This window comes from Bradyrhizobium sp. UFLA03-84 (assembly GCF_002289535.1).
Classification (GTDB): Bacteria; Pseudomonadota; Alphaproteobacteria; order Rhizobiales; family Xanthobacteraceae; genus Bradyrhizobium; species Bradyrhizobium viridifuturi.
The window spans coordinates 1-56,839 of sequence record NZ_NSJY01000015.1; the positions used below are offsets into that span (position 1 = coordinate 1).

Annotated in this window: 54 protein-coding genes and 1 pseudogene; 19 read left to right on the forward strand and 36 right to left on the reverse strand. The window is 62.3% G+C overall.

Features of this window, described 5'->3' with window-relative positions; genetic code table 11:
* Positions 1–718: hypothetical protein (locus CK489_RS28610; protein ID WP_095734698.1), on the reverse strand; the 718-nt coding region annotated here is incomplete at its 3' end.
* Positions 719–1,427: 709 nt separating this feature from the next.
* On the opposite strand from CK489_RS28610, the gene CK489_RS28615 reads away from it, so the two are divergent.
* A complete protein-coding gene (locus CK489_RS28615; protein WP_095734699.1) occupies positions 1,428–2,675 on the forward strand; it encodes a DUF763 domain-containing protein in 1,248 nt (415 codons plus the stop codon).
* 6 nt (positions 2,676–2,681) lie between these two features.
* On the opposite strand, the gene CK489_RS28620 is transcribed toward CK489_RS28615, so the two are convergent.
* On the reverse strand, positions 2,682–3,488 hold the full coding sequence (locus tag CK489_RS28620; RefSeq protein ID WP_095734865.1) for an enoyl-CoA hydratase/isomerase family protein: 807 nt from the start codon (positions 3,486–3,488) through the stop codon (positions 2,682–2,684).
* Between the two features lie 74 nt (positions 3,489–3,562).
* Between CK489_RS28620 and nthA the strand changes: the two genes are divergently transcribed.
* The 3 genes from nthA to CK489_RS28635 are packed head-to-tail and all read left to right on the forward strand — an operon-like array spanning position 3,563 to position 5,225.
* Positions 3,563–4,192 (forward strand): nitrile hydratase subunit alpha, encoded by a 630-nt coding sequence (gene nthA, locus CK489_RS28625; protein WP_050626492.1) that lies wholly within the window; start codon positions 3,563–3,565, stop codon positions 4,190–4,192.
* Entirely contained in the window at positions 4,189–4,848 is a 660-nt protein-coding gene (gene nthB / locus CK489_RS28630; RefSeq protein ID WP_050626491.1) for a nitrile hydratase subunit beta, read from the forward strand. Before nthA ends, nthB begins: the two co-directional genes overlap by 4 nt.
* Positions 4,848–5,225 carry a nitrile hydratase accessory protein gene (locus tag CK489_RS28635; protein WP_050626490.1) on the forward strand — a complete coding sequence of 126 codons (378 nt, stop codon included), beginning with the start codon at positions 4,848–4,850 and terminating at the stop codon, positions 5,223–5,225. Before nthB ends, CK489_RS28635 begins: the two co-directional genes overlap by 1 nt.
* Positions 5,226–5,504: 279 nt before the next feature.
* On the opposite strand, the gene queC is transcribed toward CK489_RS28635, so the two are convergent.
* Complete coding sequence (gene queC / locus CK489_RS28640; protein ID WP_095734700.1) at positions 5,505–6,233, reverse strand: 7-cyano-7-deazaguanine synthase QueC; 729 nt, start codon at positions 6,231–6,233, stop codon at positions 5,505–5,507.
* 128 nt (positions 6,234–6,361) lie between these two features.
* Between queC and mazG the strand changes: the two genes are divergently transcribed.
* Positions 6,362–7,207 (forward strand): nucleoside triphosphate pyrophosphohydrolase, encoded by an 846-nt coding sequence (gene mazG, locus CK489_RS28645; RefSeq protein WP_095734701.1) that lies wholly within the window; start codon positions 6,362–6,364, stop codon positions 7,205–7,207.
* Positions 7,208–7,358: 151 nt separating this feature from the next.
* On the opposite strand, the gene mgtE is transcribed toward mazG, so the two are convergent.
* From mgtE to CK489_RS28680, 7 genes and pseudogenes are all read right to left on the reverse strand, one after another.
* A complete protein-coding gene (gene mgtE, locus CK489_RS28650) occupies positions 7,359–8,729 on the reverse strand; it encodes a magnesium transporter (protein ID WP_095734702.1) in 1,371 nt (456 codons plus the stop codon).
* A gap of 158 nt (positions 8,730–8,887) precedes the next feature.
* Positions 8,888–10,063 (reverse strand): FAD-dependent oxidoreductase, encoded by a 1,176-nt coding sequence (locus CK489_RS28655; RefSeq protein WP_095734703.1) that lies wholly within the window; start codon positions 10,061–10,063, stop codon positions 8,888–8,890.
* A 33-nt stretch (positions 10,064–10,096) separates the two neighbouring features.
* Positions 10,097–11,491 (reverse strand): GTPase HflX, encoded by a 1,395-nt coding sequence (gene hflX, locus CK489_RS28660; RefSeq protein WP_095734704.1) that lies wholly within the window; start codon positions 11,489–11,491, stop codon positions 10,097–10,099.
* A gap of 11 nt (positions 11,492–11,502) precedes the next feature.
* Entirely contained in the window at positions 11,503–11,751 is a 249-nt protein-coding gene (hfq, locus tag CK489_RS28665; protein WP_006020546.1) for an RNA chaperone Hfq, read from the reverse strand.
* A 370-nt stretch (positions 11,752–12,121) separates the two neighbouring features.
* On the reverse strand, positions 12,122–13,492 hold the full coding sequence (gene ntrX / locus CK489_RS28670) for a nitrogen assimilation response regulator NtrX (protein ID WP_095734705.1): 1,371 nt from the start codon (positions 13,490–13,492) through the stop codon (positions 12,122–12,124).
* A gap of 17 nt (positions 13,493–13,509) precedes the next feature.
* Complete coding sequence (locus CK489_RS28675; protein ID WP_095734706.1) at positions 13,510–15,957, reverse strand: sensor histidine kinase NtrY-like; 2,448 nt, start codon at positions 15,955–15,957, stop codon at positions 13,510–13,512.
* 186 nt (positions 15,958–16,143) lie between these two features.
* Positions 16,144–16,383: pseudogene (locus CK489_RS28680) on the reverse strand (helix-turn-helix domain-containing protein); the annotation flags it as partial.
* A gap of 83 nt (positions 16,384–16,466) precedes the next feature.
* Here CK489_RS28680 and CK489_RS28685 point away from each other — a divergent pair.
* From CK489_RS28685 to CK489_RS28695, 3 genes are all read left to right on the forward strand, one after another.
* Positions 16,467–16,778: a PadR family transcriptional regulator gene (locus tag CK489_RS28685; protein WP_143278254.1), complete on the forward strand. Its 312-nt coding sequence runs from the start codon at positions 16,467–16,469 to the stop codon at positions 16,776–16,778.
* Positions 16,769–17,455 (forward strand): hypothetical protein, encoded by a 687-nt coding sequence (locus tag CK489_RS28690; RefSeq protein WP_095734709.1) that lies wholly within the window; start codon positions 16,769–16,771, stop codon positions 17,453–17,455. Before CK489_RS28685 ends, CK489_RS28690 begins: the two co-directional genes overlap by 10 nt.
* A 346-nt stretch (positions 17,456–17,801) precedes the next feature.
* A complete protein-coding gene (locus CK489_RS28695; protein WP_143278255.1) occupies positions 17,802–18,287 on the forward strand; it encodes a hypothetical protein in 486 nt (161 codons plus the stop codon).
* A gap of 122 nt (positions 18,288–18,409) precedes the next feature.
* On the opposite strand, the gene ntrC is transcribed toward CK489_RS28695, so the two are convergent.
* From ntrC to dusB, 3 genes are read right to left on the reverse strand one after another with little or no spacing between them, the layout of a single operon-like run.
* Positions 18,410–19,852, reverse strand: a complete 1,443-nt coding sequence (gene ntrC, locus CK489_RS28700) for a nitrogen regulation protein NR(I) (RefSeq protein WP_021079341.1) — start codon at positions 19,850–19,852, stop codon at positions 18,410–18,412.
* A 9-nt stretch (positions 19,853–19,861) separates the two neighbouring features.
* A complete protein-coding gene (locus tag CK489_RS28705) occupies positions 19,862–21,037 on the reverse strand; it encodes a two-component system sensor histidine kinase NtrB (protein WP_095734711.1) in 1,176 nt (391 codons plus the stop codon).
* A complete protein-coding gene (dusB, locus tag CK489_RS28710) occupies positions 21,034–22,035 on the reverse strand; it encodes a tRNA dihydrouridine synthase DusB (protein ID WP_198961066.1) in 1,002 nt (333 codons plus the stop codon). The genes CK489_RS28705 and dusB overlap by 4 nt, the downstream gene beginning before the upstream one ends.
* 288 nt (positions 22,036–22,323) lie before the next feature.
* Between dusB and CK489_RS28715 the strand changes: the two genes are divergently transcribed.
* The 3 genes from CK489_RS28715 to CK489_RS28725 all read left to right on the forward strand — a co-directional run bounded on the left by CK489_RS28715 (position 22,324) and on the right by CK489_RS28725 (position 24,695).
* Entirely contained in the window at positions 22,324–23,520 is a 1,197-nt protein-coding gene (locus CK489_RS28715) for a bifunctional 2-C-methyl-D-erythritol 4-phosphate cytidylyltransferase/2-C-methyl-D-erythritol 2,4-cyclodiphosphate synthase (protein WP_095734713.1), read from the forward strand.
* Position 23,521: 1 nt separating this feature from the next.
* Positions 23,522–24,121, forward strand: a complete 600-nt coding sequence (locus CK489_RS28720; protein WP_095734714.1) for a CinA family protein — start codon at positions 23,522–23,524, stop codon at positions 24,119–24,121.
* Positions 24,122–24,293: 172 nt separating this feature from the next.
* Complete coding sequence (locus CK489_RS28725; RefSeq protein WP_050626483.1) at positions 24,294–24,695, forward strand: BA14K family protein; 402 nt, start codon at positions 24,294–24,296, stop codon at positions 24,693–24,695.
* Between the two features lie 146 nt (positions 24,696–24,841).
* Here CK489_RS28725 and CK489_RS28730 read toward each other — a convergent pair whose 3' ends face one another.
* The 3 genes from CK489_RS28730 to lipA all read right to left on the reverse strand — a co-directional run bounded on the left by CK489_RS28730 (position 24,842) and on the right by lipA (position 26,884).
* Positions 24,842–25,306: a type II toxin-antitoxin system RatA family toxin gene (locus CK489_RS28730; RefSeq protein WP_050626482.1), complete on the reverse strand. Its 465-nt coding sequence runs from the start codon at positions 25,304–25,306 to the stop codon at positions 24,842–24,844.
* Positions 25,306–25,845 carry a P-loop NTPase family protein gene (locus tag CK489_RS28735; RefSeq protein ID WP_095734715.1) on the reverse strand — a complete coding sequence of 180 codons (540 nt, stop codon included), beginning with the start codon at positions 25,843–25,845 and terminating at the stop codon, positions 25,306–25,308. The genes CK489_RS28730 and CK489_RS28735 overlap by 1 nt, the downstream gene beginning before the upstream one ends.
* Positions 25,846–25,924: 79 nt before the next feature.
* Entirely contained in the window at positions 25,925–26,884 is a 960-nt protein-coding gene (lipA, locus tag CK489_RS28740; protein ID WP_095734716.1) for a lipoyl synthase, read from the reverse strand.
* 132 nt (positions 26,885–27,016) lie between these two features.
* On the opposite strand from lipA, the gene CK489_RS28745 reads away from it, so the two are divergent.
* Entirely contained in the window at positions 27,017–27,622 is a 606-nt protein-coding gene (locus CK489_RS28745; protein WP_095734717.1) for a DNA-3-methyladenine glycosylase, read from the forward strand.
* Positions 27,623–27,639: 17 nt separating this feature from the next.
* Here CK489_RS28745 and CK489_RS28750 read toward each other — a convergent pair whose 3' ends face one another.
* The 7 genes from CK489_RS28750 to CK489_RS28785 all read right to left on the reverse strand — a co-directional run bounded on the left by CK489_RS28750 (position 27,640) and on the right by CK489_RS28785 (position 36,269).
* Positions 27,640–30,507 carry a valine--tRNA ligase gene (locus CK489_RS28750; protein ID WP_095734718.1) on the reverse strand — a complete coding sequence of 956 codons (2,868 nt, stop codon included), beginning with the start codon at positions 30,505–30,507 and terminating at the stop codon, positions 27,640–27,642.
* A gap of 135 nt (positions 30,508–30,642) precedes the next feature.
* On the reverse strand, positions 30,643–31,383 hold the full coding sequence (locus CK489_RS28755; RefSeq protein ID WP_095734866.1) for a PopZ family protein: 741 nt from the start codon (positions 31,381–31,383) through the stop codon (positions 30,643–30,645).
* A 336-nt stretch (positions 31,384–31,719) separates the two neighbouring features.
* Positions 31,720–33,102: a TolC family outer membrane protein gene (locus CK489_RS28760; RefSeq protein ID WP_095734719.1), complete on the reverse strand. Its 1,383-nt coding sequence runs from the start codon at positions 33,100–33,102 to the stop codon at positions 31,720–31,722.
* Between the two features lie 214 nt (positions 33,103–33,316).
* Positions 33,317–33,982 carry a protein-L-isoaspartate O-methyltransferase family protein gene (locus CK489_RS28765; protein ID WP_095734720.1) on the reverse strand — a complete coding sequence of 222 codons (666 nt, stop codon included), beginning with the start codon at positions 33,980–33,982 and terminating at the stop codon, positions 33,317–33,319.
* 121 nt (positions 33,983–34,103) lie between these two features.
* Positions 34,104–34,283: a hypothetical protein gene (locus tag CK489_RS28770; protein ID WP_050404540.1), complete on the reverse strand. Its 180-nt coding sequence runs from the start codon at positions 34,281–34,283 to the stop codon at positions 34,104–34,106.
* A 1,126-nt stretch (positions 34,284–35,409) separates the two neighbouring features.
* On the reverse strand, positions 35,410–35,679 hold the full coding sequence (locus tag CK489_RS28780) for a hypothetical protein (protein ID WP_095734722.1): 270 nt from the start codon (positions 35,677–35,679) through the stop codon (positions 35,410–35,412).
* Positions 35,676–36,269, reverse strand: coding sequence for a hypothetical protein (locus CK489_RS28785; RefSeq protein WP_095734723.1), 594 nt, complete (start codon positions 36,267–36,269; stop codon positions 35,676–35,678). The genes CK489_RS28780 and CK489_RS28785 overlap by 4 nt, the downstream gene beginning before the upstream one ends.
* A 100-nt stretch (positions 36,270–36,369) precedes the next feature.
* On the opposite strand from CK489_RS28785, the gene CK489_RS28790 reads away from it, so the two are divergent.
* The 5 genes from CK489_RS28790 (at position 36,370) to CK489_RS28810 (ending at position 41,373) form a co-directional block, all read left to right on the forward strand.
* Complete coding sequence (locus tag CK489_RS28790) at positions 36,370–36,774, forward strand: hypothetical protein (protein ID WP_245350535.1); 405 nt, start codon at positions 36,370–36,372, stop codon at positions 36,772–36,774.
* Positions 36,775–36,937: 163 nt separating this feature from the next.
* Entirely contained in the window at positions 36,938–38,479 is a 1,542-nt protein-coding gene (locus tag CK489_RS28795) for a hypothetical protein (protein ID WP_095734725.1), read from the forward strand.
* 117 nt (positions 38,480–38,596) lie between these two features.
* Complete coding sequence (locus CK489_RS28800; protein WP_095734726.1) at positions 38,597–39,544, forward strand: phosphatase PAP2 family protein; 948 nt, start codon at positions 38,597–38,599, stop codon at positions 39,542–39,544.
* Positions 39,541–40,665, forward strand: a complete 1,125-nt coding sequence (locus CK489_RS28805; RefSeq protein WP_095734727.1) for an acyltransferase family protein — start codon at positions 39,541–39,543, stop codon at positions 40,663–40,665. Before CK489_RS28800 ends, CK489_RS28805 begins: the two co-directional genes overlap by 4 nt.
* Before the next feature lie 474 nt (positions 40,666–41,139).
* Positions 41,140–41,373, forward strand: coding sequence for a hypothetical protein (locus CK489_RS28810; RefSeq protein WP_095734728.1), 234 nt, complete (start codon positions 41,140–41,142; stop codon positions 41,371–41,373).
* Between the two features lie 827 nt (positions 41,374–42,200).
* Here CK489_RS28810 and CK489_RS28820 read toward each other — a convergent pair.
* Entirely contained in the window at positions 42,201–43,049 is an 849-nt protein-coding gene (locus tag CK489_RS28820; protein WP_095734730.1) for a hypothetical protein, read from the reverse strand.
* A 314-nt stretch (positions 43,050–43,363) separates the two neighbouring features.
* Here CK489_RS28820 and CK489_RS28825 point away from each other — a divergent pair, with 314 nt between their 5' ends.
* Together CK489_RS28825 and CK489_RS28830 are read left to right on the forward strand one after the other, a co-directional pair.
* Positions 43,364–43,744 carry a DUF2513 domain-containing protein gene (locus CK489_RS28825; protein WP_095734731.1) on the forward strand — a complete coding sequence of 127 codons (381 nt, stop codon included), beginning with the start codon at positions 43,364–43,366 and terminating at the stop codon, positions 43,742–43,744.
* A 14-nt stretch (positions 43,745–43,758) separates the two neighbouring features.
* Positions 43,759–44,355 carry a restriction endonuclease gene (locus tag CK489_RS28830; protein WP_095734732.1) on the forward strand — a complete coding sequence of 199 codons (597 nt, stop codon included), beginning with the start codon at positions 43,759–43,761 and terminating at the stop codon, positions 44,353–44,355.
* A 634-nt stretch (positions 44,356–44,989) separates the two neighbouring features.
* On the opposite strand, the gene CK489_RS28835 is transcribed toward CK489_RS28830, so the two are convergent.
* The 12 genes from CK489_RS28835 to CK489_RS28890 form a co-directional block, all read right to left on the reverse strand.
* Positions 44,990–47,233 carry a hypothetical protein gene (locus tag CK489_RS28835; RefSeq protein ID WP_095734733.1) on the reverse strand — a complete coding sequence of 748 codons (2,244 nt, stop codon included), beginning with the start codon at positions 47,231–47,233 and terminating at the stop codon, positions 44,990–44,992.
* Entirely contained in the window at positions 47,226–47,411 is a 186-nt protein-coding gene (locus CK489_RS28840; RefSeq protein WP_095734734.1) for a hypothetical protein, read from the reverse strand. Before CK489_RS28840 ends, CK489_RS28835 begins: the two co-directional genes overlap by 8 nt.
* A gap of 137 nt (positions 47,412–47,548) precedes the next feature.
* Positions 47,549–50,659, reverse strand: a complete 3,111-nt coding sequence (locus CK489_RS28845; RefSeq protein ID WP_095734735.1) for a phage tail tape measure protein — start codon at positions 50,657–50,659, stop codon at positions 47,549–47,551.
* A complete protein-coding gene (locus CK489_RS28850) occupies positions 50,652–51,239 on the reverse strand; it encodes a hypothetical protein (RefSeq protein WP_143278256.1) in 588 nt (195 codons plus the stop codon). Before CK489_RS28850 ends, CK489_RS28845 begins: the two co-directional genes overlap by 8 nt.
* Before the next feature lie 321 nt (positions 51,240–51,560).
* Positions 51,561–52,490, reverse strand: coding sequence for a hypothetical protein (locus CK489_RS28855; protein WP_143278257.1), 930 nt, complete (start codon positions 52,488–52,490; stop codon positions 51,561–51,563).
* Between the two features lie 80 nt (positions 52,491–52,570).
* On the reverse strand, positions 52,571–53,167 hold the full coding sequence (locus CK489_RS28860; RefSeq protein WP_095734738.1) for a hypothetical protein: 597 nt from the start codon (positions 53,165–53,167) through the stop codon (positions 52,571–52,573).
* Entirely contained in the window at positions 53,164–53,880 is a 717-nt protein-coding gene (locus tag CK489_RS28865) for a DnaA N-terminal domain-containing protein (RefSeq protein ID WP_095734739.1), read from the reverse strand. Before CK489_RS28865 ends, CK489_RS28860 begins: the two co-directional genes overlap by 4 nt.
* Positions 53,877–54,092 (reverse strand): hypothetical protein, encoded by a 216-nt coding sequence (locus tag CK489_RS28870; protein ID WP_095734740.1) that lies wholly within the window; start codon positions 54,090–54,092, stop codon positions 53,877–53,879. The genes CK489_RS28865 and CK489_RS28870 overlap by 4 nt, the downstream gene beginning before the upstream one ends.
* Complete coding sequence (locus CK489_RS28875; protein WP_095734741.1) at positions 54,092–54,370, reverse strand: TSCPD domain-containing protein; 279 nt, start codon at positions 54,368–54,370, stop codon at positions 54,092–54,094. Before CK489_RS28875 ends, CK489_RS28870 begins: the two co-directional genes overlap by 1 nt.
* Before the next feature lie 197 nt (positions 54,371–54,567).
* Positions 54,568–54,774: a helix-turn-helix domain-containing protein gene (locus CK489_RS28880; RefSeq protein WP_095734742.1), complete on the reverse strand. Its 207-nt coding sequence runs from the start codon at positions 54,772–54,774 to the stop codon at positions 54,568–54,570.
* 145 nt (positions 54,775–54,919) lie between these two features.
* Positions 54,920–55,543 carry a hypothetical protein gene (locus tag CK489_RS28885; RefSeq protein WP_095734743.1) on the reverse strand — a complete coding sequence of 208 codons (624 nt, stop codon included), beginning with the start codon at positions 55,541–55,543 and terminating at the stop codon, positions 54,920–54,922.
* Entirely contained in the window at positions 55,540–56,763 is a 1,224-nt protein-coding gene (locus tag CK489_RS28890) for a tyrosine-type recombinase/integrase (RefSeq protein ID WP_095734744.1), read from the reverse strand. Before CK489_RS28890 ends, CK489_RS28885 begins: the two co-directional genes overlap by 4 nt.
* Positions 56,764–56,839 lie beyond the last annotated feature (76 nt).

A 56,839-nucleotide genomic window follows, 5' to 3' on the forward strand; every position in this document is an offset into this window, starting at 1 on the left:
TCGAGAACGCCAGGATCACCGCGCTTCGCCGCGACCGCGCGATTGCAGTCCGGGCATCGCCGATCACGGTGTCGACGCGCTTTTCGGCTTCCGTGGCGGCAAGCCCCGTCGACGCTGCAACTTGCTGAATCAGATAGCTGCGGTCCTCATTGCTGACGCCGCTGTGGCCGGAACTGGTCAACAGGATGCGCCCTGCTTCCGCGCGCTCATAGCCGATATCGATATTGGCCGGATGCCGGAGCGACCGGTACAGGTGGTCAAGCTCGGCGCTTAGGAGCGGCTCCGCGGCTGTCGCGGACGAACGGTTCTGCACGACAGGTCGCGCAGCCGACAGGGCGACCAGCGCAACCAATGCTGCGCTCGCGATGACGGCAAGCGCCCAAGCCGTCAGACCATGAAGTCCGTCGCGGCTTTCGATCACGTCCGACGGCGTCGCACCGATCACACGCTGTGCGCGGCCGGCGATGTAGCCTCCGACGCCGAAGCTCACCATCGCCTGCAGGATCAAATACAGCCCGGACAGCAAGGCGAGCGCGGCCGATGCATCGCGCCATGACGGCGAGCTTGAACTCACGCCTAGCCCGACTGCTGCACCAAAGCCGATCAGGATGACGGATAACGCCGACGCAGCCAACGCGCCGGCAAACACCGGGCTCCATTGCAGCCAAAGGCCGGTCGAATGGTCGGCCGACACGGCAAGCCCATGTTCGTTGTCCATGACGCGCCTACCGCAATCCGAAGAACGACAATATCGCGAGAATGACGACGATCAGTCCCACCAGATAGATCAGTTGGTTCATGCGAGCCTCCTCCGCTCAATTCGTCCTGACAATCTGGCCGGCAAGTCAAAGTTCCTAGCCGGATGCTTAGGCACCTTGCGGAAATCTGAATCGGCGGGGCCGCGCCGCCGCGCTGTGGGGCCAGAACAAGGTGTCCGTCTTGCTTCGACCGGCGATGAAGCTCGGTCAAAACAGCAAAGCCCCGCCGCGCCGAAGCCCACCACGAGCGCCCGCATAGGAACCTTCTGCGGATCAGCACATTATCCCGGCACTTGCTGACCTATCAGCCCCCAAGGCGGTCAGCATCAAACCCCGCCCCGCGAAGGCGGGGTTTTATTTTGAACTTTCTCATCACAGCGGCGACGTATGTGTGGCTGGGGGATTTCAGGGCCCAGTGATCAGGCCAGCGTCGCGAGGCGAGCATATTCCGTCTCGGCGACGCTGTTCCTTTTTTGCGGCGGTACAGCTGGCGCGTCAGGCCCTGAATCCCCAGCACGTCAGCTGGGAGAGACCCCGCCTTTGCGGGGTTTTCTTTTGAGCCCGCGGACCACGAGACCGACACGACAACACTTGACGCAGAGGCGCGTCGGTTTGCCTGATAGTCTGCCCCCCCGACTCAAGGACGCATTGGCGAGGCTTTGGAGACCGATGGCCCGACGAACCGGCAGCGCCGATCTGCCCCTCCATGGTGGACGCGTGCCGCCATGGCTGGCGGAGCGCATGGCGACGCTGGGCGCGATCATCACGCAGGCCGTGGTCCATCATTACGGCCGCGACGCGTTCCTGCAGCGGCTCTCGCATCCGTTCTGGTTTCAGTCGTTCGGCGCCGTGATGGGCATGGACTGGCATTCGTCCGGGATCACCACGAGCGTGATCGGCGCGCTCAAGCGCGGGCTGGCGCCGTTTCAGGACGAACTCGGCATCTATGTCTGCGGCGGCCGCGGCAGGCATTCGCGGCGGACGCCGGACGAGCTGACAGCGCTGGGCGAGCGGACCGGCTTTGATGGCGTTGCCCTCACCCGCGCCAGCCGTCTGGTCGCCAAGGTCGACAGCGCCGCAGTCCAGGACGGCTTCGAGCTTTACCTGCATGGCTTCTTCGTCACCGCGGACGGCAAATGGACCGTGGTCCAGCAGGGCATGAGCGACAGCAAGCGGCAGGCGCGGCGTTATCACTGGCATTCCGAGGGCCTGCGCAGCTTCGTCGACGAGCCGCACAGCGCGATCGATGGCCCATCGCAGGGCGAGATCGTCAATCTGACCGACCACCGCGCCGACGCCTCGCGCCAGGCCCAGCTCGATCTGCTCGCCGGGCTCGGTCCCGACGGCATCGCGCATGAATATGCCGAGCTGACCGAGAAGATCGAGGCGCAGGGCGATCTGCTGCACCTGATCATGCCTGCGCATCACGATGTGCGCTCGAGCGACGTGTTCATCCGACGCCTGCACGGCACCCTCGCCGCCGCCGCAGAGCGCGGGCCGCTGGACTTCCCGGAATTGCTGCTCACGCCCGGCGTCGGCGCCCGCACCGTCGAGTCGCTGGCGATGGTCGCCGAAGTCGTCCACGGCACGCCATATCGCTTCCGTGATCCGGCGCGTTTCTCGCTCGCGCATGGTGGCAAGGACCGTCATCCGTTTCCGGTGCCGATCAAGGTCTATGACGAGACCATTGGTGTGCTGAAATCGGCGGTGCAGCAGGCGAAGCTCGGCCGCGACGAGGAGATGCAGGCGCTGAAGCGGCTCGACGATCAGGCGCGCAGGCTTGAGCTGACCGCAACCGGCCCGTCCTTCGAGGCCTTCGTGGCCAACGAGCGCGCGCGGTCGCCAAGCCTCGACGGCCGATCGGTTTTCGGCTGGGAGGCCGAGCTCTCCGGCAACGACATCGCCAAACGGCGGTGACGCCCGTCAACGCCCCCTGAAGCGCGGCTTGCGCCGTCCGAGGAACGCCGCGACGCCTTCCTTGTGGTCGTCGGTCAGGCTCGCCAGCGCGAACTGGTCGAGATCCATGTGGCTGGCGAGATCGTCGAGCGCATGCGCCAGCCGGTTGACCGTCAGCTTGGTCATCGCAACCGAAATCGGCGGTTGCGCGGCGACCTTGGACGCCAGCGCCATCGCGGCCTCAAAGGACTTGCCGGGATCAGTCACCTGCTCCACCAGCCCCCATTCGTAGGCTTCCTCGGCCGAGATCCGGTCATCGGCGAGGATCACGGCCTGCTTGGTTCGCGCCGGGCCCATCAGGTGCAGCATGCGCGGCACGCTCTGCCAGCTCATGTTCATGCCGAGCGCGATCTCCGGCACGCGTAGATGCGCATCGCGCGCCATGACGCGGAAATCCAGCGCGACGGCGAGCGCCACGCCGCCGCCGACACAGAAGCCCTCGATCGCACCGATCGTGACCTGCTCCATCTCTTGCCAGGCGCGCGTCAGGCGGGGCCCGAGCTTCAGGTGACGGCGCAGCGTGCCCATGTCCATGGTCGCGCGCGAACGCCCCTCGGCGTCCTTGAGGTCGAAGCCGGCGCTGAACGCCCTGGCGCCTCCGGTCAGCACCACCACCGAGGTGTCGCCATCGTCCTCGAAACTGCGCGCCGCATCGGTCAGCTGCCGCAGCGCCTCCGGCGACAGCGCGTTGATACCGTCGCCGCGGTCGAACCGCACCACCGCGATGCGCCCCTCCGGTCCGAGGTCTTTTTCGATCGTCACACAGTCAGCCACGCATACCTCCCAGCTCGCATTGTTGTGTACGGCCTGCCTCGACATAGCACGGCGGTTTCGCCTATTCTCTGGGCATGAGCGAACATGATCATCACCACCACGATCACGACCATTCCGAACTGTCGGAGACCGAACTGCGCGTCCGCGCGCTGGAATCGATCCTGACCGAGAAGGGCTATGTCGAGGCCGCCGCGCTCGACGCCATCGTGCAGGCCTATGAGACCAAGATCGGCCCGCATAACGGTGCCCGCGTCGTCGCCAAGGCATGGACCGATCCCGCCTTCAAGAAGGCCCTGCTCGAGGATGCCAGCAAGGCGGTCGGCACCCTCGGCCATGTCAGCCGCGTCGGCGACCATCTGGTCGCGATCGAGAACACGCCCGGCCGCCACAACATGGTCGTCTGCACTTTGTGCTCCTGTTACCCCTGGGAAATGCTCGGGCTGCCGCCGGTCTGGTACAAGGCCTCGCCGTACCGTTCGCGCGCGGTCAAGGATCCGCGCGGCGTGCTCGCCGATTTCGGCGTCAGCCTGCCGAAGGAAACCGAAATCCGGGTCTGGGACTCCACGGCTGAGACGCGCTTTCTGGTGCTGCCGATGCGGCCCGCAGGCACCGAGGGCTGGAGTGAGGAGCAGCTCGCCGAGCTCGTGACGCGCGATTCCATGATCGGCACCGGATTCCCGAAGACGCCCGGAGCGCCGTCATGAACGGCGTCCACGACATGGGCGGCATGGACGGGTTCGGCAAGGTCGAGCCCGAGCTGAATGAGCCGATGTTCCATGAGGAATGGGAATCGCGCGTACTCGCCATGGTCCGTGCGATGGGCGCGGCGGGCGCCTTCAACATCGACGCCTCGCGCTTCTATCGCGAGACCCTGCCCCCGCAGGTCTATCTGTCGAGCTCCTATTACAAAAAATGGTTCCTTGGCCTGGAAGCCCTGCTGCTCGACAAGGGCTATATCTCCAAAGACGACGTCGCATCCGGACATTCCGTCGCGCTGCCGAAATCGCTCAAGCACGGCAAATTCTCCATGGCCGATGTCGAGCGCATCATGGTGCGCGGCAAGTTCGGCCGCACGGCACCTGCGGCTGCGAAATTCAAGGCCGGCGATCGGGTGCGGGCGAAGAACATCCATCCCGCTACGCACACGCGGCTGCCGCGCTACGTGCGCGGTCATGTCGGCGTGGTCGAGCGCGATCACGGCTGTCACGTCTTTCCCGATACGGCTGCCAACGATGCCGGCGAGCATCCGCAATGGCTGTACACCGTCGTGTTCGACGGACGTGAGCTGTGGGGACCGGACTCCGATCCGACCATCAAGGTCTCGATCGACGCGTTCGAGCCTTATCTGGAGGCCATCTGATGGATGCCGGCGCCGCCGCGCGCGCGACCAGCGCCGTGTCCAGCATTCCCCGCGATCAGGACGGCCCGGTGTTCCGCGCGCCCTGGGAAGCACAGGCGTTCGCGATGGCGTTGACGCTGCATGACCGCGGTGTCTTCACCTGGCCCGAATGGGCGGCGGCCCTCGCCGACCAGATCAAGCGCGCACAGGCCGCCGGCGATCCCGACACCGGCGAAACCTACTACCAGCATTGGCTGGCGACGCTGGAACACCTCGTCGCCGCCAAGGGCGTCACGACGCATGAGACGCTGCATCGCTATCGCGACGCCTGGGATCACGCCGCCGACCGCACCCCGCACGGCCAACCGATCGTACTGACGACAGCGGATTTCGGGTAGCAGTCCCTCTTCCGTCGCGGATTGCAGAGCGCCGCATTTCACAGCTGTCGTCCCTGCGAAAGCATATGGTTATCGGCCACGTCCCGCAGCTTGGCTATTGCAGGGTGGCATGGTCAGTTGCGCGATTTCGGAATAATGGAAAAATACGGCTGATTTGCCCGACGTGTCAAGGGGGCCGTGTCGAACGTCGACCGCCGACAGCTCCTTTGCATGGGGTTGTTTTCGATATTTTTGCAGAGCGCCCCTGCGATCGCTGCTGGACCTGTGCAGTCGGGTAAATCAGTGACTGGCGCCACCGCCCTGCGCGACGTACTCCCGCCAGCCCTTGGCGCGCAGGCTGCAGGCCGGGCATTCGCCGCAGCCATAGCCCCAATCATGCTGGGCGCCGCGTTCGCCGAGATAGCAGGTATGCGAGTGCTCGCGGATCAGATCGACCAGCCCTGCTCCGCCGAGTTCGTGCGCGAGCCGCCAGGTCGCGGCCTTGTCCAGCCACATCAGCGGCGTGTGCAGCTCGAAATTCTTGGCCATGCCGAGATTGAGCGCCGACTGCAGCGCCTTGATGGTCTCGTCGCGGCAATCCGGATAGCCGGAATAGTCGGTCTCGCACATCCCGCCGATGATGTGGCGGATGCCGCGCCGGTAGGCCAGCGCCGCGGCGAAGGTGAGGAACACGAGGTTGCGTCCGGGCACGAAAGTATTGGGCAGACCGTCCGCGCCCATTTCGATGGCGACGTCGCGGGTCAGCGCGGTGTCGGAGATGTCCGACAGCGTCGGGATCGCCAGCGTGTGGCTGTCGCAGAGCTTCGCCGCCCAATCGCGGCGCAGCTGCTTGATCCCGGCAAGCAGCCGGTCGCGGCAGTCGAGTTCGACGGCATGGCGCTGGCCGTAGGAGAAGCCGAGCATCTCGACGCGCGCAAACCGCGACAGGGCCCAAGCCAGGCAGGTGGTGGAATCCTGGCCGCCGGAAAACAGCACCAGCGCCGTGTCGGAAGTGTTCTGATCGGTCATGGAACGGGCTTTACCACTCCTACGCCCTACGGCCAATCGGTGGACAGCGCCGCGATTCCGGCGCGTTTTGCTGGGATCGACGGGGCCGATTTGGCATAACGGCTCGACCTCTCATCCAGCGGTGCTCCATGACCCCTTCCCGCGATATTTCCCGCCTGATCGAGATCATGGCCGCGCTGCGGACACCGGTGACCGGGTGTCCATGGGATCTCATTCAGAACTTCGAGACCATCGCGCCCTACACCATCGAGGAGGCCTATGAGGTCGCGGATGCGATCACGCGCGGCGATCTCGACGATCTGCGCGAGGAGCTCGGCGACCTCCTGCTCCAGGTGGTCTATCACGCGAGGATGGCCGAGGAGCAGAACGCATTTGCGTTCGGCGACGTGGTCGAGGCGATCACCAGGAAGATGATCCGCCGCCATCCGCATGTCTTTGCCGACAAGGACGGCAACATCCAGCCGGCCGGCGTCAAGAGCGCCTGGGAGCGCATCAAGGCCGAGGAGAAGGCCGAGCGCGCGGCGCGGCGGCCGGCGGAGGACACCGCGCACCAGTCCTTGCTCGCCAGCGTGAAGGCGGGCCTGCCTGCCCTGACCCGCGCGATGGAGTTGCAGCGCAAGGCGTCCACGGTCGGCTTCGACTGGAACGACCCGCGCGCGGTGCTCGCCAAGATCCGCGAGGAGGCCGACGAGATCGAGGCCGCGCTCGACCGCAACGACAAGCAGGAGATCGCCGAGGAGACCGGCGACCTGATGTTCGCGCTGGTCAATCTCGCCCGCCATGTCGACGCCGATCCGGAAACCGCGTTGCGCGCGACCAACGCCAAGTTCGAGCGGCGGTTTGCCTATATCGAGAAGGCGCTGGCGGCGAAGGGCCGCTCGCTCGATGGCGCGACGCTCGAGGAGATGGATGCGTTGTGGAACGAGGCGAAATCCGCCGTCGTCCCGGCGAAGGCCGGGACCCATACCGCGTGATCTATCGGTTGGTTGACGGCCGACGGACGCAGTCCGCGATTCGGAACTGCGATCCAGCACAATAACAAAGGCCGGTGGTTATGGGTCCCGGCCTTCGCCGGGACGACAGTGAGTTTGTGGACACGGTCGCCTCAAATCGCGCCGCCTCCTCCTACAACAACGTCCCGCGCAAGATGACCGCGGCAACGCCGAAATAGATCACGAGACCCGTCACGTCGACCAGCGTCGCGACGAACGGCGCCGACGCGCTGGCCGGGTCGAAGCCGATGCGCTTGAGGATGAACGGCAGCATCGAGCCGCACAGCGAGCCGAAGGTGACGATACCGATCAGCGCGGCGCCGACGGTCGCGGCGACCAGCACCCAATGCGGGCCGTAGTCGAACAGACCCATCGTCTGCCAAAGCGTGATCCTGACAACGCCGATCAGGCCGAGGATGGAGCCGAGCACGATGCCGGTCGGCAGCTCGCGCACCGCGACGCGCCACCAGTCGCGCAGCCGCACCTCATGCAGCGCCAGCGAGCGGATCAACAGCGAGGTCGCCTGCGAGCCGGAGTTACCGCCGGAGCTCATGATCAGCGGGATGAACAGCGTCAGCACGATCGCCTTCTCAAGCTCGCTCTGGTACGACTGCATCGCGGTCGCGGTCAGCATTTCCGACAGGAACAGCGCGCACAGCCAGCCGGCGCGCTTCTTGATCATCTCGCCGAACCCGATCCGCAGGTATGGCTCGTCGATCGCTTCCATGCCACCGAACTTCTGGGCGTCCTCGGTGGATTCCTCGACGATGGCGTCGATGACGTCGTCGACCGTGACGATGCCGAGGATGTGGCCGGGACCGTCGACGACGGCGACCGCAAGCAGGTCGTAGCGCGAGATCAGCCGCGCCGCCTCCATGCGGTCCGCCTCCGGCGCGATCATCAGCGGCTTGCGCGCCGGTGCCGCGGTCAGCACATTGGCGTGCGGATCGGCCGAGATCAGGCGGCGCAACGGCACGGCCTGGATCAGGGTCTTCTTGACCGGGTCGATCACGAAGATCGAGTAGACGGTCTCGCGGGTGCGCTCGACCATACGGATGTGATGCAGGACCTCGGCGATGGTCCAGGTCGAGGGCACGCTGACGAACTCGGTCGTCATGATGCTGCCGGCGCTGCGCTCGGGATAGGCCAATAGCCCCGAGATGACGCTGCGGGTCTCCGGGTTGAGGCCGTTCAGCAGCGTGGTGCGCAGCGGCTCGACCAGCTCCTTGAAGATGTCGGCCGCGCGGTCGTCGGAGACCCCGGACAGCAGGGAAACCGCCGTGTCCTGCGGCAGCTCGGCCAGGATCTCGCAGGTGTTGTCGAGCCCGGGCAGGTCGAGCACCTCGATCGCTTTCTCGGCCGGCAGCGAGCGCAGCAGCTTGGCCGCATCCGCCGGCTCCCGCGCGTTGAGGGCGTCGACGATCTCGGGCGCCCGGGCATGGGCGAGATCACCGTTCTGGCCGGCGAGCGTGTCGTGAGTGATGGTTTCGCTGGTGTCCTGCATCGATCGGCCTCGGCTTTGCGTCCAGCAGCGCAATGAACCAAGGCGGCGGAGATTTCAAACAGAAAGTGCGGCAGCACGCCGCAGGCGTGCCGGAGTGAGGCCGCGTCACGGCGCCGTCATATTTCGTCAGGTTGCGAGGTGCCGCGCCGGAGGGCCGATCAGGCCCGGCCGAACAGTTTCGCCGCGTCTTCCACCGCCTGGCGCGCGGCGGCGAAATCGGGCGTTTCGTTGTCGTCGTTGAAGCCGAAATAGTCGTTTTCGCCGACCGGCTGAACGACGATGCCGTCGCGCCGGCCGAGGACGCTGAGGTTACGGTAGAAGACGCCATAACTGACATCCGGCTGAGGGATCAGCCAGGCGATCTGGCCGCGCACCGGGACAATGCTCTCGTCCCGGAACAGCGCACGGGCACCGTAGCCGGTGCAATTGACTATGACGGTCTCACGGATATTCGAGAGATCGGACGGCGCGTGCAACTCGATCGGCACGAAGAGCCCCCCGGCGCGCTGAAACTCCGCCTCGAGTTCACGGTAGAGATCCGTGACATTGTAGGTGAGCGAGGCGCTCTTCCAGGCATATGGCGCGGGAAACGGATTCGATCCGGCGGCCAGCAGGTCCCAGCGCGGCGTGAGCGACCGGACGCGGCCGCGCAGTTCGAGGAATTTCCCCTGGCCGTCGGCCGAGGCATGTTGACGCCGGTGCGAACGGCCGTCGGCGTCGGGAGCATCGTCGGAGAGCAGATAGCGATCCGTCCATTCGATCGGATTGCCGGCAAGGCCGAGATAGCTTTGATGGGTGGCGAAGGTCGTGCGCGCCATCCGCTCCCAGCGGTCGGCGAAGTCCGGCGCGACATCGGCTTCCATCGCGATACGCGAGTCCGGCGACCAGTCCCCGGTCGCGCGTGCCGAACGCACCTGAGGGAAACGCTCCTTGGCATAGATCGTGACGGTCGCGCCCATCCGCTGCGCCGTGATCGCGGTCGTCAGACCGATCGCGCCGGCGCCGAGGACGGCGATTTTGCGCGCGCTCAATTGCAGAGCGAGCGGCACCGCCTCCTGCGCGGCGCCCCAGCACAGCGACCAGCCGCTTCCGCCGTGTCCATAGTTGTGGACGACGTATTTCGTGTCGATCCACTCCGCCTCGATCCGCGGGCCGGCGGCGCGAAAGGGACGCAGGCACACAGTGACGCGAAACATCCGGTCCGGCCGCGCAAGGACCGGTCGGAGCGCGGGGGCGTCGACGAACGCGGCGTTGTCGGCGGACCCACGCGTTGAAATCCCTGCGACCGCGGCACTCGCCAAGCCGCCGCCGAGAAATGTCCGACGATTGAACATCGATCCCCCTTGCCGCAGCGGACTTCCGGGACGCTACGTCTCGTGCGGCAGAGCATCGAATCGTGACACCACGATGTCGCGCTTGGTCTCGTCGACGCGCACCGTCATGTCGAACCGCTCGCCATGCAGCTCCTTGCTCAGGACCTCGGCATTGCGGTGCAGCCAGCTGATGCCGGCGCCGTCGGAGGCGTCGATCGACAGCTGCAGCGTCGAGCGCTTGGCCGCGAGGCGATCCTCGATCGCTGTCAGCAGCGCGTCGATCCCCTCGCCGGTCACGGCCGAAACCAGGAAGCATGGTCGCTCCGGCGGGCGGCGCGCGGCGATGTTGCGCAGGTTGTCCCGCTCCTCGGGATCGAAGCGGTCGATCTTGTTCCAGACCTCGATGATGCGCTGGCCGCCATCGGCGTCGGGATCGATGCCGAGCTGGCGCAGCACGCCCTCGACGTCACGCTCCTGCGCCTCGGCATCTTCATGGGAGATGTCGCGGACATGCAGGATGATGTCGGCCTCCAAGACCTCCTCCAGCGTGGCGCGGAACGCGGCCACCAGCTGGGTCGGCAGATTGGAGATGAAGCCAACTGTGTCGGACAGCATCGCCTTGCCGCCATGCGGCAGGTTGAGCGCGCGCAGGGTCGGATCGAGCGTCGCAAACAACATGTCAGCGGCCTGCACGTCGGCGCGCGTCAGGCGGTTGAACAGAGTCGACTTGCCGGCATTGGTGTAGCCGACCAGCGCCACCACGCGATAAGGCACGCGCTGACGGCCGGCGCGATGCAGCCGCCGCGTCGCCTGCACCTTCTTCAACTCGCCTTCGAGCTTGGTGATGCGCTCGGAGATCAGGCGGCGGTCGGCCTCGATCTGGGTTTCGCCGGGACCGCCCATGAAACCGAAGCCGCCGCGCTGGCGCTCGAGATGGGTCCAAGAGCGCACCAGACGGCTGCGCTGGTAATTCAGATGGGCGAGCTCGACCTGCAGCGCGCCTTCCTTGGTCTTGGCGCGGCGGCCGAAGATTTCCAGGATCAGGCCGGTGCGGTCGAGCACCTTGGTGCTCCAGGCCTTCTCGAGATTGCGCTGCTGGATCGGCGACAGCGCGCAATCCATCACCACGAGCTCGACCTTGTTGCCGGCGACGAGGCCGTTGATCTCCTCGACCTTGCCCTTTCCGAGATAAGTCGCGGGCCGGATCTGGCTGATCGGCGCGATGACGGATTCCACCACGGTGAGGTCGATCGCACCGGCAAGGCCGGCGGCCTCCTCAATCCGCGCTTCATAGTCGCGGACAGAGGACTCCGTTTGCGCGTCGCCGTCACCACGGCGCACGCGCAGGTACGGGCCGATGACGATCACCCGCCCGCTGCTGCCGTTCCCCGCCGACCCGGGCCTAGACTTGGTCCGGTCGGCGCCCCCTTCACGATTGAAGGGTTCCAATCAGTTCACTCTCAAGCCGGTGCGTCCTCGCCACCTTCGAACAGCTGAATCGGGGCTCCGGGCATGATGGTCGAGATCGCATGCTTGTAGACAAGCTGCGAGTGACCGTCGCGCCGCAGCAGCAAGCAGAAATTGTCGAACCATGTGACAATGCCCTGCAGCTTCACTCCGTTGACCAGAAATATCGTCAGTGGCGTCTTGGTTTTACGAACGTGATTAAGGAAGGTGTCTTGTAGATTTTGTGCGCGGTCTGCCGCCATTGTTTTTGTCCCGCAAGCTTGTGCTTCTTTTTATTGAACCGGTTGCGGCTCTCTGACGGAGCCTCCTCCGGCTGCCCACCTGCCCTGAGATCCCCCTCTGGCAGGCGTAGCGGTAGGATTAGAGGCCACGCGCGGTTTTTAGGCAAGCCGGTTCGCGGTGCAGTCGGTAGGAACACGGTGGCAATTCTAAGAAAGGGCGGGGAAAGAGACGAATATTCTCGTGGAGAGTGGATAAATCCCCAGTTGTACCCGCCCCACCCTCGCCTCGCCCGACGGCCCAACGGCCGTGAGCTCGCTTCCCGCCACCCCGGTGGGTGATCACCGAGGCTTCACGCCAATCAACCCACGGCCACCGGCCCAGGGCACGGGGTCAGCCGACCCCAAGCGCCTTCAGCTTGCGATGCAGCGCCGAACGCTCCATGCCGACGAACTCCGCGGTGCGCGAGATATTGCCGGAGAAGCGGCTGATCTGGGCGATCAGATAGTCGCGCTCGAACACCTCGCGCGCCTCGCGCAGCGGCAGGCCCATGATGTGCTCGCCGTTGTTGGAGGTCGGCATCGCCGGCACCATCGAGCCGACGTCCTGCGGCAGCATGTCGGCGGTGATGATCGCCTCCGGCCCGCCGCCAGCCAGGATCATCACGCGCTCGACGTTGTTGCGGAGCTGACGGACGTTGCCCGGCCAGACATGCGACTGCAGCACGGCCATCGCGTCCTGCCCAATCTGACGCTTGGGCAGGCCGGTGGCCGCCGAGATCTGGTCCATGAAATAGTCGATCAGCTCGGGAATGTCCTCGCGGCGCTCCGACAGCGGCGGCACCCGGATCGGCACCACCGAGAGGCGGTGATAGAGGTCCTCGCGGAAACGCCCGCCGGCGATCTCCTCCTCGAGATTGCGTGCGGTCGAGGAGATGATGCGGACGTCGACATGCACCTTGCTGGTGCCGCCCTGGCGCTGGAAGGTCTGATCGACCAGCACGCGCAGGATCTTGTTCTGGGTCTCGCGCGGCATGTCCGCGATCTCGTCGATAAACAGCGTGCCTCCATGCGCCTCCTCGAGCGCGCCGGCCTTGCGTTGCTGCTCACCATTCGATCCCTCGATGCCGAACAGCTCGATCTCCATGCGCTCCGGCGTGATCGCGGCCGCATTGATCACCACGAACGGCCCCTCGGCGCGACCCGACGCATGGTGCAGCGTGCGTGCGGCAAGCTCCTTGCCGGCGCCGGACGGACCGACGATCAGGATACGGCTGTTGGCCTTGGCGGCGCGGTCGATGGTCTGGCGCAGCTGGTTCATGCAGGCCGAGCGGCCGGTCAGGACGCTTGCCGCCGGCGCCAGTTGCTTGAGCTCCTTCACCTCGCGTTTCAGCCGCGAGGTCTCGAGCGCGCGGGTCGCAACCAGGATCAGTCGGTCCGATTTGAACGGCTTCTCGATGAAGTCGTAGGCGCCGCGCTTGATCGCAGCGACCGCGGTCTCGATGTTGCCGTGGCCGGAGATCATCACGACCGGCAGGTCGGCATTGTCCTTCTTGATCTGCTCGAGCAGTTGCAGGCCGTCGAGCTTGGAGCCCTGCAGCCAGATGTCGAGGAAGACCAGGTTCGGGCGGCGGTTCGCGATCTCGGCGAGCGCCGAATCGCTGTCGCGCGCAGTGCGCGTGGAGAAGCCCTCATCGTCCAGAATACCCGCGACGAGGTCACGAATGTCAGCTTCGTCGTCGACAATCAGAATGTCACTTGCCATGGGTTACACCTGCCTTGTCAGTCGCCCGTCGCGGCTTTGATTTTTGGCTCTTGGCTTCTTGGCTCTTGCGCATTTGGCTCTTGGCTACTTGCTTCTTGGATTTTTGGTTCATTGTTGGTCGCCTGTGCCGGGCCGTTGGTCGGCTCTCCCGGCGGATTTTTTTCACTGTCGGGTTCGGTCTTGTCCGGTGTCGCGTCCGGTTTCTGTTCCTTGCTTTCAGCCTTGTGTTCGGGCTTGGCCGCCTGGCCCGTAACGGAGAAGCGCAGACGCATCCAGGCGCCGCGCTGGCCCTCGCGGAAATCGGAGGCGTCCTTGAGCTCGATGCGGCCGCCGTGGTCCTCCAGGACGCGGCCGACGATCGCAAGTCCAAGGCCAGTACCCTTGGCCCGCGTCGTGACATAGGGCTCGAGCAGCCGCGCGCGCGCGACCTTGGGCAGGCCGATGCCGTTGTCGACCACGTCGATCAGGATGTCGTCACCCTCGCGCTGCGCCACGACGTCGATGCGGCCCTTGCCGAGCTCCTCGGGCGGCACCTGCTCGATCGCCTCGGTCGCGTTCTTGATGATGTTGGTCAGCGCCTGCGAGATGAGCCGGCGGTCGAACTGCGCGGGCAGCGGCGACTGCTTGATGTCGGCCTCGATGTCGAGATCGGGATGGGCGACCTTCATCAGGAACACCGCCTGGCGCACCACGTCGGCGACGTCCTCGCCTTCCATCACGGGCTTGGGCATCCGCGCAAAGCGTGAGAACTCGTCGACCATGCGCCTGATGTCGTCGACCTGGCGCACGATGGTGTCGGTGCACTGCTCGAAGATCGACTTGTCCTTCTCTTCAGTAATCGTCTTGCCGAATTTGCGGCGGATGCGCTCGGCGGAGAGCTGGATCGGGGTGAGCGGATTCTTGATCTCATGGGCGATGCGGCGGGCGACGTCGCCCCAGGCCGAGGTGCGCTGCGCGGAGACCAATTCGGTGATGTCGTCGAGCGTGATGATGTAGCTGTCGCGCGACTGGCTGGTCTGCTCGGCGGAGACGCGAACCGACAGATTGCGCTCATTGCCGTCGCGCAGGATCGTGACCTGACCCTGCACCAGGCGCTGCGTGCCCTCGCGCGCGGTCTTCATCATCTCGTCGAGCTCGGGCAGCACGTCCGAGAGCGGATGACCTAATGTCTCCGACTCGGCGTGCCCGATCAGCTTCTCGGCCGAGCGGTTGAGGATGCCGACGCTGCCGGAGCCATCGACCCCGATGATGCCGGCGGAGGCCGAGGACAGCACCGCCTCGATGAAACGGCGGCGGCTGTCGATGGTCTCGGAGGCATCGACCAGCTCGTTGCGCTGGGTGCGCAGCTCCTGGGTCATCTTGTTGAAGGTTTCGCCGAGCAGCGCGAGGTCGCTGGCCGACTTGTGGACCGGCACCTGAACATTGAGGTTGCCGGTCGAGACCTCGCTCGCCGCGCCCATCAGCTGGCGGATCGGAGAGACCAATCCGTTGGCGAAGTTGAGGCCGATCAGCACCGAGGCCATCAGGATGGTCAGCGCGATCACCGCGAACATCAGCGCGAACGCGACCTGGATGCCGAGCCTGCGGGTCTCGAGCTGGGCATATTCGGCGGCGCTGGTCTGGGTCTGCTTGAGCTGGGCCACGACCGCCGGATCAAGCAGCCGCGCGACGTACAGGAACATGTCGTCATAGGCGCGCAGCCGGACCACGGAGGCGACGTAGTTTTCCGGGAACACCGAGATCTTCGGCTCGGTCTCGTTGATGTCCTTCAGGATGTCGGGCGGCGGCGCCTCGTAGTTCAGCCGAACGCCGGTTTCGGCGCTGGCGACGATCTTGCCGTCCTTGTCCATCAGCACCGCGACCGGCAGGTTCCGCGCCTCGGCGCCGGCCGTCATCAGCTGCAGGAACGTCATGCGGTCCTGGTCGTAGAGCGGCCGCGCATGGGCAAGGTCGTTGGCCATCGCCAGCGTGTCGCCGTTGATGAGCTGGGCGTGCTCCTGCATGTAGGCACTGGCGATCGTCAGCGAGTTCTGGATCACCTGCTTGGTGGGGCCTGAGAACAGCCGGTCGAGGCCCCGCTCGATGGTGACGTTGGCGACGATCGACACCAGCACCGCGGGTAGCACCGCGATCACCGAGAACAGGCCGACGATCTGGACGTGCAGCCGTGCCGCCGCCCGGCCCCGCCGCCTCGCCTGCACCATCTGCCAGACTTCCCGGACGATGATCCCGACCAGCAGCAGGATCGTGCCGGCGTTGATCATCAGGAAGGAACGGACGACGTCCGAGGTCGGCTCGATCGGGGTCAGGCCGGTCAGCACCACAAAGGTGAGGAAGGCAGACAGCAGCGCGATGGCCACGGCGAACGGCGCCAGCCAGCGCCGCAGCGGAAAGCCCCGCGCCTTTGCGGTGGGCTCGGCCGGGGGCGCGTGTAATGTTGAAGCGGTGGTGTCTGCGCTGGTCATACCGGCAATTGAGCTGAGAGCGATCGCCCGCTGGAATTGCGAACTGATGCAATCATATCACAATGTTGCCGAATTGCGACATTTCCGCGGCGCAAACCGCCGTGCGGCGCCGTGTCCTCAAAACCATTTGTGACTACTCAATAACGGTAGAGGCTTGCAGCGGGGCTTGGCGCCCCGCCCCTGTCCCTAGCCGCCGCTCCGGTAGACCTGAATATCGAGGTCGCGGATCTTCTTGCGCAGCGTGTTGCGGTTCAGTCCGAGCAGGTCGGCGGCCCGGATCTGGTTGCCGCGGGTTGCCGTCAACGCAGCGGTCAACAAGGGGATCTCGATCTCCTTGAGGATCCGGTGGTAGAGGCCCGGCGGCGGCACGCCATTCGGGAAGCCGGAGAAGTGCGAGGACAGATAGGCCTCGACCGCGCCGCCGAGATAATGGATGCGAGCGAAATACCTTGTCGATTCTCGATATAGGGGCTATATCGACTTTCGATTACGTGTGCGCGGAGATTATCATGGCCGAGAAGATCAGGATTTCAGGCCCGACTTTGAAACTGCTCAAGCTCCTGCTGGAGAACCCAAAGCAGGGGCGCTCCGGCGCAGAAATCTCGAAGATCACCAAACTCGGATCGGGAACGATGTACCCCCTCCTTCAACGTCTTGAGATCGCTAAGTGGATCGAAGGCGAATGGGAGAAGGTCGAACCGTCAGAGGTTGGTCGGCCGAAGCGTCGCCTTTACAAACTGACTCGCTCAGGACAAGCGGCCGCGATGAAGGAACTGGCCCAATATCAGACCCCTGCTGTGGGAGTAGCGGCATGGACCTAATCGCAAACATCATAGCTTCTGCCGTGGCATTTATCGCCAGCGTGGCGGGAAGCATCATGGCCTACGACATTTGCATTTCGGCTGATCGGACTTGTGCGAAAATCATCCGCAAGGCGGCAGGGCGGTTAGCAGCCTTTGACCGTCAGTCAGGAGAGGCCGAATGGATTGCAGATCTTTGTGAGCGCAGAACTGTCCGCGAGAAATACCAACACGCTATCGGTTGCTTTCTCGTTGCCGGAAAGATGCGGCGCCAGGCCGAGACGGTCACGGTGGCGTTGAGCTTTCAGATTGCGGACGTCGGCACCGTGCCGCTCTCGCTGAAGCTAAACTCCCGGGTCGTAGGCCCGCTCTTCGTCAAGGCGATCGCGCTCAAGCCATTGTGGATAAAAAGAACCGCCTTCATCATTGGCGGTCTCTATTTGCTCAGCAAATTCATTAGATCAGCGAATGCTTCATTGCCGCCTGGCCTTAAGGTGAAGCGCGAGCATCTCAATCAATATAAGACTTGGGGCTATGGAGCGCACATTATACGCAAAGGCATCGACCTTGATCTTGGCAAGATTTTCCAAGTGATGGTTCTGCAACCTGAGCGCATCCCGGAGTTGATGAAGAAGGTTGCCGAATGCCTGGAGCCGATCAACAATCCTCACTCGCCGCAGGTCGGCGTACCACGGTGACCAAAAAATCAAACCCGACAGGCAGTGTTACCTTCGAATCCCTTCGCGGAGCGCGGTGCCGCCAAAGATGCTACGGGTGGAGCTACTCGTCGCGCCAAGTTCGATCATCTAGAGCATCTATATGACCGAACAATCAATGCCAAATTATCCAGCAGCGGGCCCGATCCCGCTATCGCCCTGCGTTGCGTGCAAAACACCAATTCCAGCAAACGCCACTCTGTGCAGCGTTTGCAAAAGCTATCAAGCGAGGTGGAGAAATCACCTTCAATACACTTCCGGCATAACTGCGCTTGTTGCTTTGACAGCATCCGCTCTCTTTTGGTTGTTCACCGAGGGGAGACCGAAATTGTGGCCGAGAGAAAACGTCGCGATCGTGGAGGCCAATACGTTGAAGGCTGCCGTTTTTGTGAATCGTGGAGATCGCGATGTCTTCATTTCGCACCTGTTGTTTGTCATGCCCGGCCGGGACAACAAGAGCTGGTCCGCTCCTCAATTGCCGGTGAATGAGCGGTTGGCTCCAGGCGCGTTTCTCAAGAAGGACTGGACGATCTCTAAGCTCGATGCGGGCGAATTCATCAAAGGTGCCAGCCCTCGCGAGTTTGAAGCGGCGATAGACAGGGCGACCAATCACGACCCTTGCTACGAACTTGTCTTCTTCGGGAAGTCAGACTTCATCTTGCGGACTCTAATGCAAATTTCGACGGAGCAGTTGAACACATTTCCTGTCGAGGGCGATCTTGAATATTGGGCGGCTGATGGCAGCACGACGCCTCGTCACGTTCATGTCGAGGGCAACGGCCTCGTCCGCCGATGTCTGAGCAAGACTCCGTAACAAGGACCAAAACAGAGAAACAGCGCGACGCGGTGCTGCGCCGTGTCCTCAAACCATTTGTGACTACTCAATAACGGTAGCGAGGGCTTGCCGCGGGGCTTGCGCCCCGCTCCCCGTCAGTCCTACCCGCCGCTCCGGTAGACCTGGATGTCGAGGTCGCGGATCTTCTTGCGCAGCGTATTGCGGTTCAGTCCGAGCAGGTCGGCGGCCCGGATCTGGTTGCCGCGGGTTGCCGCCAGCGCAGCGGTCAACAAGGGGATCTCGATCTCCTTGAGGATCCGGTGATAGAGGCCCGGCGGCGGCACGCCGTTCGGGAAGCCGGAGAAGTGCGAGGACAGGTAGGCCTCGACCGCGCCGCCGAGATTGTCGACGCCGACGGTCGCAGTGCTGCCCGAGGTGACTGCCGGCGGCGCCAGTTCGCCATCGATCACCGAGGCGGTGATGACGTCCTGCGGATAGAGCGCGGCGAGCCGCCGGGCGAGGTTCTCCAGCTCGCGGACGTTGCCCGGCCAGCGGTGCTGCTTGAGCCGCTCCAGCGCCTGGGCATCGAGCTTCTTCGGCGGCAGGCCGTCCTTCTCGGCAAGGGAGAAGAAGTGCCGGATCAGGTCGGGCAGATCCTCGATGCGCTCGCGCAGCGGCGGCAACCGCAGCGGCACCACGTTGAGGCGGAAGAACAGGTCCTCGCGGAACAGGCCCTGCTGGATCAGGATGCGCAGGTCCTTGTTGGAGGCCGCGACGATGCGCACGTCGGTCTTGATCGGGGTACGGCCGCCGACGGTGGTGTATTCGCCCTGCTGCAGCACCCGGAGCAGACGGGTCTGCGCCTCCATCGGCATGTCGCCGATCTCGTCGAGGAACAGCGTGCCGCCCTCGGCCTGCTCGAAGCGGCCGGAGGCGCGGGTATTGGCGCCGGTGAACGCGCCGCGCTCATGGCCGAACAATTCGGATTCAATCAGGTCGCGCGGGATCGCCGCCATGTTGACCGCGACGAACGGGCCGTTGCGGCGCCGGCCGTAATCGTGCAGCGCACGGGCGACCAGCTCCTTGCCGGTGCCAGACTCGCCGGAGATCATCACGGTGAGATCGGTCTGCATCAACCGCGCCAGCACGCGGTAGATTTCCTGCATCGCCGGCGAGCGGCCGACCAGCGGGATCGAGTCGAACTCGCCGTCATCGGCGGGACTTGAGACCCGCTCCTTCGGCTCGGCAAGCGCGCGGCCGACGATGGTGATCAGCTCCTTCAGGTCGAACGGCTTCGGCAGATATTCATAGGCGCCGCGCTCGGAGGCGCGGATCGCGGTCATGAAGGTGTTCTGCGCGCTCATCACGATGACCGGCAGATTGGGCCGCATCTTCTTGATCCGCGGCAGCAGATCGAATGCGTTCTCGTCGGGCATCACCACGTCGGTGATGACAAGATCGCCCTCGCCCTGGCTGACCCAGCGCCACAGCGTTGCGGCGTTGCCGGTCAGGCGCACCTCATAGCCGGCGCGCGACAGCGCCTGGTTCAGGACGGTCCGGATCGCGGTGTCGTCGTCAGCGACAAGTATGCTACCTGCAGGCATTGGTGTTCCTCATCGTGCATCCTGAGAGGCAGGCGAGGACGTACCCGGAACGTCATCGCGGTTGCTTTGGTCGTGTTGCTTGGCGGCGCTGTACATCGGCATCAGCACGCGGAAAGTGGTTTTGCGCGGCTGCGACTCGCATTCGATGATGCCGCCGTGATCGCCGACGATCTTGGCGACCAGCGCGAGACCGAGCCCGCTGCCGGTCTGCTTGGTGGTGACGAAGGGATCGAACAGGTTCGGCAGCAGGTCTTCCGGCACGCCCGAGCCGTTGTCCTTGACGCAGAATTCCAGCGGCAGCGAGACCCGCGATTTCTTGCCGGGCACCGACAGCCGCACGCCCGGCCGGAACGCCGTGGTGAGATGGATTTCCGCATCGGTACCGAGATCGGCGACCGCCTCGGCCGCGTTCTTCACCAAATTGAGGAACACCTGGATCAGCTGGTCCTGGTTGGCGAGCACCGGCGGCAGCGACGGATCGTAGTCCTCGATGAAGCGGACGTTGCGGGCAAAGCCGGACTGCGCCAGCCGCTTCACATGGTCGAGCACCGAATGGATGTTGACCGGGCCGCGCGCCACCGGACGGTCGTCGCCGAACACTTCCATGCGGTCGACCAGCGTGACGATGCGGTCCGCCTCGTCGCAGATCAGCCGCGTCAGCAGCCGGTCCTCGGAGGAGGCCTGTTGCTCCAGGAGCTGCGCGGCGCCGCGGATGCCGGACAGCGGGTTCTTGATCTCATGGGCGAGCATCGCGGCCAGCGCGATCACCGAGCGCGCCGCGCTGCGATGGGTGAGCTGGCGGTCCATCTTGTCGGCGATGGTGCGCTCCTGCAGCATCACCACGATGTGGCCGGGCCGCTCGGTCAGCGGCGCAACATGGAGATCGACCTGGCGATCGCCGCCGATCCGCGGCGTGCCGAGATCGACCTTGTATTCGTTGACCGGCGAGCCGCTGGCGCGCACCTGCTCGATCAGCGCCAGCAGCGGGCTGCCGAACGGCACCAACTCCTTCAGCGACTGCCGGCGCAGGAACTGGGTCGAGATCTCGAAGAAGGATTCGGCGGCGATGTTGGCATCAACGATCCGGCCGTCGGGCGCGACCAGCAGCACCGGATTGGGCAGCGCGTTGAGGATGGCCTCGCCGTCGGTGGGCACGGGCCGGCGAAATTCCATGGCTGACGTCATGCGGCAGCACTCCAGGCAAAATCGTCGTAGGCGTCCTCGAGCGCGCGATGCACGCTGGACGGCTCCTCCGAGGTCAGGATCGCCTGCCGCCAGGTCTTCAAGGTTGCCGCCGGCGCGCAGCTATAGGCGGCCGCAGTCTCCAGCGCCCAGCCGAGATGCTTGCGCGCATGCTTGAGCCCGATGCGCAGGCCATAGTGGCTGCACACCGCGTCATACAGCGCGCGAACATGCTTGAGCTGCTCGGCCAGCGACGGCGCGGCCTCGGCGACCCCGGTCTCGAGCCTGCGGCCGATCTGGCCGGGCAGCCAGGGCTGCCCCTGCGCGCCGCGGCCGATCATGACGGCGTCGGCGCCCGACATCTGAAGCGCGCCGACGGCCTTGTCGAACGAGGTGATGTCGCCATTGACCACGACCGGGATCGTGACGGCGTCCTTGACTGCGCGCACCGCGTTCCAGTTCGCCTCGCCCTTGTAGAACTGGCAGCGGGTGCGGCCATGCACGGTGATCATCTGGACGCCCGATGCCTCGGCGCGGCGCGCCAGCTCGGGCGAATTGAGCGAGCGATCGTCCCAGCCGAGCCGCATCTTCAGCGTCACCGGCACCTTGACCGCGGCGATGGTCGCATCGATCAACGCGACCGCGTGGTCGAGGTCGCGCATCAGGGCCGAGCCGGACTGGCCGCCGGTCACGTGGCGCGCTGGGCAGCCCATGTTGATGTCGATGACGTCGGCACCCGCGGCCTCGGCGATCCGTGCGCCCTCCGCCATCCAGTGGGTCTCGCAGCCCGCAAGCTGGACCACATGCGGCCCGATCCCGGCTGCCTCACAACGCAGCTTCGACATCGGCTTGCCATTCACCAGATCGTCGCTGGCGGTCATCTCGGAGACCACCAGGCCGGCGCCCAAAGTTGCAGCGAGTCGCCGGAAGGGCGCGTCAGTGATGCCGGACATGGGCGCGAGGAGAACCCGGTTGGCGACAGCAATATCGCCTATCTTCAATGGGTTACGAGGAGTACTTTGCACGCCGGTCACAACCGTCTCATCGTTCTGCAGCCACGCCATTGCAGCTGACATTGTCTATTCTGCGCACAATTCTTGTGCAGTCAAGGCTCATGCCTACGGTTTAGACATTTCTACCACCGACGCAAGTGCACTGCAACAAAATCTGCTTTTCCCACAGTCAGCGGCAAACGCTCTGTTTTTGCACAGCGGTCATGCTAAGGGCTGTGCGCGGCGGGCGATCCTCGCCGTCCCCCTCATCCCCGATTCGTCTGTCACTGGTTCAAAATGCCGAAGCCTGAGCGTACCGCAGCCATCCTTGTCGCCGCCGGCCGCGGACTGCGCGCTGGCGCAGGCGGCCCGAAGCAATATCGGACGATCGGCGGGCAGACGGTGATCTACCGCGCCATGGAAGCGTTCTCCGGACATCCCGATGTCTTTGCGGTGCAGCCGGTGGTCAATCCCGACGACGCTGCGCTGTTCGATGAAGCGGTCGCGGGCCTTCGTCACCGGCCGCCGACCCCAGGTGGCGCGACCCGGCAGGCCTCGGTTCATGCCGGGCTTGAGGCGCTTGCCGCCGAGAAGCCGGACGTCGTGCTGATCCACGATGCCGCCCGCCCCTTCGTGACCGCGGCCGTGATCTCGCGCGCGATATCAGCGGCCGGCCGGACCGGTGCGGCGATCCCCGTGATTCCCGTCACCGACACGATCAAGCTCACCAGCGATGCCGGCGACGTCGAGGCGACGCCGGAGCGCGCGCGCCTGCGGATCGCGCAGACGCCGCAGGCATTTCGTTTCGACGTAATATTGGAGGCGCATCGTCGTGCCGCGCGCGAGGGCCGCAGCGATTTCACCGATGATGCTGCGCTTGCTGAATGGGCGGGATTGACCGTTGCGACGTTTGAAGGCGATGCTGCCAACATGAAACTCACCACACCCGAAGACTTCGTGCGCGAGGAAGCGCGGCTCGCAAGCCAGCTCGGCGACATCAGGACCGGCACCGGCTACGACGTGCACGCCTTTGGTGACGGCGACCATGTCATGATCTGCGGCGTGCGCGTGCCGCACACCAGGGGATTTCTGGCCCATTCCGACGGCGATGTCGGGCTGCATGCGCTGGTCGATGCGATCCTCGGCGCACTGGCCGACGGCGACATCGGCTCGCACTTCCCGCCGAGCGACGCCAAGTGGAAAGGCGCCTCATCCGACCAATTCCTGAAATATGCCGTCGAGCGCGTCACCGCGCGCGGCGGGCGGATCGCCAATCTCGAAGTGACGATGATCTGCGAGCGGCCGAAGATCGGCCCGCTCCGCGACACCATGCGGGCGAAGATCGCGGAGATCTCCGGCGTCCATATCTCGCGCGTCGCGGTCAAGGCTACCACCAGCGAACGGCTCGGCTTCACCGGCCGCGAGGAAGGTATCGCGGCGACCGCGAGCGCCACGGTCCGCCTGCCCTGGGACGATAAGGGCTGGGGGGCCTAAGATGGGCGGCAGCGACGCTCGTGCCTTGTCCCGCTCGCTGCTCGACCTGTGCCGGATGCGCAAGCTGACCATCGCGACCGCCGAATCCTGCACCGGCGGCCTGGTTGCGGGTGCGCTCACCGACATCCCCGGCTCCTCCGACGTGATCGATCGCGGCTTCGTCACCTATTCGAACGAGGCCAAGCGGGTGATGCTCGGCGTCAAGGCGGCGACGCTGGAGACGTTCGGTGCGGTGAGCAAGGAAACCGCGACCGCGATGGCGATCGGCGCGCTGGAAAAGGCCGGCGTCGACCTTGCGGTGTCGATCACCGGCATCGCGGGCCCTGGCGGCGCAACGCCGGGCAAGCCGGTAGGCCTCGTGCATTTCGCCGTCGCCGCGCGCGATGGCCGCATCCTTCATCGCGAACATCGGTTCGGCGCGATTGGGCGCAGCACGGTGCGGCAACGCTCCGTCGTCGAAGCGCTGCGCATGTTGATGGAGCTCGCGCGCCCGCCACAGGCCGCAAAACCCCGCCGTGAGACTGCCAGCCGGTTGCGACCGCGGGTGGCCCGTTCGCCGCGCAGCCACGCCGCGAAACGCCGGCGGCCGCCGCGAGGCTAGGCCTACCGACGTCGAGTCGCACGAACGACGGCGCGGCGATAGCTTTCGGTCAACTGCGACCCAGTGCCGCCCACCTCAGGTGGAACGTTGACGTCGCCTCGCCGTTTTCTCTTGATCCAACTCTGCCGTTTCAGTCGTTCTTCGAACGGCAAAATCCCACAACAAGGAGAAAATGATGAAGTTGGGAACTTTGGTCGTGGCCGCGATCACCGCTGGTGCCATGACGCTGTCGACTGTTGTCCCTTCGTTCGCCGCCCCGCTCGCACCCGCTGCCCGCTTGCAGGACCAGCCTACCTCCGTCGAGCACGTGCAGTATCGCCACTGGCATGGCGGTCCGCGTTACGGCTATCGGGGCGGGTACGGCTACCGCGGCGGATACCACCATCACCACGGCGGCGGAAACGGCGCTGCGATCATCGGCGGCCTTGCAGCCGGCGCGATCATCGGCGGTGCCATCGCGGCGAGCCAGGCCAAGGCCAACAACGACGCCTATTGCTCCCAGCGCTTCCGCTCCTACGACCCGGCTTCCGGCACCTACATCGCGTCCGGCGGCGTGCGGCGTTCCTGCCCGTGATTTAGCATCTGGGCATCGCGCACAGACCGCTGCGATGCCCTTTCTCCTTCCACGTCATTGCGAGGAGCGATAGCGACGAAGCAATCCATGCCACCGCCGGCGTGGTGAGATGGCTTGCTTCGCTGCGCTCGCAATGACGGATCGAGTTACGAAACGGCCGGTTTGCCGTAGACTTGGTCCGCGCGCTTCTCGAACGCGTGGGCAAACCGCCCGAAGGCGGCGTCGAACATCGAGCCCATCAGCATTGCCAGCATCCGGCTCTTGAATTCGTAATTCAGGAAGAAGCCGACATCGCATTCGGTCTCCGACTTCGGCTCGAAGCTCCAGCGATTCTCCAGATTGCTGAACGGGCCGCGCAGATACTCGACCAGAATCTTCAGGTTGGGCCGGTCGAGCGTCACCTTGCTGGTGAAGGTTTCCTTGACCAGCTTGAAGGAGACGGTCATGTCGGCGACCACGACCTCGGTGCCGTCGTCCTTGGGCGTCCGCTGGCGGATCTTGAGCGCCTGACACAGCGGCACGAATTCCGGATAGCGCTCGACGTCGGCGACCAGGTCGAACATCTGGGGCGCGGTGTGGCGGACCCGCCGCTTGCTGGAGAATCGTGGCATCAGTGGATACTCGCACGGTTTCGCTGGAGTGCGAGGTTGTTCAGATAGTGGTCGGCCTGCGCCCGATCGGTAAAGCAGACCAGCGATTGATCGGCACGCAAACCCTCGAAATATTCGATCAGCTTCGGCCGCTGCTGACGGCGATAGGTCCAGACATAGCGGAAGAATTCGAGGTCGAACTTCTCCGGGCAGCCCTCCGCCATCTCGGGACGGACCTGGCCATAGCTCCCGGCAATGCGCCCGAGGATTCCGAGCATGCAGGTCGATCGCGGCAGGTCGAACCAGATGATCGTATCGGAGAGCTCGCGGCGCAGCTCACCTGCACCGCTCTTGGTGTAGTTCCCGTCCATGATCCAGCGCGGCTCTCGCGCCGCCGCGGTCATGCGAAGATTGAATTCGTCCTTGTCCGACTCGACCCAGCCCGGCTTCCAGAACAGCGCGTCGATCGACACGGTCGGGATACCGGTCAGCGCGGACAGCCGCCGCGCAAAGGTCGACTTGCCGGATCCCGACGATCCCATCACCAGAACGCGCTGCATTGGTCTCGTCCAAAGGCTCAATCAAGGCTCGATCGAGCAACGGCGCGTGATGGCGCCGGCTCACCGCCGTTTACAAAATCTAGCGGCCGCGGGCCGTGCGGGCCGCCTGCAGTTTGGCAAAATCCTCGCCGGCATGATGCGACGAGCGTGTCAGCGGACTCGCCGACACCATCAGGAAACCCTTGGTATAGGCAACGCGCTCGTAGCCGGCGAACGCGTCCGGCGTCACGTAGCGCATCACCGCGTGATGCTTGCGCGTCGGCTGCAAATACTGGCCGATGGTCAGGAAGTCGACCTCGGCCGAGCGCAGATCGTCCATCACCTGCAGCACCTCGTGCCGCTCCTCGCCGAGGCCGACCATGATGCCCGATTTGGTGAAGATGGTCGGGTCCATTTCCTTGACCCGCTGCAGCAGCCGGATCGAATGGAAATAGCGCGCGCCCGGGCGGACCGTCAGATAGCGCGACGGCACGGTTTCCAGGTTGTGGTTGAAGACGTCGGGCTTGGCCGCGACCACGCGCTCGAGCGCGCCGTCCTTGCGCAGGAAGTCCGGCGTCAGGATCTCGATGGTGGTGGTCGGGCAGCGCGCACGGATGGCGCGGATCACTTGCGCGAAATGCTCGGCGCCGCCGTCGGCGAGATCGTCGCGATCGACCGAGGTGATGACGACGTGGGCCAATCCCAGCTTGGACACTGCCTCGGCAACGTGTTCGGGCTCATTGGCATCGAGCGCGCCGGGCATGCCGGTCTTGACGTTGCAGAACGCGCAAGCGCGGGTGCAGGTGTCGCCCATGATCATGAATGTGGCGTGCTTCTTGTCCCAGCACTCACCGATGTTGGGGCAGCCCGCCTCCTCGCACACCGTGACGAGGCCGTTCTCCTTCACGATGCGGCGCGTATCCGCATAGCCGCGCGTGTTCGGCGCGCGAACCCGGATCCAGTCCGGCTTCGGCGGCGACACGGAATCCGGACGGTTCACCTTTTCGGGGTGACGCGGGCGGAGCTGGGTGGTGGAAATGGTGTCGACGATAGTGACCATAGGTGCCTGCAAGTCGCGAGAAACCATAGCTAATCGGTGTTGGCGCGGCTCGCAACCCGCGCCGCGACCCTAGCAGATCAGCCCAGATATTGGCACTGTTGTGGTCCGTTCCACGCCGATTCCCACCTCAAAATGGCTCAAAATCCCCGCTTCACCCGTGCGACTGCGCCACGCCTCGGCAAGGCGCTGAAACGCGCCTTCTTCGATCGCAGCGTCCACGAGGTCGCGCCCGACCTGATCGGCGCGACCTTCCTGGTCGGCGGCGTCGGCGGCATCATCACCGAGGTCGAGGCCTACCATCACACCGAGCCGGCGGCCCACTCGTTCAATGGGCCCACTCCCCGCAATCAGGTGATGTTCGGCCCGCCGGGCTTCTCCTATGTCTACCGCTCCTACGGCATCCATTGGTGCGTCAATTTCGTGTGCGAGGAAGCGGGTTCGGCCAGCGCCGTCCTGATCCGCGCGATCGAGCCGACCCATGGGCTTGCCGCGATGCGCCAGCGGCGCGGGCTAGAGGACGAGCGCGCGTTGTGCTCGGGACCAGGCAAGCTCTGCGAAGCGATGGGCATCACCATTGCCCATAGCGAACTGCCGCTCGACCGTCCGCCGATCGCACTCCACGCGCGGTTGGAGACGCCCGACATCGTCACCGGGATCCGGATCGGCATCACCAAGGCCGTCGAGCTGCCCTGGCGCTACGGGCTGAAGGGATCGAAGTTCCTCAGCAAACGGTTCTGAGCGCCACGGCGTGACGGCTACGACGCCTTCTTCAGCCGCTCGATCGCCTCAAGGATCTTCGCCCGACGCTCCTGAGCGGCCGAGCGCTTTTCCTTCTCTTCCTCGACGAGCTCTTCCGGCGCGTTGGCGACGAACTTCTCGTTGGAGAGCTTTGCGTCGACCCGCTTGATGTCGGCGTCGGCCTTGCCGAGCTCCTTCTCGAGCCGGGCCCGTTCCGCGGCGAGATCAATCACGCCCTTCAGCGGCAATGCGACGACTTCGCCGCGCACCAGAAGCTGCATGGCGCCTTCCGGCGCGGCGTCCGCAAACGAGATGTCCGACAAGCGCGCGAGACGCTTGATGGTGTCGTTCCAGCGCTGTGCGCGATCGCGCGTCTCATCCGAAGTCGTCACGATCACCAGCGGCGTCAGCGTCGACGGCGGGATGTTCATCTCCGCCTTCACGGAGCGCATGGCGGTGACGAGATCGACCACCCAGCCGATCTCGGCCTCGGCCGCGGGATCGCTGAACTCGTCCGCGTCGAGCGCGGCAATGACCGGCGGAATGATCGGATCGACCACTGGACCGGCAGTCGCGATCGCCGCCAGCTGTTCACTGGTGACGCCCGACTTGCGCGGCCAGGATGCCAGCACCAGGAGGCCATCGCGCTTCGCGGTCACCGCCCACAGCTCCTCGGTAATGAAGGGCATGAACGGGTGCAGCAGCTTGAGGATCTCGTCGCGCGTCCATGCGATCATGGCGCGGGTCTCGGCCTTGGCCGCGCCGTCCTCGCCCATCAGCACCGGCTTGGCGAGCTCGAGATACCAGTCGCAGAACACGTTCCAGACGAAGCGGTAGATCGCACCCGCCGCATCGTTAAAGCGATGATCCTCGATCGTCTCGGTCACCTCGCGGGTGACGCGCGAGGTCTCGTGCGCGATCCAGCGGTTGAGCGTTTCCTTGGCGTCCTTCGGATCGAAACCATCCGGCTTCACGCACTCGTTCATTTCGGCGAAGCGGCAGGCGTTCCAGAACTTGGTCGCGAAATTGCGGTTGGTCTCGACCAGATGCGGCGACAGGCGGATATCATGGCCCTGCGCCGCTTCGCGGGTCAGCGCGAAGCGCAGCGCGTCGGCGCCGTATTCGTCGATCACGCCGAGCGGGTCGATGACGTTGCCCTTCGACTTCGACATCTTCGCGCCCTTCTCGTCGCGGACGAGACGGTGGATGTAGACGGTCGAGAACGGCGCCTGCTTCATGAAATGCAGACCCATCATCATCATCCGGGCGACCCAGAAGAAGATGATGTCGAAGCCCGTGACCAGCGTGTTAGTCGGGTAGTAGCGCGCGACCTCCGGCGTATCGTCCGGCCAGCCCAGCGTCGAGAACGGCCACAGCGCCGACGAGAACCAGGTGTCGAGCACGTCCTCGTCGCGCGTGATGAAGCCCTCGCGCTTGGCGGGATCGACCGCCATGTCGTGCCCCTGCTCCGGCGTGATGACTTCCTGCTCGACGTAATAGCCGAGCGCGTTGCCGACCGCCTCTTCCTCGGTCTCGGCGACGAACACCTTGCCGTCGGGCCCGTACCAGGCCGGGATCTGATGGCCCCACCACAGCTGGCGCGAGATGCACCAAGGCTGGATGTTCTCCATCCACTCGAAATAGGTCTTTTCCCAGTTCTTCGGCACGAAGGTGGTTTCGCCCGAGCGCACCGCCGCCATCGCCGGCTGCGCCAGCGTATGGGCGTCGACGTACCATTGGTCGGTCAGATACGGCTCGATCACGACGCCGGAGCGGTCGCCATGCGGCACCATGTGGGTGTTGGGCTCGATCCGCTCGAGGAAGCCGAACTCCTCCAGCCGCGCCACGATCTTCTTGCGCGCCGCGAAGCGTTCGATCTTGTCGAACTCGGCGGCAAACTCGTCGGCGCCCATCGGCAAGCCGCGCAGGTAGTCCTCGTTGCCGGTGAGGCTGAGGCAGCCTTCCTGATCGAGCACGCTGATCTGCGGCAGGCCATGGCGTTTGCCGATCTCGAAGTCGTTGAAGTCGTGCGCCGGCGTCACCTTGACCGCGCCGGAGCCCTTCTCCGGATCGGAATAATCGTCGGCGACGATCGGAATCTTGCGGCCGACCAATGGCAGGATGACGTGCTGGCCGACCAAATCGGTGTAGCGCTCGTCGTCCGGATGCACCGCGACCGCGGTGTCGCCCAGCATTGTCTCGGGACGCGTCGTCGCGACCACGATGAACGACTTCGGATCGTCCGGGCTGAAGCTGCGGCCCTCGATCGGATAGCGCAGGTACCAGAGATGACCCTTGACCTCGACCTGCTGCACCTCGAGATCTGAGATCGCGGTCAGCAGCTTCGGGTCCCAGTTGACGAGCCGCTTGTCCTTGTAGATCAGCCCATCGCGGTGCAGCTCGACGAACACCTTGACGACGGCGCGCGACAGGCCCTCGTCCATCGTGAACCGCTCGCGCGACCAGTCGCAGGACGCGCCGAGGCGCTTGAGCTGGTTGACGATGGTGCCGCCGCTCTCGGCCTTCCATTGCCAGACCCGATCGAGGAACTTGGCACGGCCCATGTCGCGCCGGCCCGGCTCCTGCCGTTCCATCAGCTGACGCTCGACCACCATCTGGGTCGCGATGCCGGCATGGTCGGTGCCGGGCTGCCACAGCACGTCGCGACCGCGCATCCGCTCGAACCGGCACAGGATGTCCTGCAGCGTGTTGTTGAGCGCGTGACCCATGTGCAGCGAGCCGGTCACGTTCGGCGGCGGGATCACGATGGTGAAGGGCGCGGCGTCCTTGCGCTCGGGCCGGCCGGCCTTGAACGCACCGCTCTCCTCCCAGATCCGGGCCATGCGGTGCTCGATATCGGCGGGCTGGTAGTTTTTCTCGATCATGACAATGCGCTGTGGACCACGGGAAAGGTTAGAAAGCCGCCGGAGCGCACCAAGTCAACCGGACTGGCACGTCAAAACGGCGTTTTGGGCATTTGGGGACGGAATGAGGGCTGCCAAGCCCCTGTGGGGGCGGGCTTATCGACCGCGGGATACCCGCTCGATCTCGGCCTTGACGATCCGCTCGACCAGGCCCGGCAGATTGTCGTCCAGCCAGGACTTCAGCATCGGCCGCAGCATCTCCTTGACCAGATCCTCCAGCGTCCGTGCATTGTTGCTCAGCACGGTGTTGGCCAGCGAGTTGAAGGCGGATTCGACCGCCCGCATCGTGGTTCCCGAGATGATCTGCTGCATCGGCGCGGTTTCGATCGCCGGCGGCTCTCGAACTGGCTCGCGAACGGATTCCTGGACAGGCGCCCGGGTGCGGGCCTCAGTGAACTCGACGTCGTCCTGCGGCTCGACCTTGCGGAACGATGGCGCGGGAGCCGGCTCCGGCAGTGCCATGTCGTCGGTGAGCTCGAACACATCGGCTTCGGGCTGGGCTTCGGGCTGCGGCGACGGCCTGATCTCGGCCGCGGGCGTCGCCTCGTCGAGGCTGGCCAGAAGCGAATCGATATCGTCCTGGCTGTTGCTGGCCGGAGCCGCCGGCGGTGGTGATTTCGGCGCGGGTGCTGCGGCCTTCGCGGCAGGAGGCGGGCTCTTCATCGCGGGCTTGGCTGCCGGTGGTGGCGTGGGCTCGGCCTTTGGAGGCGGCGGTGGAGCGGCGGCCGCCAGCTTCTCGGCCGCACCCGGCTTCGCCTCGTCGTCGGCAATGATGCGACGGATCGACGCCAGGATCTCCTCCATCGAGGGCTCTTGGACCTTCGCAGGTTGCGTCATCTCCGACTCCACATCGAAACTATTTTACATCAAGCCCGAGAGGATTCGCCGGTTCCGATGATGCGGGCGGAGATTTTCATTGCTCCCGCCCGACTTGTCCCCAGATCACGCCCGCCCGAGGCCATTCTGCAAGCTTCGTGTCGTCCAATGCAGCGTGATCACAGGTGGCGTCGCACCTGTCATCACGCCACGCCGGCTCGCCGCGAATCGCCTTGCTGCCCGACAAAACGGTATGTCAGGCCAATTATCGATTGCAAGCAAACGCGCCCGTTTGTGGTCCTGATTAACTCAGAACCACAAACATGGCGCGACAAGCGATGATGAAGTGAAGGTGTTTTAGCGGCCGTCGGGCGTACGAACGCCGGCCCAGTTGTCGCGAACTTGCTGGTAGTGCACGCTCGCATCATAGACGTTGGTCGCAAGCCCCATCACCTGCGGCGACAGACGGCCAATGTAATTCAGCACATTGTAGGACGCGACGACGCGGTCGTGCTGTGCGGTGACGAGCGCATTGCGCGCGTTGACGAGCGCCTGCTGCGCATTGAGCACGTCGAGCGTGGTGCGCTGGCCGGCCTTGGCTTCTTCACGCACACCATTGAGCGCGATCTCGGATGCGGCGACCTGCGCCTGCGCCGACGCCACCTGCGATTTGCCGGCGACCAGCTGGCCCCAGGCGGTCACGACGTTGGCACGTGCCTGATCCCTGGTCTGTTCCAGAACCAGGCGCTGTTGCGCCAGCGATTCCTTGGACTGGCGGATCAGCGAGTATTCAGCGCCGCCCTGATAGATCGGCAGCGACAACTGAACCCCCGCCGACGCATTGAACAGGCGATACACGGTCAACTGCGTCTCGTAGCCCTGGCTGACCGACAGCTGCAGCCCCACGGTCGGCAGCAGAGCGCCTTCGGCAACCTTGGTCTGCAGGAAGTTGACGTCGACGCCGTACATCGCAGCGGTGACGTTCGGATTCTGGGTCAGGCCGAGCTCGACGGCGGCCGCAAGCGTCGCCGGCAGGAATCGGTCGACCGGCGAACCCGGCGCGAGACTCTGCGGCTCGATGCCGATGATGCGGCGATAATTCGACCGCGTCGTCGTCAGGTTCGATTCCGCGGTGAGCTGCTGGGTTTTGCCGGCCGCGAGTTGGGCCTCGGATTGGGCGACGTCCGTGCGCGTCACCTCGCCGACGTTGAAGCGGTCCTGCGTCTGCTTCAGCGTCTGCTCAAGCACGCGCGTGTTGCTGCGCTGAACCTCGACGATCGCCGAGTCGCGTAGATAATCCATATAGATCGTCGCCGCGCTCAACAGCACGGTCTGCTCGAGCACACGCAAACCTTCGCGTGCCGACGACACCTGGCTTTCAGCCTGGCGCACCCTCGGCGCATTCTGCGCATTGAACAGCGACTGGTTGGCGGTAAGGGCAACGGTGCGCTGCCGGCTCACGCCGGACACAGCCGCGGTTCCCTGCCCCAACTGCTCATCGGTGTATTGTCCACCCGCCGTCGCAGTCAGCGAGACCTTCGGACGGTAACCCGAGAGCGCCTGCGGAACGTTTTCGTCGATCGACCTCACCTGTGCACGTTGTGCATTCAGCTGGGGATTGTTCTGGTAAGACCGCACCAGCGCGGACTCGATAGTTTCGGCGAGCGCGGGCACGGGGCCCAGTTCCGCCAGCAGAAGGACGGCAGTCGCAGCCGCGGTGATAACCTTCACCCCACGCATCCCCGGTAATCCAATCATTGTAGTCGCCGTCTCCACACGTAAGTCAGTTCCGGCGGTCGCTTCGGACGAAGTGAGTCCCGCCTCACCTTAGTCCGCAGCTAAGGGCAACGGAACTACCCCGCAACGGAACATGGTCGAAACTCTTCACATGGGGCAAACGGGCCACACTTCTGATTCAGAACGGGATTCTATCAGGTGGCGCAGCGCGGTAGGGTCAGAAGACGAAGGCAGGGAGCCGTTCCAGTCCAGGCAGCACCGGGGCGGTGGCGTCGAACAGCTCGCGATGCCCGAAATCCCCGTGGGAGTGCGTCACGAGGGTGGCGCGCGGCGGCGGCGTCAGGCCGAACACCCCGACCAGCCGGCCCCCCTCCTTGAGCTGGGCAAACAGCCCGGTCGGGACGATTTCGGTCGCACCATTGAGGACGATGACATCATATGGCGCGCCCGCAGCATCGCCGTCGGCGGAAGCCGCGGTCTTCACGGTCAGATTTGGGATCCCGAGCTGGGCGAATGCTGCAGTTGCTTTCGCGGCAAGCGCCGGATCGCTCTCGGTCGCGCTAACCTGCGCGGCAAAGCGCGCCAGGACCGCGGCGGCGTAGCCGGTTGCACAGCCGACGACCAGGACGCGGTCGGTGGCCTTGATCTCGGCGGCCTGCAGCATCCTCGCGAGCAGCGCCGGCGTGATCAGGCAGCGCCTGGCCGCGCCGCCCTCGGCGACATCGAGATCGAGGTCCAGATAGGCGAGCGCCTGCTTGCTGGCCGGCACGAAGACTTCGCGCGGCACCGTCAGCATGGCTTCGAGAATACGATCATCGGTCACGTCGCTCGGACGCACCTGACCATCGACCATATACTGGCGTGCGGTCGAAAAACCGGTCATTGGCGGGGACCCTGCAAGGCGCGGCGTTGCCGCTGGAGAAGCTAGAACAGGGCCATCTTTTGGAACAAGCTCCGCCAAAACGCAACACGCCGTTGGCGCACGGGATGCTCCGGGGCGCGCTCTATTCGATCGTGACTGCAAGCCGGCCGATCAGGCGGGCCACTTCATCGAGATGCTCGGAATCGTGCTCCTCGACGGCCCTCGCGAGCCGGCGGACACACTCGTCATCGCTGATGTCAGGAGCATCACTCGGAACAAGCGTCGGCTGCGGCATCGACAGGTCGATCAGATTAATGGCCATCAAAATCACCTCTCAAGACCCGGCACGACAAAGTGTCGACGGCTATTGAGTCGATTTGACGACGATTTTGGTCTGCATGTTGCGGACCACGCGCTTGTGAGTGTCGATGGCAATTGCTGATGGGGCCAGCAAAGCTGGCTCCCCGGGCTGGAGCCCCTACCCTTTGATTTTCTGAGACAATTGTCGTGATCAAGACGCGATACCAACTAGGATACCAACATTCCGGCGGGATACCTGCAAATGTCCCTTGTCCCCGGGGAACGGCCCCGGTGTGCGGGCACGCCGAGGCCGCCATTTCCGACTCCCGATCGCCGTGGGGGTAGGCATTAAGACCGGGAGCCGTGGGGATGATTCCTGGCGTTGCCGCTTGTTCCCACCGAAAAACGACGCCGATTTCTTCATGGTTCGGGAACCGGATGACTTTAGGATGGTTAAGCGAAAAGTTTCCTCGGAGCTTTAAGAGATGTCGGATGAAGATCTCGCTCTCCAAGCAGTAAGCGCCGCTCAGGAAATACTCGAAGAATACCTAGAACCTCGGCCGCGTTCCAACGAGAGGATGATCCTCGATAGGCTTGTCGAGGTGCTCGAGCGGCCAGACCTTGTCGTTGCAGTCAGCCGCCGGATGCAGCGCGCTAGCGCCACGAGTTCAAATTAGCCGGTCCCACCACCCTCGCCAAATGAAACCACTTTCTAGGTCCGACGAAGCCGCCCGGAAACAAAACGGGCGCAAGCTTCCCGGTGTTAGACGACCAAAGGGGATCGGTCATGTGGGATTTCATCAACAATTTGTATCGCGACTTTTGCGCCGCTCGTCTCCATGAAATGCGCCGGCTGGCGCATTGAGAGGTCTGCGGAAAATGGACAGCGAGAGAATCGCGACGAAGACCGTGCTCGCCGCGTTGGCGGTTGGCATCGCCATATGGGCCTCTATCGGGCCCCCGCCGCCAAGCAGCAACTCGCCAATGCACGTCGCCAGCAGGCGTTGAGCCTGGCGGTAAAGCCTGCAAGTTTCGGAAGGTACGGGAATTTCAGCGTCCCGAATTGGTAAGAAACGCCGCCGGGCGTGTATTTGTGAGACCGGCGGCGTTGTTTTCTTGGGACGGTCAGGTCCGATGGTCGGTCCGCCTCAGTTCACCGTGCCAAGGTGCGGGACCAGCTGCAGCCCGCTCCTCGGCTCGTCCTCCAATTCCCGCTCGATTGCTTTCACGGCGCTAAGAGCAAAAGCGAAATTGCTCGGAATTGAACAGCACGGCATTTCGATTACGGCCCGGTCCTCCCAGCCGCCGGCTTGCTCGACCGCAAAGTACATGCGGACCATTCCGGCGCCCATCGGCTCGACTTTGCGGATCGTGGTGGCGAGGCACTGCTGGGGGCGCCGGCGGGGTGTGGTGCTCATGCCTGCCCCCCTGCTACCAGGGCCTCTTGGATCGTGACGAGGAGCGTTTCAACCCGGCAATCGCCATGGAGCAGCGTATTGACGTCCTCGACCTCCTCCACCAGGTAGGAGACCAACGCCCGTAGCCCAGCGCTCGACGTGGGGGCAGTCGAAATTAGGCGATCGAGCGCCTCGCAATCAGCCTGATACGCAGCATCGGCGACATTCTCGGCGTCGCCGAAGATCTCCCCATGCCGCCTCAAAGCTATATCCAGATCAGCATGAGCTTTTGCCCGCTGCCGATCCGACGCGGTCTTGAGGCTGTCGATATGCCCGTGGCTGTGTACCGTGATCGGGCGGCCGCCCCAAGTGATGACGGCAAAGGGGGAAAGGCCGATGCCCTCGTCGATCAGGATTTGCTCCCGGCGACACTGCTCGTGCGTGGCCTCTCCGTAGGCCTTCGCCGCGGCGCGGTGGGTCTCGATCAGGGCGAAGATGGGATCAGCGGACACCGGTGCGGCGACGGCCCCAGTGGGGATAAGGACGGCAGCGGCGGTACCGGCGAGAAACCGCCGTCTCGATGTGGTATCTGTGATCGTAGCCTGTGACATGGATCAAGCTCCAAGGTTGTGGGTCAGGCTCGTCGCGGCGTTCCAAGCACCACGGCGAGCCGCTTGCTTTCGGCAAGTTTGAATGATGTAATACGTGCGCATGAAAAAGGCAATACTAAAATCATCGAGAGGCGGAAGGCGTCCCGGTGCTGGTCGACCAGCCACCGGCAATGATCCCGTGCGAACGCTGCGGCTGTCGGATGAATTCATTGAAAAGGTCGATCGCTGGGCTGCAGAGCAGTACGATGCTCCTGGCAGATCGGAGGCGATCCGCCGGCTGGTCGAGCTTGGCTTGACGGTAAAGCCGAAAAACCGGCCGGAGAGCGAACGTCCGAACGATCTCAAAGAGACGCCACGTCAGCGTGCGCGCGAGATGGCCGGCTTTGCGATCGACAAGATGTCCGACACCACGGCCAGCCCGGACGATCGAGCCAGCCGCAAGCGCCGGCTTATCAAAGGACCCGAGGAATTCCAGAAGGTGCGACGCGATCGGAGCCGGAAATGAGCCGATCGAGTTAATTGCGGGATCCCCGCGCGCCATTCTCACACAGTGAATTGCAGGGATTAATTGCAAGCATTGCGGGAGTTCCCCTGGCACCTTTCTGGTGCTGATTGAAATTCCGGAATCGGCTCCTGTGCGCGCATTTCGCGCATGATGGAGCGAACCTATGGCAGGAAAACCGAAACCCAAGTCGCACTGCAACTACGGTCACGCGATGACGCCCGAGAACACGACCGTCATTCAGGCCAAAGGAAATAAGTACCCTCACCGCCAATGTCGCATCTGCATGGATATTACTCAAACGGATGTCGAGCAGATCGAAGCCCACATACGGGGCGGCGGGTCTTTCCGGAGCCTCAACTTAAGCTTTGCGAAAGAGATGGGACTGGAAGCTTACAGGGCGCAAAATCCAGAGTGGTCGCAGGAGATGCTCGCCGCTTCGCGCGCAAGCTTCAGTGCTGCGAGCTCCGCGAGGTTCGCGCAGCGGACGGCGAATCGGTCGCATTGTAGCTTCGGGCACGAACTCACGCCCGATGTTATGGATCGCGAAATGGCGGCGGCCTCGGTCGGTTGGAATCCTAGAGCGTGCAGGCTTTGCCGCCCTAGGTTCGACGCCGTTAGCAAGTTTTTAGCGGAGCCGGTCGAACCCATTCCACAGCGCGCGGCACCGGATAAGATCGCTCCAGGTATTCTTCGTCGCACACACTGCAAGTTTGGACACGCTCTCACGCCTGACAATATAGTCGTTGTTCTCACCTTCAAAAATCACAAGCACCATCAGTGCAAAACGTGCGTGAACTTGACAGACACGGACGCTGCTGAGGTTATGAAGCATCTACGTGCTGGCACGCCCCTAAAGCGGATGCCTCTTCCCGCGCCCAAGACACTCGATTCCGTGATGCGCTACCGCCAAGACCATCCGAAGTGGGATGCTATCGCGACGCCATTGATCAAAGCCAACAGCCTAGCCGCGCGGATTGCGGGATCGAAGCGCGTCTTCGGCAACAACACCCACTGCGGCAAAGGCCACGAATTCACGCCCGAGAACACCTACTGGAAGAATAACGGCACGCGCCAGTGTCGGACCTGCAACAAGGAGCGTGCTAGAGAAGGCGCGCCCGTCACGCGCGAAAAAATTGAGCTTGCAAAGCGTGCTATTGCTACGGGCTTGTCTGTGGCCGATATCGTCGCCGCCGGCCGTTCTACTCCCGGTCGGCGGAGCATCATGACTCCTCCGCAGTGGCGAAAGGCGCGGATCGCCTACCCTGAGTTCAACCGCTTCGTCCTGGAAAACATCCGAAGCAAGCAGAGCTTTGCGGTCATGCAACGTGTTGGAGCGCTGGCGCCCATCCGTGGGCTGGTTCGCGCGAACATAACCGAGCCTGCAGTTATCGATCGGACAATCCCGCTCTACGTCCCGCAGTCAGGAGATCCAGAATGGCTTTACAGCCTAACTCCACGGTACCTCTCTGAGGACGATCGCAACGACCTCGTGAGTGAGTTGTTTTTGGAACTCGCTGCGCGAACCTTGCGCCGGGAAGACGTGCCAAGTCGGGCAAAGGAAATGGTCAGGAAGCACAATCGGGAATTCCCGACGCATGCCTACGGCGATATTCATAGCCCGCTGTCGCTCGATGCGCCGGCTTATCTAGACGGCACTATGCTGCGAGGAGATACGGTGTCGGAAAACTTGTGGGACCAGATCTGATCGAGACCGCAAACCGGGCGGCTCGCTCCAGCCGCCTGGTGTCGCGTCGTAAGCCGATTTCGGCTCAAACCCCGTTAACTAACGGGCACCTAGGTCGTTGCTCAACCAGGAACTGCAATGGTAAGTTATCGCCATTTCAGGGCTGGTCATTTTCAGATGTCATATTCAGAGTGCAGTGCGGGAAGCACTGTCGGTCGAGAACGCAGTGAGGCGCGGCAGCTCTGGGGCATCATCGGTGCCATGGCCATCATAGTGGTGGTGAGCTTGGTCCGGACCGGCCTGCGAGTTCATGTCGGTTTTCCCATCATCGCCGGCTTCGCCCTGCTTGTTGGCCTAAACCTGTTCTACACAAACGTTCGGAAGCGTCCTCTATTTGCGTCGATCACCCTGACCTGCGCTCAGTTAGTCGCCTTCACTAACCTGGCGATCATTATGAGCTATTTGGCCTGCGCCCAGCGCTTTCCACTGGTCGACGACAGATTCGCCGCCATGGATGCAGCGATAGGCTTTGACTGGCCCGCAGCGTTTACGTGGGCGAAAGTCGAGCATCCCGCGATCGGCTCCACGCTCGACATCATTTACGATACCATGATCGCACAGTTCTTCGTTCTTCTAGTTGCGCTCTGCGTGACGAGGAAAACAGCCCAGCTCCGGCGGTTCGCGTGGCTATTCGCGGTAACGTTGCTAATCATCATCCCGATATCGATGGCGCTTCCGGCAGAGGGCGCTTGGGCTCACTATGGCGTAGCACGTCTGACCAGTGCGTATTACTTGCCGGACTTTTACGCGCTACGCTCCGGCGCGATGCACACGATAGACCTGAGATCGCCGAATGGAATCATCCAGTTCCCATCGTTCCATGCTTCGCTCGGGCTGATCCTGATCCTGTGCAGCCGCGGAACATTTCTCTTCTGGTTTTTTCTCCCGCTCAACGTCGTGATGATCGCATCAGCGATGACTGCCGGCGGCCATTACCTCGTCGACATCGTCTTCGGGCTCGCGACTGTCCCGTTTGCGATTGTAGCGCTGCGGATGACGCATTTGGAAGCCGAGAAGCGGCCGTGAAGTCACCGACTTTCGATCAAGGGACGCCGTCCGAATTAAGGGCGCTCACTGGCCTTCGCGGACTAGCCGCAACAACCGTAGCTCTCGCTCACTTCCGGTTGCCGCTTCCCTATGATGCTGGACGCTTCCTGATGTGGCACAACGCCGCCGTCGATCTATTCTTCTGCCTGAGCGGCTTCACGCTATTCTATGTCTATCGTCGCGACGACACGTTCGAGTTTAGGACTTATCTGCTAGCCCGCATAGCCAGGATCTATCCGCTATACGTCGTGAGCCTGCTAGTAGCGGGAGCGCTCATTATTTGGCCGCTGATCATCAATCCAGTGACTTATCCGATCAGCGCTGCGCTGCATGACTTCTGGCGTCAGCTTCTCATGCTGAATGCGTGGCCCCTTGTCGGCTCCGGCGTACACTGGGACTTCCCTGCGTGGTCGATCTCAGTCGAATGGTTCTGCTACGTAGCGCTTTTCCCCATACTGCTTGCACTTCCAGCGCCACGGTCGACCTTCGCAAGGCTAGTGATGGTGATGTCGCTGTCGCTGATTTCCTACCGATTGTTCCTTGCATATTTCGACGAGCGCATCACGAGTGCTGAGCTTTATGTCGCGGAGAACCAGTGGAGCTATTGGGTCAGCGTCCTGCGGGGCATATGCGGATTCACCGTCGGATGGCTGATCTTCGCCAGCTATCAGAAGCGCGACCTGATCTATGTGCTTTGCACACGCCACTCGCTAATAATTTGGCTCGCCTTCATTGCCGTCATGGTTCTTAGATATCTCGGCCTAATTCATTCACAGGCGCTCGTGTTCCTGTTTCCCTTCGTGGTGTTGGCCGCAACCGATTCTTCAACGACGGCAAGCCACCTCCTTGGGTCGAAGATCCTGCATTTCCTCGGCGTCATTTCTTATTCGATCTACCTGACGCACTTTCTGATCCTGGCCTTATTCATCCGGATATTTCCGACTTTCCCCGCGTGGGCACCCGAGGTCTACGCCGTTCTTGTGGGCACAACGCTAATTGTTTCGTCCTGCTGCTATTTCATAATCGAGCGCCCGGCGCGTGGTGCAATTCGACGAATTGGCGCCAGAAAAGAGATCTTGCAGTATGTGGCAAGTGACTAGCGGCTGTGCTCGGTCGCGGCGTTGGTGACCATGGGACATGGTTAGCCATGCCTGCGATGTAGCTGGAATATCAGAGGGTTAAACTCCGCATGATTACGTAGGTAGAGACACACCGTCCCCCTACCCGTTCCGCCTGACGCCAGCGGCGACGCGCCCGATCTGGATGGAGCCAAGATCGCCTTCCGGAAGGTCTGGGAGAGGTTCTACGCTGGCCTTGATCGCAAGAGCATCGAGCTCTGGCACCAAACCCAGGACGCGGCTAAAGGGCGTTTTGGGCGGGGCAAGGATCGGGGATGAGGGTCTATTTCAATTGCCGCGGGTGTGGAGCGCTTTATTCGGCAGTCCAAGAGCGTGCCGTTGTTCCGATCGCTAGGTCGGGAAGCTTTCACTGTGAGCATTGCGAAGCGCTCGTCCACCATTGGGCCGGCATCTATGGCTACTCTGACTGGAAATACGTGAGGCCTGAAGACAAAGATGAAGAGTGACCGGCCCTACTCCGACCCTGAAAAAGCTGCCCGCAGGATCACGGAGCACGCCCGAGCCTTCGAGCCGATCCAGGACGGCCGGATCTACATCGAGAAGATCAATCGGCCGATGATCGATGAGGACAAGGCAACGCCCGCCGAATACTGGGCCGGGCTACAATACGCCAAGGATCAAGGCTGGCTCGAATATCACGAGAGCGGCACGTTCGTGAGAATGCTGTAGGCCGGGAAAGACCTGTTCGTTTGACGAAAAGCGGCCCCAACGGTAAGGCCGTAGCACGAATGCCCGTAGTGTTACGGATCGGGAAAAAGTGGCACAAACTGCACTTTCGGTGAGAAAACTACCGGGCTTACACTGAGCGCATTCTTTTGGATGGGGACATGCCATGGCCGAGGTCTTTTTCGCGCCGGCATCGCGGATACAAGGGCTTTGCCCCGTCGTCATTGCGGCACTTGTTACTGCTTTTTGAGAACTGGCTCGCATGCGCCGAACGGGCCAGTAAGCGGCTCCAGCGCTCTCCAAGCCTCCCAGGGCCCCCAAAGGGTCGCTGGGGCCGCTCCATACCGAATTCGCCAAACCGACGCCGGATACCTATCTTCCGGGCATGCCCTTCACCCGAAAGCGGCTCGAAATCCCGTCTGAAGTCGCCCGGCAATTCGCCGACAGAATGCGGCTGTTCCATCTGAACGCTCTCCGCTCAAGCGGGACGAGATCGCCGCGGAGACCAGGCATATGCTCCTGGAGCACATGCCTAAGGGCGCCAAGCTGAGGCTGGCTGACGTCCTCGAGCTGTTCGATCTGATGCGATGACTGAACCGGCTTGCATCCTCTGCGACGATACCGGCTGGGTCTGTGAGAACCATCCGGACCAACCTTGGACCGGCAATCATGCGTGCCGGTGCGGCGGTGCTGGCGCTCCCTGCCCGAAGTGCAATAGACCGAAGCCGGACGAAGAATTCCCGCGGCTGCCCCGGGGCTTTCGAAGCATGTTCAGCAGGCGCGACCGCCGCCGATAGCCCGATCTCAGACGCGGCATTGGAGCAAGGTCGTCAAGGTACTTTGTTCGCGGGGTCAAGGTAACCGATGACCATCTGGTCCAATGCTGCGCGAACTGCCTCAGCAGCCCGTTCAAGGGTGACGAGAACGGCCCCGCCGCCAAAAGCCTGCCCCTTAGCAAAGATTATGACAAACACCGGCTGAATAGGGGCGTCCTCTTGCGTGTCAGGCAAATCGCGTAAGCGAAACGTCTTAGCGACTTTGAGTATGTCCTTATTATCAGGTACGTCCATGATGATCGACGCGCCGTGTCCAACATGCATTCGAGCAGTGCCTCCCCCAGGGAGTTGGACGTTAAGGGGGCCGTCCCCACCTACGAGCGGGTTCAACGTTGAACCGGTTAGATTAGCAACGCCTCGCGAAACAATTAGAAGTTGGTGTTTGTCTCGCACATCAAGGGCGTGGAGCCCGTGTAGAATAGGGTTGGTGCTCGCGCGCGGGTTGATGCGTTTTATCGCTTCGACGACCATGTCTCCCGCAAATTTCGCTTGCCCACTATTAATTGCTCCCTCAAGGGCGCTGTCTGCCTCCTTTTTGGGAAAAGGAAACTGTATGTTTTCTTTGCTGGGAGCTCGCGCCGACGCGAGAGCATAGAGCATGACGTCAAGTGCTGCCCTCAGGTTATGGATTGCATCTCCAATGATGACAGCGAACTCCGATGGTATTGGCTTCTCCGTCTTGACGCGATATCCGATCTCATTCGCCTTTCGCCTGATGTGAGCAACCAGTTTGAACGGCCGGCTTGAGAGATAGGCATCAATTTTCTGGCGAAGGTCATCGATGTGATGGACTGCCCGGGCTAACTTTAAATATGCGCCATCAACTTCTCGTGCCGTGGGCATCGCGCCACCTCCATTCGCACGGTTGAGATGGTCGCCATCTCCGCCTGGTCAGGGATCTTGATCGCAAAAAGCTACGCCGCCGGGCTCGAAATGAGCTGTCCCGACGGCGCCTGATACCGGGCCCCTGAAATCCCCCAGCGCGCCACCATCTAGCAGCCCGCACGCCGCAGGTTTTGTGAACCAGTTCACACTTCAGCACCGTAGAATCCCGGAGCTTGAACTCGCCTAACGGTTGAGAAAAGGTGGTGCTTTACCCCGTGGATTTCAGATGAGCACCGCCCTCCGCCAAGGAGAAGAGAAGGGAAAGGCAACGCATGCGTCGAGACTTGAACCTCGTTAGAGACATCCTCTTGGCGCTCGAGCCTCTCGGGGTAAATGCCGATAATCCGGTCCCTTTGAAGATTGGCGAGACACCTCTCATTTTTGATGGTCACAGCAGCGAGAAAGTTGCCTATCACGTCCGCATTATGACGCAGGGTAACCTCATCAATACCGGAGGCATCGCTGCCGATGGTGTGACGGTTCAGAATTTCTATGGCCTGAGTTGGCACGGACACGAAGTCGTAGACGACGTGCGCGATCCGAAAGCGTGGGCCGACGCCATGGCCAAAATGAACAAGTACGGTAGCTTCGGAATGAGCGTAGCTTGGGAACTGGCAAAGGCGTACATGAGATCGCACGCTCTGCCTTTCTAAACGCGGGAGCAATCATGGTACGGATCGGTCAAGAAGACGACGACGAATACGAGACCACAGCCGTCGAGTTCTTGGATGGGAGCAACGGCCATCATCAGAATATTCCCGCGCTCGTAGTGCAAGGCTTGATCATTCCTGAACGCAAGGTTTCGGAAGGCGTCCTGATTAAGTCCATCTCCGTCGTTTGGAGGGAAATTGCCAGAATGCTGGCAAAGGATTGGGAGCTGGCGTCGCAGTTGACGCCCACACAGTGGGAAGAAATGGTGGCCGGCGCCTACGAGCAAACCGGATACAAGGTGGTTCTTACTCCGCGATCAGGAGATCACGGGAGAGATATTATCGCCACCTCGACTGGAATTGGATCAGTCAAGATTCTGGGCTCGGTCAAGAAATACGCGCATGGCCACCGTGTAGACGCCGAAGCCTGCCGATCGTTGCTCGGCGTACTGTCTGCTGATCAGAAGGCGTCCAAGGGCATTATTACGACCACGTCCGATTTTGCGCCGCAGATCAGGACCGATCCATCGATTGCGCCATTTTTGCCTACTAGGTTGGAGTTGATGAACGGCATTGACCTCCAGAAATGGCTCTCTGACCTCACATCCAAATGACTGGAGTGATGCACTTGCCCTGTGAACCCAAAGAATTGCAAATAAAACGGTTTCGCGAGGTCGAAAATTCTGCAGACGGCCTCTCCGTGAACGTTCTGATCGAACCAATCGATGGGATTCCACAGAGATGGACGATCCCTTACAAACACGCGATATGGCTGGCGGACGCAATCCTGAAGGTGTCTCCTGCAGCCGTTAACAACCAAATCCTATCGGGTTCCGTGCAAGGGACGACTATTCCACCTCAGCGCCTTCAGGTGAAGGACGCTCAGCTTCGGGTGAAGCCAGGATCCGACATTGCTGCAATTTCCGTGGTGGGCACTTGGCTGCCTGACAATGCAGCGGGTACCACAACTCTTCAGATTGATAGACGAGCCGCTGAGGACTTGCTTGACCAGCTCCAAGCATTCCTTGAGGCAACTCATCAAGGTCTGTCCCATCCATCATGATTGCGCGTCTCCTGCGCCCCTCAGTTTTGGCTCCGTGTTTTGGAGCCGCCTGGTTGCCGCTCTCACGTCTTCAATCGAAGACTTAGCAATGAAGCGCAGCTCCCGTTTTAGAGCTTCCATGTCGCCGCGCGCTTTGGCTTCCCAAGCCCGCTTCATCGCCTCCCGTCGTTCGGCACAGCGGCAACTCATCGGCCCAACTTCGGGTTCGGCGTGAACCGCTTGATCTTGCCGACGGCGATGCCGTCCTCGGGATTATCCGGATCTGCGAGACTTCCGGTGTTGCGCGCCTTCTTCCAATTCTCGCTGCCGTGCACCAGCACCTCAGGCGATTTCCCGAACAGATCGCGCGCCTTCTTCAAGCTCGCCGGCGAGCCTTTTTCTGTAATGAACGCCCGTCGCACGGTTTCCGACGCGGTGTCTGCGGTGACGTCCATGAAGATCTGCGCTTCGCCCATCTCGATGCGCTTATTCATCCCGGCGTATAGAGAGCCAGGGAAACTCACCAGGCCAGGCGCGAATGCTGCCGGGGAATATCTGAACTTCGGTTGCTGCTGATTTTGGACGAGCGTGACATTGTTGCCGAAGCAGTCGTCCGCTGTTGCCGAAAAGCTGTTCGTGATATCGGTTGCGACGAAGTATCCGTTCACCGGAAGGATCGCATTCGTGTCGCTATATCCGGTCGGCCAGTAGGCAGACATAGACTTGCCAGTAAGGTTTCGGTCGTCGAAGGCAATAAACATGCGGCACGCGCTCGATGTTCTGCTTCCCGCGGTGTCAAATAAGTCGGGAACGACGCTACCATCACCAAGGATACCGTCCGCAGAACAGGAGTTGGTAAAGTCGATCGACAGCTCTAGGTTATGCCACTCACCGGGCGTTACCTCCTGCCCCCCAGGAGATGCCTCGAGGAAGTGCTCGCCGAACGAAATATCCCCTACATTGCTGCCGGAAACTGTTCGGAAGGTTTCAGGGCGATAGCCCATGACGACGTCGGCATTGCTTTCGTAAGTATCGGTATTCGTTATGTCGTTGAACGGCAGCACTGAAGGCTTGTGCTCTAGGTCGCAAACGGACCCGTCGCCGGGAGCGTGATTGTTGACCGGCGGAGTACATTCGTCTGTGGCCGTAACGGTACCATAGAGCCCGATCGCGTCTGGTGCCTCGGTGCTCACTATTACCGGCCACGATCCTTCAATCGTAGCAAGGTTGCTCGTAGGCATTACGATATTCACGGACAATTTCGGGACGTCGCCGCTGCAGTCAATGCCAATGTAGGACGGATCGATATCTCTGGTCTCATCGTTGAAAACCCAGTGCGACGCCTCGTCCGGTTGCGATGGGACAGTCTCGCCAACCTGCTGCCACCCGCATATGCTTGTGTCCCAGCTATAGCTTGTGACTGCCGCTACAGTCCCAACCTCTCTCAACGGGAAATCGAACTTCTTGGCTGTCCTAGATGAGCCAAAGACCGCTATCGGCACAATGCCCGTCAAGGGTGGCCTGTCTGCTCCGCTATCCTTCCATGCTTCGAACTCGGTTTTGGCCGCTGCTAGCGACTCCGCTGGGACACGAAACCAAATGGACATGAATAGCTTCTTCGAGGGCGGAACAGCCTGAGAAATCTCGATATAGCTCTCGTCGGGGAATTCGACAGCAAGACCACCGAAATTGACGTTCACAATGTATTGGTATGGATCAAGCCTGTAAGGCGGGTTCAGCCCATTGGCGCCCACAACCTTTCCCGTAGGCGCCTCGCTCTCGTCAATGAGATACTGATTGAGCAGCTTGGTTTGGCCGCTCTGGCCGCTGACGTCGTCGTGGTTGCCCTTATGCTTGAGGTAAAGCGGCACTTCGTACTCGATATAGTCACCCTTGTCGTCTTTGGTGGTCAGATCCTTCTGATAGTCGTCGGTCGGGATTACGTACTCCAGCAGCCCGGGATTTGCTTCAGCTGCCGCGTCGATGACGGAATCATAGTTGGTTTCGTAACGGATGACGCGACGAACCTCGACCACGCGGGACGATTTCAGTTCTTCGTTGACCGCATTTCGGAAGCGATCCATCCCAGCTGCGCCGTTGGCGTTAGCTCCGCCCTCGATGCGCGGTCGCAGACCCCGGATTACCCGTAGTGGTATCCATTCCGAAGGATCGTTGACGTCTTCCTCGGCTTCGGGATCGCATAACTTTAAAATCTCGACCTTGCGCGAAGGGTTGCCGTCGGGCGAATAGTCATCTGCGTTCGGATCGTCGCGCCACCGAAGCTTTCGCTGAACACCCTGCGACCCGTTTGATTTAGACACCTGGTTCTTGCTTTTTGCGACGTCGATGCGTTCGACATCAGCCCACATGTCGCTGAGGCGCTCACCTTGCTTATTGGTACCAAAGATGCGCGAGATATGCGTCTTGCGGCTCTTGGGGCGGTCAACCATTTTTCAGATCTATTTCCTCGACGATCTCAATCAGCGAGCCGCCGCTTTCTTCGAGCAACGCAAGTAACTCCGGCGTCAGCTCCAGCTCGAGGAATTCATCTTCGCTCAGCCCCTCTTCGGCTCTGACGCGCGCGGCCTCGGCATCGCAGGCAGCTCCGAATTTTCTCTGATCGGCCATCTGTCACGCCCCTTTCCAGCTAGGAAGCGTACCGGTCCTTACCGCGGCTTCCATCACTGACTCGCGCTTAAGCGTATCCACAACGTGCCTGGGCGCGTGCAGACCACCAACGGCGCGGCCGTCCGGCAATGCGATGGTCACAGGGTGAAGTGCTTCCCCCGAGCTTGTGCCGCCGCCGATCGATCCAGATCCGGCAATCGGAAGATGCCCGACGCTGCCCATGAACCCAACAGGACCACCGAGCGCGAGATGCTTGAAGTGAACTTGCTTCCCGCTGTTGATCGCGTGTAGCAGCCCGAGGTTTCTTTGCGCATCCTCGGCATTGACCACGAATTCCTTGTCAGAAAGCATCGCGGGAATGGAGTCGGACGTCGTTGTCCCCTTGCCGCTGATCTGTCCACCGCCTGCCGCGTAGGTGGGCTCCGTCTGGTTCGAGACGGCGGAGAGTGCGGCGGCAAATTCCTTGAGCGAGCTGGTTGCCTCATCGGAGGCGCTCGCAAGATCACTACCGCTATCCGATGGCGCGGCTTGTTGCTCGCTCTCCGCTGGAGCAGCGGTCGTCTGATTGTCAGCATCACTTTTGGTTTGCAGCTTCGCGGAAACCTGATCGATGAAATTGTTAAATGCGCTCTGCAAGCCAGCGAGCTTTTGCGGGTCAGGCAGCGCGCTTTGCTGGTCGGCCTCCGGCGGCCGCGGCTGAGGAAGAGGCACGCCATTCGGATACTCTGAAGGCAGAGTTTGTAACTGTTGCTGGTTGTAGTGGGAAACGTAACGGGCGCTGATATCCCTTCTTGATAAGGTCCAGCAGGATTTTTTCGCCCACCGAATTCATAATCATTGGTAGCAGGAATCGATGCACCCGAGCCAAATGCTCTGTTGATGGGCACGTCAGGAACAAATGATCCTGCCTCATCATAGTGGCCTCGCACCGGCGGAGGATAGACCTGAGACACGCCAGCCGGCGTGCGTGCTTGCGGCGATGCCTGCGTTCCTACCGTCCTTGATTCAAAACTACCATTGTGCAGTTGAGCATTGAGCTCGCGTTGAGACTTCCAATCTGCCTTTAGATCTTCGATCGATTGATCCTGATCGGCTCGGAAGCCTTCCTTCGTGATGGATGGTGCCGGAGGCCCGATCGGCGAAAGATCACCAGCCGTTGCGTTCCTGACGCCCGAATTCTTCTCGGCCTCACGCAAGGCGTTCTGACCGACATAGCTTTCTTGTGCGGGTGCTCCAATGGGTGAGCCGCCATTGATCCCAGTACCAGTCTCAGCGCGGCCCGCGCCTGAACCGCTAGTTGGCTCAGTTGCGCGTGCTCTGCTAGATGCGCTGCCACTGGAAGCGCTCTTTTCCGCCCCCTGCTTTTCGAGTGTCTGGAGAATTTCGCCGAGCAGCTGGACGCTGACGTCTCCGTCATGCTGGATTTTGTTCTGCGTGTCGAGCTGCGCTTGAGCATAACGAAGCCCGGCAACATCGGTTGAGAGTGTTCGGCCGGCCTCATCCTTCGCAAATGTCAGCTTCGTATCCTGCTGAAGGTAATCCGCAGACCTGATGTCGGTCTCAGCCTTCTGCTGCGCAAGCTCAGCCTTCTGCGGCTCAAGGTAGGCATACTTGCGATTGACGTCAGCAACCTTGCGAGCGGTGTCGGCGTCCTTCAGCTCATTGAGTGCATCCTGGATAGGCGTGCGCTGTTGAATTGCACTGGTGTCAAAACCTTCAAGGTCACGGAGGTTTTTCAGCGCTTTGGAATACCGGCTGTCAGCATTACGCGATGCGCTTTCGGCCTGTTCCGGGGCCAGATTCGCAAGCTCATTGTTCTTCGCAGCCTCCTGAACACCAATCTGCGCGCTCTGCTTGGCGATCGCAGCCTGGTCGACCGCGAGCTTATCTCGCCCCAGCTTGATATCCGTTTCTTGCGGCTTGAACTTGTAGTCGATTCCTGCCTGCTCGGTTGTCAGCTTGCTGCCGATGACGTCAAGCTGCGCGGCTCCCTTCTTGTTGAACTCATCGAATAGCTGCTGAGCACCCCTGATCTTAGGTTCAAGCGCTTCAAACGCGCCACCGACCTTCTGTGCAGGCGTCTCGATGGCACCTTCGCCCTCTGGCTTCTCCCCGCCGCTGACGGCGTTAACCGCCGACGATACACCGGCAGAAACCACTGACCCTCCGAGCGACGCAAGTTTGGCGGCCAGACCAATCGGCGATCCTTCAGCTACGCTTGCGGCGAGCTTTCCGATGGGCGCGCCAAATTTGTTGAGGCCTTCGGCGGTGGCATCGATCGTTGCCGCCGCCTTGTCGAGCACCTTCGAGACGATCGTGGTGTTGTCGAGCGCATTGCCGAGCCGTTCGCCGCTCGCCTTTAGCTTGTTTAAACTGTCCTCAATGCCGGGCGGAAACGCCGCCTTTGATGCCGCAAGGTCAGCGCCGATTTGAGGCCCGATGTTCTGAAGCGACCCGAAAACCTGCTGTGTCGAGAACGGCGCAACCTGCTTCGGAAAATTCTTCTGCAGATCCTCAACAAGGCGCTGCATCAGCGTCGGGAACAGGTCTTGAGCCGCCTTCGCCGCCTCAGGGGTCAATTGCCCCTGCTCGCGCAGGCTGGAGAGGAGTGCCGTGATCCCCGGTTGCCCCTTTTCCAGGGGCACGCGATCAGCAGATGCGCCCTCAAAAAGCGTCTTCAGAACGTCCTGCAACTCATCGCCGCCGAGACCGGCGCCTGATTTCTGATTGGCGCGCAACAGTTGTTCGAACGGGTCGACGAGGTTCGAGGTCGGCACCTCCAAAGAGCCGGCGGTTTTCTTGAGGGCGTTATAAGCCTTGATGCCTTTCTCGGCTGATCCCGAGAACGAACCGAGCCGCTGCGCCTGGTCGCGCGCCGTGTCGCCTGCCTTCTCCAAGGCCGCAACCAGCGTGCCACCGATCGCTGCAACAAGGCCGGCAATACCCCCAGCCTTTCCGATCTTGCCGAACTCACCCAGTGCGCCGAGTTCTAATCCGGCATTCTCCGCGGCTGGCTTGATGGTCTCGAGCGCCTTTTTGACGCTTTCGATCGCCTTCCGGCTCTCCTCGGACTTGCCTGTGACGCCTGCGAAGAAATCCCCGAAATCGCTAATCCCTGAATTCGAATCTGCGATATTCCGGTTGACGTCGCCGAGCGCCTTGGCGCCGATCTCACCGGTTTTGCGCAGTTTCGCTTGAACGTCTTCGGCGCCTTCCAGCGAAATTCGTTGAATGATTTTGTCAGCCACTGTGTTTGTCCCTCGGTGAGGTGATGCCGGCTGCACGTCGACGGCGTTTCAGGTCTTCCTGGATGATGTCACCGGCAAGGTGGATCATCTGCTCAGCCACGACGATTGGGTCGGAGATGTCGAACTCGACAGCCTCTTTCGGATCGGCACCGACCTTCATTGCGTGGCCCAGTGCGCGGACCAGGCCGAAAGTCAGCGGCTGTCCAGTCAGGTCGCTGTTCCACTCTTTAGAGCCGACGGGATCGGCATCAGCAGCCCCAACCGCCGCGCCTTCGCGCCAGCCGAGTTTGTAGGCCTCTCGCTTCAGAAGGCTCGCGCCGAGACCAACCGTGACGTAGCCGGTAGTTTCCGGATCGCCCCGCCACGGGCTGCCGATGAGAAGCAGAAGCCCCAACCCGTCGATGACCTCTTGACCGTGGTCCGAAGCGTCCCAACAGTAGTAGTGCGCAACATCGTCAGGAATTTCCGCACAAGGCTGCGTAACTTCCGGATTTGCGGGCTTCTTTGCCTTCGGCCGGTAATTGCGCAGCCACGCCCCGCCGAGCTGGGCCTCGTCGAGCGTGCCGTCGGGCAATTCCACTAAGCGCCTCTGTTTCAACGCGAACCTAACCGCGCCTTCAGAGCAGTTCTCACGCCGTGCGAATTCTCGTCTGCTCAGTCCCATGCGTAAACCTGGTGCGTAAATAAGTTTGGGGGTCTGTCGCTAGAGAGGTCGAGCACGTAGCCGCCCCGCATCCACTTTTCGGCCGGGAAGGACCCAAACCATCAAGACGCCCGGATGACCGGCCGGCAGAGATGCTGAACTTCTCTGCCGACCGGGTAACCGCCGCATCCCACCGGAGGACGGAACAATCCTGCCGGATTCCTTTGGAATTGAAGTCGATACGGTTTCTCATCGGCGTCACTCCGCTGCGTCCGCCGGGGCATGCTCACGATCCCACCGATCCACCTCTTCCTGGGTCGCCAAGACCGGCGACACTGGTCTGACAGTCTCGACTGGTGGCGTGCGCTCGGCCGGCTTCGTCGATGTCGCGTCCTCGAGCTCGGCGAGCATTCTCAGGGCAGCACCAGGATCAACGGGCTCCCAGCCGGGGGGCCCACCATCCAGGCCTGGCAACCTCACCGTTTCGCTAAGTGCGCCTTCCATGCGAGGAGACGTTCCCGGTAAGACCACCCGGCGCTCAAAGAAACGACGGCGGAAGGCCACTACATCCTCCCCAGCACTCGACTGCCGGGGAAGTTTGGCGGTGCCAGAGCGGTGGTCGACGAGCAAGCGGGCTTCTTCTTCCTCGGAGAATAGGATGTCGCCGTTCGCGCTCACCCATTTGAGGAGCAGTTCGGTTTTGATGGTCTTCTCAGGAACGCCAGGACGGCCCAACACTGCGAATTCGAAGCTCTCGAGGCGCTGATCGGCTGGCAGCTTCAAATTCAGTTCTTGACGCGCCGCTTCCGCTTCCCCCATCAATTTGATGGCTTTGCGCATGCCCGTGATCGCCGCGGTCAGTTCGTGTCGGACAACCTTCTGTGCTTCGACGCCGAGTGCGAGTACGCGTTCCAAACTCTCACGCCGTTGCCTCTCTTCTGCCGCCGCGCATGCGTCGTTCAGCGCAGTTTGAGCGCGCCGGAATTCGACCTTGGCCCGAACCAGTCGCCCTTCGCAGCCATTCCGAGCGGCGACAAGACCATCAACCTGATCGTCAGAAAACGAGAGTGGAGGATTTTCGACGAACCCGACGGCTTCGGCGAAGGCCGTCTCGGCTGCAGTCAGCTCCGTGCGAGCCTTCTCCAGTCGGCCTTCCAAGCTAGCGATACCTTTCGCAAAGAGCGCCATGTTGCACGACCTCATTCCTTGATCGTCAGCATGATGACTGCTTCTGCACCGATGGTGTTAGGGAGGAAACCCTACAAATTTTAAGTGGAATTCTTCTGCCGCGAGCTAAGGCGGCTGTATACGGCATCTTCCAAACCCATCGGCTGGCCTTGCTTATCCCGGAAGTCGTCGGGCCAACCTAGATCGCGCCAGCATGCGCAAATGAAGCTCGCAAAGGTTGCTCGCCGAACTTCGCCGGCTCTCGCGTCGCGCTCCCAGATCGGCTGGAGTCGATCTACCAGGGCGATAAATAGTTGATCGAAATCGGTTCCCCCGCCACACGGCAGCCTGATGAAGTCGCATTGGGATTGGACCTTTAGAAGCTCGGCAATGCAGCGGTCGATGGCCCGGCTCGCCTCATCGACTGGATAGACCTGGCCGCCGGCCTTCGTCACCGTGATGCGGGAAAGGTTGGCCCGCTGGATGATCTGAAGCTCGTGGAGTCCTCTCGGCAGGTGCTTTTTGAAAACCTGTCGACTGTCCTTTGCCCGTCGACGGTCGGTCTTCCGTCGTTCCACGGCGTTGGCCGCCTGCAGACCTGCGGATCGTACCGAAATGCGCAACGCTTCGATATCGATCCCGAGCGATTCAGCGAAGGTGTCGACCTCGAGACGGTTGCGCAGGTCGGGCGTGGTCATGCCGCGGCCCCCTGCGAGGCAATAACGATCTCCACCCTGGTCACCGGGGCGAGTTTGGCGGAAACCTCGATCAGCACTGGATCGAAGTGCGCGATAATGTAGTCCCGCATGAATTTCGTGGGCGCGGTGATTGTCAGGACGCCGTCGACGAGATCGACGACCTCGCTCCTATTGAACCAGCTTTGTGCCTTGTCGGCACCAATGCGTGCCGCGAGCTTTTCGCCGAGCGGGGCGAGCACGTCAGCGAGCGCTGCACCGCGCGGCGTAGGGAGATTCAAAGGGAGAAGAAAGGGAGTGTGCGAATGGCGGGACGCCTTTTCTTGCTGTTTGGGACGCCTTTTATCGTTGTTTGGGACGCCTTTTATTCCCCCGAAAGGCGTCTCTGCGGACACATTTTGATCATCAAAGGGCGTCTTGAAGGACGCCTTTTCGAGCGGCAGCCTGTAGCCGTTGACATTGGACCGCCCGGTTACTTGTTTGACTTCGAGATGACCGAGTCCGCATAGCCTCTCGATCGAGCGCTGCACAGAACGCCGCTGCTTGGCGCCGACTGCCTTGGCGATATCCTCCTGACGCACCCGCGCCTCCCCAGAGGCGCGGTCCATCCGGTGGCCAATGAAGTAGGCCACCCGAAAGTCAAAGTCAGTGGCGCCGCGATCGACCAAGACCTGATCGAGGCACCAGAGCTTGCAGGCGGTCCAGCGATCGCTCACTGGCTCCTCCGCGCTGCGACGAGGGCGGAGATCTCCTTGGCGACCCTCTCCGCATCATCAAGCGAAAGCAAAATCCTCAGGTACTGCTCACCCAAGCCGTCGCGGTCGGGCCATTCCTGGCAGAGCACGACATGGCCGCCGCCGCCCATGAACACGTCGCACGGCATCACTTCCAGCACCGGGCCCGGCAACGGGAGATAATGGTGAGCCATCACGGTGCCTCCGCCAAGTCGATAGCGATGGCGATCGGGCCACGGATGCTATGCCTGATGGCTTCGACCGAAACACCGTGCTGCAGCAGCAACGACACCAGCACCGCGGACGTCTCCGCGTTCTGCTGCAGCGGCGTATCCAACTTGTCGGTGTCGAGGAAGATTTCAGCGAGTCGACCGTCGGCAAACCTGCTCGCCGATGCGCGGTAGCGGAAGCCTTCGAACTCGAAGTTAAAGGCGATCGACTTGCGCTTGTTGGGAAGGCGCTTCCGGCTCATCTGGCGATCCCCCACGCAAGGGATGCGATCGCCTCGGCCGTCGATGCGGTCACGGCAAAGAGCCGTCGCAGACGTTGCACCTGCAAATCGATCGGGCTATTGGTATCAACAAGCGGCCGGCAAACCCGCTCAGCATTCAGAAGGGCATCACCGTTCCCGCGGTGCGTGCCCTTCGCCGTTTCTGGTGATCCCATCGATCACGCGGCTTCGTTCGCCTGCGCCGGCTTAAGGCTTGCGAGATAGCGCTCGACGGACTCGGCGGTGACGAAGCTGCTTTTGCCGTCCTTCACAAGATCGAGCCGCTTTTCGGCGACCAGCTTGTAGAAGGTCGTATTTCCGCAATTGAGCATCTGCTGGACCTGCCGCGGCTTAAAGATGCGCGGAGCCACCGGATTCCAGTTCATGTCTGCAACCTCCGATATCTTAGGTGTCAGCGCGCCGACACCAACGGGCTGCGAACTATTCGCCGCCTAACGTTCGGAGAATTGTGGAAACTTCGACTTGTGAAAATTGGCGACGGGTAACCTTCTCGTCGCCATGTGGGAAAGATCAGGATTTGGCGGAACCGTCTCTGTCTCGCCAATACGTAATCGCCATTGCCGACTGCTTACGTCGGTCAATGTAGGACTTCATCTGCCGCCACCGCCTGATCGTGCTGCGTGCAACACCGACAAGCCTTGCCAAGGCAGCTTCACTCAACGTGGAATCATCAGGGTTAGCGTCGGCTTCCCCGTCCAGCCGAGAAGCTTCAAAATATTGATCCATATTCCTGATGTCGTGCGGCACACCAAGAATCTGGCTTAGCTCGGGTGCCGGATCGTTTTCGTTCAACTCGAACGCCTCGAATGTTAGCCAGAGCAATTCGGGCGGAGTCGCCTCTTTGTGGGAAGCACAATAAGTATGCAGCATGTAGATCATGCTACGCTCGTAGTGCGCCAGCTTTGGAAATGGCTGCTTCGCTGCGTCCTTGATCTTCGCGATGAACGGTTGACGTTGCTTCTGAAGGCGCTCGCGTAGCTCATTGGCGACATTGACAACTCCGGCTCGATGGTATTTCCACGAACCTTGGGAATCGCCTGACATCCCGGCGATAAACGCCTTGAATTCTCCCGGGATACCGTCACGCCCCCATGCGAATAGATTTGGCGCCTCATCCTTGGGATGGCGTTTCATAGCAGCCTTCCCGCAAGTTGATCGAGATAATCGGCCCACGCCTGCATCATCTCCACGCGCTCGGTCCAATACTCCGCGCGGTTGTAGGCGCGGCGAACGCTGTTTTTGTCGACATGCGCGAGCTGGCGCTCGATCACTTCCGGCTTCCAGTGGTTCATTTCGTTGAGGCGAGTGCTGGCCATCGCCCTGAAACCGTGGGCGCACATTTCATCCTGCCCGTAGCCGAGCCGGCGCAGCGCGGTGTTCATCGTGTTTTCGGAGATCGGACGATTGCGGGTGATCAGCGACGGAAAGGCGAACCTCGTTCCGGACGGGAACGAGGATGTCCGCTCCCGCAGTTCCTTCAGGATATCGCGGGCCTGCGCCGACAGCGGCACCAGATGATCCCGACGCATCTTCATGCGCTCGCCGGGGATCTCCCAAACCTTCTTGTCGTCGTCGAATTCGTCGAGCTCAGCGAACCGAATTTCACCCGGCCGAACGAACGTCAGCGCGATCAGCTGCAGAGCCAGCCGCGTGGTGGTGTCGCCCTGGTAGGACTTGATGGCGCGCATCAAGCTGCCGATGCCGTCGGGATCGGTGATGGCTGCCCGTGGGGTCGCCTTGGCGGTGGTTAGGGCTCCCCGCAGGTCGGCGGCCGGATCGCGCTGGCAGCGGCCCGCAGCGATGCCGAACCGGAAGATGCTGCTGGCGAGGGACCGAGCTCGAGCTGTGGTTTCGTGGTGCCCGCGGGCCTCGATCTTGCGCAGCACCTCGAGCAATTCTGGTGGCTCGATAGCCTTCGCCGGCCGGGCACCCAGATCCGCGTTCAAGACCTTCAGAAGCCAGATAGCGCGCTCGATGGTGCGCTGGCCCTTTCCGGCCATCTTGACCTTGAACCAGTCCTCTCCAAGTTCCGCGAAGGTCGCCCGAGCGGCCAGTGTGACCGCGATTCGGTCCGCCTTCCGCTGTTGGGAGGGGTCAATGCCGCCGTCTAGGAGCCTGCGGGCCGAGTTCCGGAGGTCCCGGGCCTGCGCCAAGCTGGTCCGCACCTCAGCCGAACCCGGGAGCGTATAAGGTCCGATCGCGAGGAGCTTCTGCTTGCCGTCGAATCGGTAGGCGTATCGCCATAGTTTGGCGCCCGTAGTGGCTACCAGCAGGTGCAGGCCGCCCCCGTCACTGAGCTTGAAAGGCTTCCCCTTGGCCTTGGCTGCGCGCACAGCGGTATCTGTAAGAGACATGATCGGGCGATCCGTTGGTATCGCGCCGAAAGGAGGCCAATCACGCCCGCAGATACCAACTGAAATACCAACAAAA

Coding starts and splice junctions, on each gene's coding strand:
- CK489_RS28615 (WP_095734699.1), top strand. CDS start 1,428: ATGGCCCGACGAACCGGCAGCGCCGATCTGCCCCTCCATGGTGGACGC.
- nthA (WP_050626492.1), top strand. CDS start 3,563: ATGAGCGAACATGATCATCACCACCACGATCACGACCATTCCGAACTG.
- nthB (WP_050626491.1), top strand. CDS start 4,189: ATGAACGGCGTCCACGACATGGGCGGCATGGACGGGTTCGGCAAGGTC.
- CK489_RS28635 (WP_050626490.1), top strand. CDS start 4,848: ATGGATGCCGGCGCCGCCGCGCGCGCGACCAGCGCCGTGTCCAGCATT.
- queC (WP_095734700.1), bottom strand. CDS start 6,233: ATGACCGATCAGAACACTTCCGACACGGCGCTGGTGCTGTTTTCCGGC.
- mazG (WP_095734701.1), top strand. CDS start 6,362: ATGACCCCTTCCCGCGATATTTCCCGCCTGATCGAGATCATGGCCGCG.
- mgtE (WP_095734702.1), bottom strand. CDS start 8,729: ATGCAGGACACCAGCGAAACCATCACTCACGACACGCTCGCCGGCCAG.
- CK489_RS28655 (WP_095734703.1), bottom strand. CDS start 10,063: ATGTTCAATCGTCGGACATTTCTCGGCGGCGGCTTGGCGAGTGCCGCG.
- hfq (WP_006020546.1), bottom strand. CDS start 11,751: ATGGCGGCAGACCGCGCACAAAATCTACAAGACACCTTCCTTAATCAC.
- ntrX (WP_095734705.1), bottom strand. CDS start 13,492: ATGGCAAGTGACATTCTGATTGTCGACGACGAAGCTGACATTCGTGAC.
- CK489_RS28675 (WP_095734706.1), bottom strand. CDS start 15,957: ATGACCAGCGCAGACACCACCGCTTCAACATTACACGCGCCCCCGGCC.
- CK489_RS28685 (WP_143278254.1), top strand. CDS start 16,467: ATGGCCGAGAAGATCAGGATTTCAGGCCCGACTTTGAAACTGCTCAAG.
- CK489_RS28690 (WP_095734709.1), top strand. CDS start 16,769: ATGGACCTAATCGCAAACATCATAGCTTCTGCCGTGGCATTTATCGCC.
- ntrC (WP_021079341.1), bottom strand. CDS start 19,852: ATGCCTGCAGGTAGCATACTTGTCGCTGACGACGACACCGCGATCCGG.
- CK489_RS28705 (WP_095734711.1), bottom strand. CDS start 21,037: ATGACGTCAGCCATGGAATTTCGCCGGCCCGTGCCCACCGACGGCGAG.
- CK489_RS28715 (WP_095734713.1), top strand. CDS start 22,324: ATGCCGAAGCCTGAGCGTACCGCAGCCATCCTTGTCGCCGCCGGCCGC.
- CK489_RS28720 (WP_095734714.1), top strand. CDS start 23,522: ATGGGCGGCAGCGACGCTCGTGCCTTGTCCCGCTCGCTGCTCGACCTG.
- CK489_RS28725 (WP_050626483.1), top strand. CDS start 24,294: ATGATGAAGTTGGGAACTTTGGTCGTGGCCGCGATCACCGCTGGTGCC.
- CK489_RS28730 (WP_050626482.1), bottom strand. CDS start 25,306: ATGCCACGATTCTCCAGCAAGCGGCGGGTCCGCCACACCGCGCCCCAG.
- CK489_RS28735 (WP_095734715.1), bottom strand. CDS start 25,845: ATGCAGCGCGTTCTGGTGATGGGATCGTCGGGATCCGGCAAGTCGACC.
- lipA (WP_095734716.1), bottom strand. CDS start 26,884: ATGGTCACTATCGTCGACACCATTTCCACCACCCAGCTCCGCCCGCGT.
- CK489_RS28745 (WP_095734717.1), top strand. CDS start 27,017: ATGGCTCAAAATCCCCGCTTCACCCGTGCGACTGCGCCACGCCTCGGC.
- CK489_RS28750 (WP_095734718.1), bottom strand. CDS start 30,507: ATGATCGAGAAAAACTACCAGCCCGCCGATATCGAGCACCGCATGGCC.
- CK489_RS28755 (WP_095734866.1), bottom strand. CDS start 31,383: ATGACGCAACCTGCGAAGGTCCAAGAGCCCTCGATGGAGGAGATCCTG.
- CK489_RS28760 (WP_095734719.1), bottom strand. CDS start 33,102: ATGCGTGGGGTGAAGGTTATCACCGCGGCTGCGACTGCCGTCCTTCTG.
- CK489_RS28765 (WP_095734720.1), bottom strand. CDS start 33,982: ATGACCGGTTTTTCGACCGCACGCCAGTATATGGTCGATGGTCAGGTG.
- CK489_RS28770 (WP_050404540.1), bottom strand. CDS start 34,283: ATGGCCATTAATCTGATCGACCTGTCGATGCCGCAGCCGACGCTTGTT.
- CK489_RS28780 (WP_095734722.1), bottom strand. CDS start 35,679: ATGAGCACCACACCCCGCCGGCGCCCCCAGCAGTGCCTCGCCACCACG.
- CK489_RS28785 (WP_095734723.1), bottom strand. CDS start 36,269: ATGTCACAGGCTACGATCACAGATACCACATCGAGACGGCGGTTTCTC.
- CK489_RS28790 (WP_245350535.1), top strand. CDS start 36,370: ATGAAAAAGGCAATACTAAAATCATCGAGAGGCGGAAGGCGTCCCGGT.
- CK489_RS28795 (WP_095734725.1), top strand. CDS start 36,938: ATGGCAGGAAAACCGAAACCCAAGTCGCACTGCAACTACGGTCACGCG.
- CK489_RS28800 (WP_095734726.1), top strand. CDS start 38,597: ATGGTAAGTTATCGCCATTTCAGGGCTGGTCATTTTCAGATGTCATAT.
- CK489_RS28810 (WP_095734728.1), top strand. CDS start 41,140: ATGAAGAGTGACCGGCCCTACTCCGACCCTGAAAAAGCTGCCCGCAGG.
- CK489_RS28820 (WP_095734730.1), bottom strand. CDS start 43,049: ATGCCCACGGCACGAGAAGTTGATGGCGCATATTTAAAGTTAGCCCGG.
- CK489_RS28825 (WP_095734731.1), top strand. CDS start 43,364: ATGCGTCGAGACTTGAACCTCGTTAGAGACATCCTCTTGGCGCTCGAG.
- CK489_RS28830 (WP_095734732.1), top strand. CDS start 43,759: ATGGTACGGATCGGTCAAGAAGACGACGACGAATACGAGACCACAGCC.
- CK489_RS28835 (WP_095734733.1), bottom strand. CDS start 47,233: ATGGTTGACCGCCCCAAGAGCCGCAAGACGCATATCTCGCGCATCTTT.
- CK489_RS28840 (WP_095734734.1), bottom strand. CDS start 47,411: ATGGCCGATCAGAGAAAATTCGGAGCTGCCTGCGATGCCGAGGCCGCG.
- CK489_RS28855 (WP_143278257.1), bottom strand. CDS start 52,490: ATGGCGCTCTTTGCGAAAGGTATCGCTAGCTTGGAAGGCCGACTGGAG.
- CK489_RS28860 (WP_095734738.1), bottom strand. CDS start 53,167: ATGACCACGCCCGACCTGCGCAACCGTCTCGAGGTCGACACCTTCGCT.
- CK489_RS28870 (WP_095734740.1), bottom strand. CDS start 54,092: ATGGCTCACCATTATCTCCCGTTGCCGGGCCCGGTGCTGGAAGTGATG.
- CK489_RS28875 (WP_095734741.1), bottom strand. CDS start 54,370: ATGAGCCGGAAGCGCCTTCCCAACAAGCGCAAGTCGATCGCCTTTAAC.
- CK489_RS28880 (WP_095734742.1), bottom strand. CDS start 54,774: ATGAACTGGAATCCGGTGGCTCCGCGCATCTTTAAGCCGCGGCAGGTC.
- CK489_RS28885 (WP_095734743.1), bottom strand. CDS start 55,543: ATGAAACGCCATCCCAAGGATGAGGCGCCAAATCTATTCGCATGGGGG.
- CK489_RS28890 (WP_095734744.1), bottom strand. CDS start 56,763: ATGTCTCTTACAGATACCGCTGTGCGCGCAGCCAAGGCCAAGGGGAAG.